This is a genomic window from Actinoplanes sp. NPDC051405 (assembly GCF_055586185.1).
This window is the reverse complement of the sequence record NZ_JBVJIR010000037.1, coordinates 1-43050: the sequence shown is the minus strand read 5'-3', so window position 1 is coordinate 43050 and position 43050 is coordinate 1. Positions and strand designations below refer to the sequence as shown.

Annotated in this window: 43 protein-coding genes and 1 riboswitch; of the genes, 11 read left to right on the top strand and 32 right to left on the bottom strand. The window is 73.9% G+C overall.

Annotation, left to right across the window (positions count from 1 at the left end):
• Nucleotides 1–117: 117 nt before the first annotated feature.
• Together ACZ6S4_RS43865 and ACZ6S4_RS43860 are read right to left on the bottom strand one after the other, a co-directional pair.
• On the bottom strand, nt 118–894 hold the full coding sequence (locus ACZ6S4_RS43865) for an SDR family NAD(P)-dependent oxidoreductase (RefSeq protein ID WP_465480568.1): 777 nt from the start codon (nt 892–894) through the stop codon (nt 118–120).
• Between the two features lie 45 nt (nt 895–939).
• The gene (locus ACZ6S4_RS43860) at nt 940–2019 is read right to left on the bottom strand and encodes an epoxide hydrolase family protein (RefSeq protein ID WP_465480569.1); all 1080 of its coding nucleotides are present in this window, start codon (nt 2017–2019) and stop codon (nt 940–942) included.
• Between the two features lie 62 nt (nt 2020–2081).
• On the opposite strand from ACZ6S4_RS43860, the gene ACZ6S4_RS43855 reads away from it, so the two are divergent.
• Nucleotides 2082–2498, top strand: coding sequence for a MarR family winged helix-turn-helix transcriptional regulator (locus ACZ6S4_RS43855; protein WP_465480567.1), 417 nt, complete (start codon nt 2082–2084; stop codon nt 2496–2498).
• Here ACZ6S4_RS43855 and ACZ6S4_RS43850 read toward each other — a convergent pair.
• Nucleotides 2473–3375, bottom strand: a complete 903-nt coding sequence (locus tag ACZ6S4_RS43850; RefSeq protein ID WP_465480566.1) for an aminoglycoside phosphotransferase family protein — start codon at nt 3373–3375, stop codon at nt 2473–2475. The genes ACZ6S4_RS43855 and ACZ6S4_RS43850 overlap by 26 nt on opposite strands.
• A 151-nt stretch (nt 3376–3526) precedes the next feature.
• The gene (locus tag ACZ6S4_RS43845) at nt 3527–3892 is read right to left on the bottom strand and encodes a hypothetical protein (RefSeq protein ID WP_465480565.1); all 366 of its coding nucleotides are present in this window, start codon (nt 3890–3892) and stop codon (nt 3527–3529) included.
• 51 nt (nt 3893–3943) lie between these two features.
• Here ACZ6S4_RS43845 and ACZ6S4_RS43840 point away from each other — a divergent pair, with 51 nt between their 5' ends.
• Nucleotides 3944–4564, top strand: a complete 621-nt coding sequence (locus tag ACZ6S4_RS43840; protein WP_465480564.1) for an SRPBCC family protein — start codon at nt 3944–3946, stop codon at nt 4562–4564.
• Between the two features lie 53 nt (nt 4565–4617).
• On the opposite strand, the gene ACZ6S4_RS43835 is transcribed toward ACZ6S4_RS43840, so the two are convergent.
• From ACZ6S4_RS43835 to ACZ6S4_RS43825, 3 genes are all read right to left on the bottom strand, one after another.
• Nucleotides 4618–5610 carry a C40 family peptidase gene (locus ACZ6S4_RS43835; RefSeq protein ID WP_465480563.1) on the bottom strand — a complete coding sequence of 331 codons (993 nt, stop codon included), beginning with the start codon at nt 5608–5610 and terminating at the stop codon, nt 4618–4620.
• Nucleotides 5611–5624: 14 nt separating this feature from the next.
• A riboswitch (cyclic di-AMP (ydaO/yuaA leader) is annotated at nt 5625–5762 on the bottom strand.
• 135 nt (nt 5763–5897) lie between these two features.
• The gene (locus tag ACZ6S4_RS43830; protein ID WP_465480562.1) at nt 5898–6821 is read right to left on the bottom strand and encodes a M56 family metallopeptidase; all 924 of its coding nucleotides are present in this window, start codon (nt 6819–6821) and stop codon (nt 5898–5900) included.
• A complete protein-coding gene (locus tag ACZ6S4_RS43825) occupies nt 6818–7186 on the bottom strand; it encodes a BlaI/MecI/CopY family transcriptional regulator (RefSeq protein WP_360832493.1) in 369 nt (122 codons plus the stop codon). The genes ACZ6S4_RS43830 and ACZ6S4_RS43825 overlap by 4 nt, the downstream gene beginning before the upstream one ends.
• A 75-nt stretch (nt 7187–7261) precedes the next feature.
• On the opposite strand from ACZ6S4_RS43825, the gene ACZ6S4_RS43820 reads away from it, so the two are divergent.
• The 4 genes from ACZ6S4_RS43820 to ACZ6S4_RS43805 are packed head-to-tail and all read left to right on the top strand — an operon-like array spanning nt 7262 to nt 15385.
• Nucleotides 7262–8656, top strand: a complete 1395-nt coding sequence (locus tag ACZ6S4_RS43820) for a cytochrome ubiquinol oxidase subunit I (RefSeq protein ID WP_465480561.1) — start codon at nt 7262–7264, stop codon at nt 8654–8656.
• 9 nt (nt 8657–8665) lie between these two features.
• Nucleotides 8666–9646 (top strand): cytochrome d ubiquinol oxidase subunit II, encoded by a 981-nt coding sequence (gene cydB / locus ACZ6S4_RS43815; protein ID WP_465480560.1) that lies wholly within the window; start codon nt 8666–8668, stop codon nt 9644–9646.
• Complete coding sequence (gene cydC, locus ACZ6S4_RS43810; protein ID WP_465480559.1) at nt 9643–13326, top strand: thiol reductant ABC exporter subunit CydC; 3684 nt, start codon at nt 9643–9645, stop codon at nt 13324–13326. Before cydB ends, cydC begins: the two co-directional genes overlap by 4 nt.
• A gap of 25 nt (nt 13327–13351) precedes the next feature.
• A complete protein-coding gene (locus ACZ6S4_RS43805; RefSeq protein ID WP_465480558.1) occupies nt 13352–15385 on the top strand; it encodes an aminotransferase class I/II-fold pyridoxal phosphate-dependent enzyme in 2034 nt (677 codons plus the stop codon).
• Here the strand turns inward: ACZ6S4_RS43805 and ACZ6S4_RS43800 are convergent.
• The gene (locus tag ACZ6S4_RS43800; protein ID WP_465480557.1) at nt 15377–17014 is read right to left on the bottom strand and encodes a serine/threonine-protein kinase; all 1638 of its coding nucleotides are present in this window, start codon (nt 17012–17014) and stop codon (nt 15377–15379) included. The two genes, ACZ6S4_RS43805 and ACZ6S4_RS43800, sit on opposite strands and share 9 nt — an antisense overlap.
• Nucleotides 17015–17193: 179 nt before the next feature.
• Nucleotides 17194–18318 (bottom strand): alpha/beta fold hydrolase, encoded by a 1125-nt coding sequence (locus ACZ6S4_RS43795; RefSeq protein ID WP_465480556.1) that lies wholly within the window; start codon nt 18316–18318, stop codon nt 17194–17196.
• Between the two features lie 224 nt (nt 18319–18542).
• On the opposite strand from ACZ6S4_RS43795, the gene ACZ6S4_RS43790 reads away from it, so the two are divergent.
• A complete protein-coding gene (locus ACZ6S4_RS43790) occupies nt 18543–19019 on the top strand; it encodes a hypothetical protein (RefSeq protein ID WP_465480555.1) in 477 nt (158 codons plus the stop codon).
• Here ACZ6S4_RS43790 and ACZ6S4_RS43785 read toward each other — a convergent pair.
• Nucleotides 19016–19597 (bottom strand): TetR/AcrR family transcriptional regulator, encoded by a 582-nt coding sequence (locus ACZ6S4_RS43785; protein ID WP_465480554.1) that lies wholly within the window; start codon nt 19595–19597, stop codon nt 19016–19018. The genes ACZ6S4_RS43790 and ACZ6S4_RS43785 overlap by 4 nt on opposite strands.
• A 106-nt stretch (nt 19598–19703) precedes the next feature.
• On the opposite strand from ACZ6S4_RS43785, the gene ACZ6S4_RS43780 reads away from it, so the two are divergent.
• Both ACZ6S4_RS43780 and ACZ6S4_RS43775 read left to right on the top strand, forming a co-directional pair.
• On the top strand, nt 19704–20132 hold the full coding sequence (locus tag ACZ6S4_RS43780; protein ID WP_465480553.1) for an ester cyclase: 429 nt from the start codon (nt 19704–19706) through the stop codon (nt 20130–20132).
• Nucleotides 20129–20599 (top strand): DUF1772 domain-containing protein, encoded by a 471-nt coding sequence (locus tag ACZ6S4_RS43775; RefSeq protein ID WP_465480552.1) that lies wholly within the window; start codon nt 20129–20131, stop codon nt 20597–20599. The genes ACZ6S4_RS43780 and ACZ6S4_RS43775 overlap by 4 nt, the downstream gene beginning before the upstream one ends.
• On the opposite strand, the gene ACZ6S4_RS43770 is transcribed toward ACZ6S4_RS43775, so the two are convergent.
• Nucleotides 20592–21494, bottom strand: coding sequence for a hypothetical protein (locus ACZ6S4_RS43770; protein ID WP_465480551.1), 903 nt, complete (start codon nt 21492–21494; stop codon nt 20592–20594). The two genes, ACZ6S4_RS43775 and ACZ6S4_RS43770, sit on opposite strands and share 8 nt — an antisense overlap.
• A 19-nt stretch (nt 21495–21513) precedes the next feature.
• Nucleotides 21514–22509 carry an aldo/keto reductase gene (locus ACZ6S4_RS43765; protein WP_465480550.1) on the bottom strand — a complete coding sequence of 332 codons (996 nt, stop codon included), beginning with the start codon at nt 22507–22509 and terminating at the stop codon, nt 21514–21516.
• A 102-nt stretch (nt 22510–22611) separates the two neighbouring features.
• On the opposite strand from ACZ6S4_RS43765, the gene ACZ6S4_RS43760 reads away from it, so the two are divergent.
• Nucleotides 22612–23484, top strand: coding sequence for a helix-turn-helix transcriptional regulator (locus tag ACZ6S4_RS43760; RefSeq protein ID WP_465480549.1), 873 nt, complete (start codon nt 22612–22614; stop codon nt 23482–23484).
• Here the strand turns inward: ACZ6S4_RS43760 and ACZ6S4_RS43755 are convergent.
• The 18 genes from ACZ6S4_RS43755 to ACZ6S4_RS43670 form a co-directional block, all read right to left on the bottom strand.
• Nucleotides 23447–24232 (bottom strand): methyltransferase domain-containing protein, encoded by a 786-nt coding sequence (locus tag ACZ6S4_RS43755; RefSeq protein WP_465480548.1) that lies wholly within the window; start codon nt 24230–24232, stop codon nt 23447–23449. The genes ACZ6S4_RS43760 and ACZ6S4_RS43755 overlap by 38 nt on opposite strands.
• Nucleotides 24222–25298 (bottom strand): radical SAM protein, encoded by a 1077-nt coding sequence (locus tag ACZ6S4_RS43750; RefSeq protein WP_465480547.1) that lies wholly within the window; start codon nt 25296–25298, stop codon nt 24222–24224. Before ACZ6S4_RS43750 ends, ACZ6S4_RS43755 begins: the two co-directional genes overlap by 11 nt.
• Nucleotides 25295–26047 (bottom strand): class I SAM-dependent methyltransferase, encoded by a 753-nt coding sequence (locus ACZ6S4_RS43745; RefSeq protein ID WP_465480546.1) that lies wholly within the window; start codon nt 26045–26047, stop codon nt 25295–25297. The genes ACZ6S4_RS43750 and ACZ6S4_RS43745 overlap by 4 nt, the downstream gene beginning before the upstream one ends.
• Entirely contained in the window at nt 26044–26538 is a 495-nt protein-coding gene (locus ACZ6S4_RS43740) for a hypothetical protein (protein WP_465480545.1), read from the bottom strand. The genes ACZ6S4_RS43745 and ACZ6S4_RS43740 overlap by 4 nt, the downstream gene beginning before the upstream one ends.
• Nucleotides 26538–26999 carry a hypothetical protein gene (locus ACZ6S4_RS43735; RefSeq protein WP_465480544.1) on the bottom strand — a complete coding sequence of 154 codons (462 nt, stop codon included), beginning with the start codon at nt 26997–26999 and terminating at the stop codon, nt 26538–26540. Before ACZ6S4_RS43735 ends, ACZ6S4_RS43740 begins: the two co-directional genes overlap by 1 nt.
• 65 nt (nt 27000–27064) lie before the next feature.
• Nucleotides 27065–27580 carry a GNAT family N-acetyltransferase gene (locus ACZ6S4_RS43730; protein ID WP_465480543.1) on the bottom strand — a complete coding sequence of 172 codons (516 nt, stop codon included), beginning with the start codon at nt 27578–27580 and terminating at the stop codon, nt 27065–27067.
• Complete coding sequence (locus ACZ6S4_RS43725; protein ID WP_465480542.1) at nt 27577–28137, bottom strand: helix-turn-helix domain-containing protein; 561 nt, start codon at nt 28135–28137, stop codon at nt 27577–27579. Before ACZ6S4_RS43725 ends, ACZ6S4_RS43730 begins: the two co-directional genes overlap by 4 nt.
• A 25-nt stretch (nt 28138–28162) precedes the next feature.
• Nucleotides 28163–28573 carry a ChaB family protein gene (locus tag ACZ6S4_RS43720; RefSeq protein WP_465480541.1) on the bottom strand — a complete coding sequence of 137 codons (411 nt, stop codon included), beginning with the start codon at nt 28571–28573 and terminating at the stop codon, nt 28163–28165.
• A gap of 33 nt (nt 28574–28606) precedes the next feature.
• A complete protein-coding gene (locus ACZ6S4_RS43715; protein WP_465480540.1) occupies nt 28607–29584 on the bottom strand; it encodes a DNA topoisomerase IB in 978 nt (325 codons plus the stop codon).
• A complete protein-coding gene (locus ACZ6S4_RS43710) occupies nt 29568–30503 on the bottom strand; it encodes a glycosyltransferase family 9 protein (protein ID WP_465480539.1) in 936 nt (311 codons plus the stop codon). The genes ACZ6S4_RS43715 and ACZ6S4_RS43710 overlap by 17 nt, the downstream gene beginning before the upstream one ends.
• Entirely contained in the window at nt 30500–31183 is a 684-nt protein-coding gene (locus tag ACZ6S4_RS43705; protein WP_465480538.1) for an SDR family oxidoreductase, read from the bottom strand. The genes ACZ6S4_RS43710 and ACZ6S4_RS43705 overlap by 4 nt, the downstream gene beginning before the upstream one ends.
• Nucleotides 31180–32571, bottom strand: coding sequence for a PfkB family carbohydrate kinase (locus ACZ6S4_RS43700; protein WP_465480537.1), 1392 nt, complete (start codon nt 32569–32571; stop codon nt 31180–31182). Before ACZ6S4_RS43700 ends, ACZ6S4_RS43705 begins: the two co-directional genes overlap by 4 nt.
• Entirely contained in the window at nt 32568–33191 is a 624-nt protein-coding gene (locus ACZ6S4_RS43695; protein WP_465480536.1) for a D-sedoheptulose-7-phosphate isomerase, read from the bottom strand. Before ACZ6S4_RS43695 ends, ACZ6S4_RS43700 begins: the two co-directional genes overlap by 4 nt.
• Entirely contained in the window at nt 33191–34414 is a 1224-nt protein-coding gene (locus ACZ6S4_RS43690) for a glycosyltransferase (RefSeq protein ID WP_465480535.1), read from the bottom strand. Before ACZ6S4_RS43690 ends, ACZ6S4_RS43695 begins: the two co-directional genes overlap by 1 nt.
• Nucleotides 34405–35328, bottom strand: coding sequence for a glycosyltransferase (locus tag ACZ6S4_RS43685; protein ID WP_465480534.1), 924 nt, complete (start codon nt 35326–35328; stop codon nt 34405–34407). The genes ACZ6S4_RS43690 and ACZ6S4_RS43685 overlap by 10 nt, the downstream gene beginning before the upstream one ends.
• A complete protein-coding gene (locus ACZ6S4_RS43680) occupies nt 35325–36917 on the bottom strand; it encodes an HAD-IIIA family hydrolase (protein WP_465480533.1) in 1593 nt (530 codons plus the stop codon). Before ACZ6S4_RS43680 ends, ACZ6S4_RS43685 begins: the two co-directional genes overlap by 4 nt.
• Nucleotides 36881–37879 (bottom strand): glycosyltransferase family 2 protein, encoded by a 999-nt coding sequence (locus ACZ6S4_RS43675; protein WP_465480532.1) that lies wholly within the window; start codon nt 37877–37879, stop codon nt 36881–36883. The genes ACZ6S4_RS43680 and ACZ6S4_RS43675 overlap by 37 nt, the downstream gene beginning before the upstream one ends.
• Nucleotides 37876–39519 carry a carbamoyltransferase family protein gene (locus ACZ6S4_RS43670; RefSeq protein WP_465480531.1) on the bottom strand — a complete coding sequence of 548 codons (1644 nt, stop codon included), beginning with the start codon at nt 39517–39519 and terminating at the stop codon, nt 37876–37878. Before ACZ6S4_RS43670 ends, ACZ6S4_RS43675 begins: the two co-directional genes overlap by 4 nt.
• A gap of 150 nt (nt 39520–39669) precedes the next feature.
• Between ACZ6S4_RS43670 and ACZ6S4_RS43665 the strand changes: the two genes are divergently transcribed.
• Complete coding sequence (locus ACZ6S4_RS43665) at nt 39670–41076, top strand: aldehyde dehydrogenase family protein (RefSeq protein WP_465480530.1); 1407 nt, start codon at nt 39670–39672, stop codon at nt 41074–41076.
• Nucleotides 41077–41079: 3 nt separating this feature from the next.
• On the opposite strand, the gene ACZ6S4_RS43660 is transcribed toward ACZ6S4_RS43665, so the two are convergent.
• Together ACZ6S4_RS43660 and ACZ6S4_RS43655 are read right to left on the bottom strand one after the other, a co-directional pair.
• On the bottom strand, nt 41080–41910 hold the full coding sequence (locus ACZ6S4_RS43660) for a glycosyltransferase family 2 protein (RefSeq protein ID WP_465480529.1): 831 nt from the start codon (nt 41908–41910) through the stop codon (nt 41080–41082).
• A gap of 43 nt (nt 41911–41953) precedes the next feature.
• Nucleotides 41954–42910 (bottom strand): TIGR03557 family F420-dependent LLM class oxidoreductase, encoded by a 957-nt coding sequence (locus ACZ6S4_RS43655; RefSeq protein ID WP_465480528.1) that lies wholly within the window; start codon nt 42908–42910, stop codon nt 41954–41956.
• Between the last annotated feature and the right edge of the window lie 140 nt (nt 42911–43050).

Genomic DNA, 43050 nt, shown 5'->3' with positions numbered 1-43050 from the left:
CGTTGCTCCCCTCTCCTGTTCTCCTTTCTTCTTCCCCCCCCCCCCCCCCCCCCCCCCCCCCCCCCCCACCCCCCCCCCCCCCCCCTCCTTCCCCCCCCCCCCCCCCGGGCCGACGCGTCAGGGCAGGATCGCGTCGACGTAACCGCCGTCGACGCGCAGCGCGCCGCCCGTGGTCGCCGACGCCTGCGGGGAGCTGAGGTAGACCACCATGTTGGCGATCTCCTCAGGCTCGATCAGGCGCTGCAGCAGCGACTGCGGCCGGTGCAGCCGCATGAACTCGCGCTGCGCCTCGTCCCACGGCAGGTCGCGGTCGACGAGCTGGTAGACGAACTCCTCGACGCCGGCGGTGTGGGTGGGCCCGGCGATCACGCTGTTCACCGTCACGCCACTGCCGGCCGCCTCCTTGGCGAAGCCGCGGGAGACCGCCAGCAGCGCGGTCTTGGTCATGCCGTAGTGGATCATCTCGGCCGGCGTCACCACCGCCGAGTCGCTCGCGATGTACTGGATCCGGCCCCAGCCACGCTCGCGCATACCCGGCAGGTACGCCCGGGTCAGCCGGACCGCGGTCAGCACGTTGACCTCGAAGTACCGCCGCCACTCGGCGTCGGTGATCTCCAGCGCCGGCCGGGCGCCGAAGATGCCCAGGTTGTTGATGAGGATGTCGACCTCCGGCAGCGCCTCCAGCAGCGCGGCGACACCGTCGTCGGTGGTCAGATCGGCCGGGGCGGCGACGTAGTCACCGTCGCTCGGGAGCACGGCGAGCACCTTGTCGCGGTCCCGGCCGTTGATCGCCACCCGGGCGCCGGCGGCGGCCAGGCCGGTGGCGATCGCGAGGCCGATGCCCTGGGTCGAGCCGGTGACGAGAGCAGTCCTGCCGGTGAGATCGAGTCGCATGCCTCCACTCTTCCCCGTGCCGGGCCCGGCGACGCGGGACCCGCACTACGGTGAGGGCGAGATCACCGGGTTCCGGAAGAAGGCGCGGATGTCGGCGGCCAGCTCCACCGGCACCTCCAGCGCCGCGAAGTGCCCGCCGCGCGGCAGCTCCGTCCAGTGCCGGATGTCGAAGAGGCGCTCGGCCAGCGGGCGCACGCTCAGCACGATGTCGTGCGGCAGGACGGCCACACCCATCGGCACCGGGCAGGGCGTGCCGTAGCCGCTCTCCTTGGCGAGCCGGGCCGACGAGCCCGCCGTCCGGGTGAACCAGTAGATCGACACGTCGGTGAGCAGGACGTCGTCGCTGATGGTGGAGGCCGGGTCGACCCACTCGGTGAACTTCTCGGCGATCCAGGCCAGCTGGCCGACGGGCGAGTCGGTCAGCGCGTACGAGATGGTCTGCGGCCGGGTCGCCTGCAGCACCTGGTAGCCGGGCCGGTTGGCGGCGAACGCCGCGGTCCGCTCGGCGCGATCGCGGTCCTCGCCGGTCAGGCCGGTCGCCGGGCCGGGCGTGGGCAGGTAGTTGACGTGTACGCCGACGACCCGTTCGGGGACGGCGGCGCCGAGTGCGCGGGCGACGCCGGAGCCCCAGTCGCCGCCGTGGGCGCCGAAACGCGGGTAGCCGAGCCGGGTCATCAGCTCGGCCAGGGCCCGGGCGATGCGGTTCAGGTCCCAGCCGCGCTCCCCGGTCGGCCCGGAGAAGCCGAAGCCGGGCAGCGACGGCACGACCAGGTGGAAGTCGTCGGACAGCAGGCCGGTCAGGGCCCGGAACTCCAGCACCGAGCCCGGCCAGCCGTGCAGGAGCAGCAGCGGCAATGCGTCCGGGTCGGCCGAGCGGACGTGCAGGAAGTGGACGCGCTGGCCGTCGATCTCGGTGCGGAACTGCGGGAGCTCGTTCAGCTCGGCCTCGTGCCGCCGCCAGTCGTAACCGTGGCGCCAGTGCTCGGCGAGTTCGCGTACGCGGGCCAGCGGGATGCCGTAGTCCCAGCCGGCGCCGGGCAGCTCGTCGGGCCAGCGGGTGCGGTCGAGGCGGTCGGCCAGGTCGTCGAGGTCGGTCTGCGGGACGTCGATCCGGTACGGCACGATATCGTTCATACGACTAACGTTAGTCGCACTAACGTTAGTCGGGCAAATGTTAGAGTCGGCCCATGGAGCACCTCCCCAGCTGGCTGCTGACCCAGACCGCCGCCCACGCCGGCCGCCTGGTCACCGAACGTTTCGCCGAGGTCGGCGCGCGCGGCTACCACTACCGGCTGCTGGAGACCCTGCTCGACGGGCCGGCCAGCCAGGCCGACCTGGGCCGGCGCACCGGCATCCACCTCAGCGACATGGTGGCGGTGCTCAACGAGCTGACCGCGGACGGCTACGTCGAGCGCAGCCCGGACCCGGCCGACAAGCGCCGCAACGTCGTGACGATCACCGGCCGTGGCCGTGAACGCGCCCAGGAGCTGGCCGCCCGGGCCGACGCCATCCAGGACGAGCTGCTGGCGCCACTGACCACCGCCGAGCGCGCCGAGCTGGTGCGACTGCTGAGCCTGGTCAGGAAAGGCGCGGCGCCAGCTTGAGCGCCACCCGCAGCGCTTGACCGGGCCCACCCGCGCCACCCTCCGCGTGCCACACCTCGGAGAGCACCGCCTGCACAAAACCCCAGGCGACCACCCGGTCGACGGGCATGCCGAGCCCGTCGGCGAACTGCTCCACCCGGGCCGGCAGCAGCTCCAGCACCGGCTCGTCACCGTCGAACGGGTTGTAGAGCACCGCTCCGACCTCGTAGCCGGGATCGCCGAGCACGCCGTGCGGGTCGATCGCCAGCCACGGCTCCCGGACCGCGGCCAGCACGTTCTCGTGGTGCAGATCCCCGTGCAGGACGACCCGCTGCGAGGCGGAGGCGCACAGGTCGGCCAGCAGCGCCCGGGCCTGCTCGACCAGTCGCCGCGGCACCGGGTCATCGCCGGGATACCGGGCCAGATGCGCGTCGAACGACGCGACGCGGGAGGACAACTCCTCCAGCACCAGCCCCTCCGGCGCCGGCCGGTGCAGACGCCGCATCATGTCGACGAGCACGACCGTGGCCTGCTCGTCGTGCTCGCGGACCAGCGCCCGCAGTGTCCCGCCGGGCTCGGCCCGCTCCAGCAGCAGCGCACCCCGGTCGTCGTCGCGGGCCAGCACCTCGACCGCGCCGCGGCCGCCGAAGAAGCCGAGCGTGTCGGCCTCCATCGCGACATGACCGGCCGCGGCCAGGCCGAGCTTGAGCACGGCCGGCGACCCGTCAGCCCGCCGCGCCGGCGCGACATAGTTGAAACTCAACGGGTACGGCGCACCGACCGTCAGCCCCCACTCCCGGGCGACGTCCTCGACCAGGGCGGGCAGCTGCGCGAGCCAGCGCCGGCCGTCGTCGCCCCAGTTGCCGGTGACGTTGCGGACGAAGGCAGCGGGAAACATGCCCCCAGTCTCGCAGCATCATGATCGGACACATCGGAGCCCGCGGTGTGCGCTCGCCGTCGCGACCGCGGACCGAGATGCGGCCTTGACGGCTATGTCGCTCGGGCGGGGCCTCGCCGGCTCCTGACGAAGTCCATGTATTCGTCGCCGGCTACCGCGTGGTTGACCAGCGGTCGGAGCGGGCGCCGGTGAGGCGTTCGGCGAGCGACATCGCTTCTTGCTCGTCCTCACTGCGGCCGATTTCCCGGCCCTCGCCGACATATGCCTCGTCGACCGGGTCGAGCGAGATGAGGTTGGGCAGGTCGCCCACCTCGTCGTCATCCGGGTCTCGCACGGTGTGCAGCGAGACCCGGTACTGCCCGCCCACGGGGCCGATCTCCACCCACCGGATGGCGGGCTCGCCGCCGATCACGGTATCGCCGAGGAACTGTTCGATGCCGTTCCCGCGACGCAGGGCGCCGGTGGCGAACTGCTGGGCCGATCTCTCCTCATACCAGCTCTGGCTTATATAAGTCACGGCTGGCATACTGGCTCGCGTCCAGAACGGCGCGGCATGAGGAGGACCACCATGATCGAGATCGCTGAGCAGCTCGAGGCCATTCGGCGCACCGTCAGCAGGGGCCCGATCGAGGGTGGCGAACGGGTCACCGTCCTGCTCGGCCGGGTCTATGACGGCGCGGTCGAGGACGTCTGGGCGGCCCTGACCGACCCGGAGCGGATCAGGCGCTGGTTCTACCCGGTCAGCGGTGACCTGCGGGCCGGCGGCAAGTTCCAGCTGGAGGGCAATGCGGGCGGTGACATCCTGGCTTGCGAACCACCGCGGTTACTGCGGCTGACCTTCGGCGGGCCGCTGAGCCTGGTGGAGCTGCGCCTGTCCCCGGACGGCGCGGAGCGGACCCGGCTCGAGCTGGAACACACCGTCCCCATCGAGATGGCCCGCAGCGGCGCGGGGGCACTCTATGTCGGCCCCGGCTGGGACGGCGCGTTGCTGGCTCTGGGGCTGTTCCTGCAGGGTGTTTTCGCCGAGGACCCGGTCGCCGCGGCCAACTCGCCGGAGGCCCGGGAGTTCACGCTGCGGTCGGTGCACACCTGGGTGAGTGTGATCGAGGCGTCCGGCACCGCGGGACCGGAGGACATCGCCGCCGCGAAGGAGATGGCGCTGGCCCAGTTCGCCCCGGAGCAGCCCTGAACGGAGAAAGCCGCCACGGAGGTGGCGGCTTTCCGTCGTGCGTGGTGCGAGCCTCAGCCGGTCGGGCGGCGGATGCCGGTGATGGCCCCGCTGCGATCGATCGACGCCATGCGGACGTGGTCGCCCGTGTGCGGTGCGTGCACCATCGTGTTGCCGCCGACATAGATGCCGACATGATGGACCGGACTGCCGTAGAAGATCAGGTCGCCCGGCTGCAGCTGGCTGCGGCTCACCGCCCGGCCCGCGTGGATCTGGTCACCGGTGAAGTGCTCCAGGTGCACCCCGGCCACCGCCCAGGCCACCTTGGTCAGGCCCGAGCAGTCGTAGCCGCCCGGCCCTTCCGCACCGAAGACGTAGGGCTTGCCGATGAGGTCGCACGCCTTCTGCGCCGCCCGGCCACCCTTGTCGTCGGTGTAGTCGACCGGGCACGGGCCGGTCTTGAACGGACCGTCGGAGACGCCGCTCGCGCCGTACGCCCTGATCCGCAGTTTCTGCAGCTCGTCGACCTTCTTCTGGATGTCCTTCTTCTGCTGGGCCAGCGCCTTGTCGCGCGCCGCCACGGCTTTGGTCAGGGTGTCCAGGTCGCGCTTGTCACCCGCGAGCTGGTCGCGCAGCTTCGCGGCGCCCGAGACCGACTCACGCTGGTGCCGGCTGATCTGGTCGAGGAACGTGAGCTTCTCGGTCAGAGCGGTCGGCGAGCCACTGACCACCATGGCCTTCATGGCGCTGGGCGAGCCCTGCATGTAGGCCTTGCCCGCCATGTTGCCCACCTGCGACATGGCCAGGTCGACCTCCAGCTCCAGCGGTGCGAGCCGTTTGTCGATCTTGCGGAGCTGGGCCTGGTTCTTGAGCAGCTGGTTGTGCACGTTGTTGTACTGCTCGATGACCGGTTCCAGCTTGTTCCACTGCTCGTCGATCTGCTTTTCGATGCTCGACGGGGACGGTGTCGCATTCGCCACCCCGGGAGTGAGAAGAATCCCGACCGCGATGACGGCGCAGGCGATGCTGCGCAGAATTGCGGCGCTGCGCGCCTCAATCCGTTTCACGTAGGTGCAGTGTCCTTTCTTCCCTCGGCCGCCGACCGGGTTAGCTGACGGGTGCGGGCGGGAAGCGCGCCCGGCCACCGTGCTGCTGGTGGCTTTACCCCAGAACTGCTGGGTCCCCGGTTCGTCTCGCGACGATTAGGCGGTGGCCCGTCAGTTCGCCCGGGTTGGGACGAGGGGGGACTGCCGAGCCGGGCATTACCGTACTCCCGATCAACGACGAATTGAACCCGGCGGTATCAGGACACACTGCGCCGAACATTGATTGACGCAGCGTAAGAAATTGGCCGTCAAAGCGGCCATGCCGAGAGCGCCCGGTCCAGCCATGGCAACACCAGAATCACCGTGGGTAACACCACCAGACCGACCGCGCCGGTGGCCGCGGCCAGGGTCAGGCCCACGGTGACCGGGCGCGGATCACTGATATTCAGCCGGTCGAGCCGGCGCCGGCGCTCCGCTGCCGCGCTGCCCAGCTCGGCCGGGGCGTCCGGGCTGACCGCGTCGCTGAGCAGCGCCAGGGCCGTACGCAGCGGCGCCGAACCGCACCGCCGCCGGGCCGCGTCGTCGGCGACCATCTCGAGCAGCAGGTGTACGGCGTCGAGCGGCGCCCGGCTGCGCAGTGGCCGCGGCACCGCCCGGTAGAACGCGGTGAACGACTCCATGACCACGTCGTGCCGGTGCCGCAGGTGGGTCTGCTCGTGCGCGATGACCGCGGCCACCTGCTCGGCGTCGAGCACCCGCAGCGCACCGTCGCTGAGCACCACCCGCGGCGAGCGGCCCGGTAGGCAGTACGCGAACGGCAGCGGCCCGTCCAGCACCCGCAACCCGGCGGGCACCTCGACCGGCAGCTCACCGTGGCGTTCGGCACTGTCCAGCAGGTCGACCAGCAGCCGGTGCCGGGACCGGCGCGCCCGGGACCGGATGCTCACCCGGACGAGCGACACCAGCAGCCGCACGATGATCACCGTGGCCACGACCAGCGCGAAGATCAGCGCCGCGGCCCCCACCGGACGGTCGGAGCCCAGCTCGCTGACCAGCTCCTGCGGCCCGGCCAGGACCACGCCCAGCGCGCAGAGCACCCCCGTGAGGGTGATGCTCTGCCACAACGCGACGGCGGCCGCGGGCGCCCGGTCGGTCCAGCGCGCGCCGGCCAGGATGCCCGGCACGACCAGCGACAGGGCCAGCCCGAGCGCGCCGAGCAGCAGGGCGGTCACGGCGCTACGCCCGGGTCCTTCCGTGCCGCCTCGATGGCGGCGGTCAGGGCCGACGGGTCGATCCGGCCGACGAAGTGGGCCAGGGCCGCGTCGCGGACGCCGTCGGGGGCCGCACTGAGGGCGTCGAGCATCAGGGCGGCGGTCATCTCCTCGCGCGACTGCGCGGGGGCATAGCGGTACGCCCGGTCGGCGCGCTGCTGGGTGACGACACCCTTCTTGGCCAGCCGGTCCAGCACGGTCATCACGGTCGTGTACGCCAGCTCGCGGTCGCGGCTCAGCCGTTCGTGCACCTGGCGCACGGTCAGCGGCTCGCCGGCGTTCCACAACTGCGTCATGACCTCACGTTCGAGGTCTCCCAAAGCCATGTGACCCACTCTACTGCACAGCGTCGTACTACGGGGCGTAGTATCTACTACGGAACGTCGTAGAGGGGGCCATCCGTGGACGTGCTCGAGCTGACCCGGCTGCAGTTCGCGGTCGTGACGATCTACCACTACTTCTTCGTGCCGCTGTCGATCAGCCTGGCCGGCACCGCCGCGGGCCTGCAGCTCGCCTGGCTGCGCACCGGCCAGGAGCGTTACCTGCAGCTCACCAAGCTGGTCGGCAAGCTGCTCATCGTCACCTTCGCGGTCGGCGTGGTCACCGGGCTGGTGCAGGAGTTCCAGTTCGGCCTGGGCTGGAGCAACTTCGCCCGGTTCTACGGCGACGTGTTCGGCCCGACGCTGGCGATCGAGGGCATGCTCGCCTTCTTCCTGGAGGCGACGTTCCTCGCGCTCTGGTACTTCGGCTGGGACCGGTTGCCGCGCAAGCTGCACGCCGCCACCATCGTCATCGTCGCGGCCGGCACCGTGATGTCCGCGTTCATCATCCTGGCCGCCAACTCGTTCATGCAGAACCCGGTCGCGTACTCGCTGGACCCGGTGACCGGGCGGGCCCACCTCGACGACTTCGGCGCGCTGCTGCTCAACAAGGTCAACCTGGCCGCGTTCCCGCACACGCTGGCCGGGGCGGTCATGGCCGGCGGGTCGCTGCTGCTGGCCATCGGCGTGTGGCGGCTGCGGGCCGGGGGTGAGGCGGCATTCCGTACGCTGGCCCGGCTCGGTGCCTGGCTGACGCTCACCGGTGGCGCCCTCACCGCCCTGACCGGCGACCACCTCGGCAAGGTCATCACCGAGGTGCAGCCGATGAAGATGGCCGCCGCCGAGGCCCTGTACGCCACCACCACCGGCGCGCCTTTCTCCGTCTTCGCGGTCGGCGGCCCGGACGGCGGCGAGCCGTTCTTCAGCCTGGAGATCCCGCGGCTGCTGTCCATCCTGGCCAAGGGCGACCCGGGCGCGACCGTGCAGGGCATCGACGATCTCCAGGCCCAGTACGCCGCCCAGTTCGGCCCGGGCAGCTACATCCCGATGATCCCGGTGGCGTTCTGGACGTTCCGGCTGATGATCGGCATCGGCATGCTGGCGGCGGCCGTCGCGGCGTACTACCTGTGGACCACCCGGCGCGACCGGCAGGCCCACCGGCTGCTGATCCGCTTTCTGCCGCTGATCCCGATCCTGCCCGCCGCGGCCAACACGTTCGGCTGGATCTTCACCGAGACCGCTCGCCAGCCCTGGCTCGCGTTCGGCATCTCCCGGGTCGCCGACGGCATCTCCCCCGGCCTGACCAGCGGCGAGGTGCTCGTCTCCCTGACCGGCTTCACCGTCGTCTACGGCATCCTCGCCGTCGTCTGGCTGCGGCTGGTCCGCCACCTGTCCCGGCAACCGCTCGAAGCCGCCGCGCCCGCCGCAGCCGCCGGCGAGCAGGCCCCCGAGCGCGAACCCGTCCCGGTCTACTGAGGAACTGCCATGATCACTGTCTGGTTCGCGCTCGTGGTGCTCTGCTGGGTGCTGTTCTTCGTCCTGGAGGGCTTCGACTTCGGCGTCGGCCTGCTCTCCCCGGTCGTCGGCCGCGACGACCACGAGCGGGGAGCCGTCGTCCGCACCGTCGGCCCGTTCTGGGACGGCAACGAGGTCTGGCTGGTCGCCGCGATCGGCGTGACCTTCGCGGCCTTCCCCGACTGGTACGCCGCCCTGCTCTCCGGCCTCTACCTGCCGATGGTCGCCCTGTTGCTGCTGCTCGCCGTCCGCGGGGTGGCGCTGGAGTTCCGGGGCAAGGGCGACGGGCCACGCTGGCGCCGGCGCTGCGACGCGGCCCTGGCGGCCAGCTCGGCCGGCATCGTGCTGCTCTGGGGAGCGGTGCTGGGCGTGCTCACCCACGGCCTGGCCCTCGGCCCGGACGGCCAGGTCACCGGTACGGGTCTGAGCCGCAGCACCGCGGCCTTGCTGAGCTGGCCGGCCCTGGCCGGGGCGGGTGCGGCCCTGTTCGCCGCCCTGCTGATCGGGGCGATGTTCCTGACCCTGCGCACCACCGGCCCGGTGCACCTGCGGGCCCGCCGGCTCGGCGTCACGCTGGCCACCGGCGGCACCGCCGTGCTGGCCGCGATCGGCTTCGCCACCGAGTCGCGGCCGGCGCTGGCCGCGGCCGCGCTCTGCCTGGGCATCGCCATGCTGGCTCGCAACGGCCAGGAAGCACTGGCCTTCGGCGGTACGGCGCTGAGCATCGCCGGCGCCGTCGTCACCGTCTTCACCGTGCACGGCGACGTCGTGCTGCGCAGCACGCTGGACCCGGCCTGGTCGCTGACCATGACAGGCGCGGCGGCCACCGACTCGGCGCTGCGGCTGATCAGCGTCGTCGGCGTGGTGGTGCTCCCCGGCGTCCTGGTCTACCAGGCGTTCTCCTACTGGGTGTTCCGGCGCCGGGTGGCCAGCGAGCGGGTGCCGTCATGAGCCGTGGACCCCTCGACCCCCGGTTGCTGCGGCACGCGCGCTCCAGCCGTACCGGAATCGGGATCTCGGCCCTGCTCGGCGCCGGCCAGGCGGCCGCGACGGTGGCCGTCGCCGTCGCCCTGGCCCGGATCGTCACCGGCCACGACGCGCTGGCGCTGCTGGCCGCGGCCTTCGTGCTGCGGGCCGCGCTGACCTGGGCGGAGCAGGTGGTGGCCCAGCGTACGGCGGCCGCGGTCACCGACGAACTGCGCCGCTCGGCGCTCGCGGCGGCGCTGGACCACGGTCCCGCCTGGGTGGCCCGCTTCGGCGGCAACCGGCTCACCGCCGTGCTGGGTAGCGGCCTGGACTCGCTGCGGCCGTGGTTCTCCGGCTACCTGCCCGCGCTGGTCCTCGGCGTGGCGCTGCCGCCGCTGGTCATCGTCGCGATGGCCGTCACCGACCTGACGTCGGCGCTGATCGCCTTGGTCACGCTGCCACTGATCCCGGTACTGGGCGCGCTGATCGGCTGGGCGACCCGCGAGCGGGCCCAGCGGGCCTGGGAGGCCGATGCCCGGCTGGCGGGCCACTTCCTCGACGTCGTACGCGGGCTGGCGACCCTGCGGGTGTACGGCCGCGCCGACCGCCAGACCACCGTGGTACGCGACATGACCGACCGCCACCGCACGGCGACCCTGCGGGTGCTGCGGGTGGCGTTCCTGTCCTCGACCGCGCTGGACCTGGTCGCCACGCTGTCCGTCGGGCTGATCGCCGTCGAGGCCGGGCTCCGGGTGGCCGCCGGCGACCTGACGCTGGGCCCGGCGTTGCTGGTCATCCTGCTCGCGCCCGAGGTGTACCGGCCGCTGCGCGAGATGGCGGCCCGCTACCACGCCAGCGCCGACGCGTCGGCGGTCATCGCGGACGCCGACGAGATCCTGGCGCCCTCCGACGCTGATCCTGCGTTCCTGCCGACCGGTGCGGTGCTGGCCGCGGCTCACGACGGGCGCTTCGGCGCCGGCGGCGACCGACCGGCCGTGTACGCCGCCCGGCTGCGGGTGCGGCACCCCGGATCCACCGTGGACGCGCTCAGCCTCGACGCGCTGGCCGTCCGCGAGGGAGAACTGGTCGCCCTGCGCGGACCGTCGGGTGCCGGCAAGACCACGGCACTGCGGGTCCTGGCCGGGCTGCAACCGGCGGTCACGGGACGGGTCGAGCTCAGCGGTCCCGGCCTGCTGTACCTGCCCCAGCGCCCGACCCTGCCGCACGTCCGCACGGTCGCCGACGTGTTCCCCGGGACCGGCCCGGACGCGGTGCGCGAAGCACTGCGCACGGTGGGCCTGGACACCGAGGTGGAACCAGCGACGGTGCTGGGCGAGCACGGGGCCGGAGTGTCGGCCGGCCAGCGGCAGCGGCTGGCGCTGGCGGCTCTGCTGCGGGCGGCCGGGCGCGCACCGGCGGTGCTGCTGCTCGACGAACCGACCGCGCACCTCGACGCGGAAGCCGAGCGGCTGGTGATCGGGCGGCTGCGGGCGGCGGCGGATCAGGGGTGCGCGGTGCTCGTGGTCGCGCATCGGCCCGGGCTGCTGGCCGCGGCCGACCGGATCATCGACGTCACTCCCCCGCCGCCCGACGTCCCGCCGGTATCGGGGCCGATCAGCCATGGCGGCCCGCATCACGCCGACGGCCGGGCCGTTCCGTCGGCGTCCGGCTTCGCCGCCTGGCCGCCGCCGGGCCCGACAGAGCCCGACTCCGCCTCGGCAACGCCGCGTGCGGGCCTGGGCCGGTTGCAGGGGGCCGCGGCCGCCCAGGGCCAGGCCGGCAAGACCGACCCGCCGGCTGTCGTTCGCGTCCCCGCGGCCGCGCCGGACGCCGTACTCGCGGCCGCGCCGGACGCTGTACTCGCGGCGGCGCCGGGCGCTGTTCCCGCCCCTGCGGCCGGTGGGTCGCTGGTGGCGCGAGCTGCCGGGTGGCTCGTGCGGCGCCCCGGCACGGCCGTCGGGTTCGGGGCGGCGTCCTGGCTGGCCGGGATCGTGCTGACCGGGGCGGCCACCTGGCTGCTCGTCCGGGCCGCGACCCTGCCGCCCGTGCTCACCCTGTCGACGGCCGTCGTGCTCGTCCGGGGCAGTGCCGTCGCCCGGCCGCTGCTGCGCTACGTCGAGCGGCTGGTCTCGCACGACGTGGCCTTCGCCCGGCTCGGCGAATGGCGGGCGCGCGTCTTCGCCGACCTCATCCCCCGGGTGCCCGGCCCCCGGCTGCGCCGCCGCGGTGACCTGCTCACCCGGGTCGGGGACGACGTGGACGCCCGCGTCGACGGGCTGCTGCGGGGACGCCTGCCCGCCCTCGCGGCGGCCCTCACCCTGGCGCTCGTGACGGTCACCGCCGTGGCGGTACTGCCCGCGGTCGCGCTTCCGCTCGCGGCGGGACTGCTGATCAGCGGGGTGGCCGCTCCGGCGCTGGCCGCACGGCAGGCGAGCCGGCTCGACGCCGCCACGGGTCAGGCTCGCGCCGAACTCCGGGACGCCGTGGTAGAGACCGTCGACGGCGTCGAGGAGCTCGCTGTGGGGCATCGGGGCGGGGACGCTCTGGCCGTACCGGATCGGCGCAGCCGGGTGCTGGCGCGGCTGGAAGCGCGGGCGGCCCGCTCGGCCGGTGCCGCCGCCGCGCTCGGCCTGCTCGGCTGGGGCGTCGCGGTGACCGGGACCGCACTGGTGGCCGCCCGGAGCGGGTTGTCCGACGAGTGGGCCGCTGTGCTGCTGCTGGCGGTCGTGGCGCTCGGTGAGCCGGTCGCCGCGCTGCCCGACGCCGCCGTTGCCCGGCGCCGCGCGGCCGGTGCGCGTGCCCGGCTCGCGGAGATCGCCGCGCAGCCACCATCGGCCACTCCCGGACCCGCCGCTGCCGCCGGTGCCGCGGGCGCCGCCAGTGTCGCCGGTGCCCTCGGTGCGACCGGTGTGGCCGGTGCCGCCGGTGCCGGTGCCGCTGGTGCCGGTGCCGCTGGTGCCGGTGCCGCTGGTGCCGGTGCCGCTGGTGCCGGTGCCGCTGGTGCCGCCGGGGACATCGCGATCCGCGGCCTGGTCGCCGGCTGGGACCCGGACCGGCCGCCCGCCCTGACCGGCATCGATCTAGACCTGCCGGCCGGCTCCCGCACCGCGGTGCTCGGGCCCTCCGGCGGTGGCAAATCCACCCTCGCTGCCGTGCTGGCCCGGCTGCTGGACCCACGCGCGGGGACGGTCACCGGGGTGGGCCGCAGCGCGCTGGTCGGCGACGAGGCCGACCACGTCTTCGCCTCCACGGTCCGGGAGAACCTGCGCCTGGCCCGCCCGGACGCCACCGACGCCGAGCTGCGCGCCGCCCTGGCCCGGGTGCGGCTCGACCGCTGGCTGGCCGGTCTGCCGCAGGGGCTCGACACCTGGCTCGGCACCGGCGGCGGGACGATCTCCGGTGGTCAGCGCCGCCGGCTGGCCACCGCCCGCGCCCTGCTCGCCGAGCCCGACCTGCTCATCCTGGACGAACCCACCGAGGGGCTGGACGAGGCCGGCGCGGCCGCGCTGATGGCGGATCTGCTCACCGCCACGGACGGGCGGACCGTGCTGCTGCTGACCCACCGCACCGAAGGGCTGGACCGGGTGCACGCCCGCTACGAACTGCGCGACGGACAGCTGACGGGCTGTCGGCGAGCGGACACCGCGGCGGTCGGGGCTCGGTGATACTGACCTCCTTTGTGGAGGTTGCATGGACAGCTTCGTGCTGGTCGGGGGTTCGGGCTTCCTCGGCACCGAGGTCGCCGCCGCGCTGCTGGCCGCCGGGGCCGAGGTCACCAGCGTGGACCGGGTCGCGCCGCCGGAGGCCACCGCGTCGGCCGGGCTCGGCTGGATCAGCGCCGACCTGCTCACCGGCGATCTGCCCGAGCTGCCGCCGGGCGTGGTCGTGCTGCTGCTCGGGGCCAGCGATCCGCGGCCGCGCCGGCCCTGGACGCTGCCGCTGCACAATGCGATCAGCACGGCCCGGCTGCTGCCCGCCCTGGCCGGGCGGCGGGTCATTCTGACGTCCTCGGTCGAGGTGTACGGGTCAGCCGACGGCCCCCTGACCGAGGACACCACACCGGTGCTGCCGTGGCCGGCCGGCGAGATCGACGCGTGGTGCGCCGACGCGCGTGATCTGGCCCGGGCCGCCTGTCCCCCGTGGCGGGCCGCGCCGCTCGCCCGCCGGATGGCCGACGCGGATCCGACCGGGCGGTGGACCTACGCGATGGCCAAGCTGGCCCAGGAGCGGCTCGTCGCCGGGGCCGTCCGGAGCGACCGGCTGACCGTGCTGCGGCTGGCCAACGCGTTCGGTGCGGGTCAGGACCGGGTCGCCACCCGGCTGGTCCGCCGGGCGCGGGCCGGGCTGCCGCTGCCCGTCACCGCCGGGACCGTACGCAGCTTCCTGCCGCCGGTGGAGCTGGGCCGGATCCTCGTGGGCGGCATCGGGCCCGGCGTCTTCAACGTCGGCGGGCCGCCGGTGTCGCTGCACTCCCTGGCCACCGAGATCCGTACGCTGTGCGGCTCCGCCTCCCCCGTACGCGAGCAGCCACGCCGCCTGCCGGACAGCTCAGGGCTGGTGGTCACCAACCGGCTCGCCGCGGCGGGCTACCGGATCGGCTCCCTGCGCCCGCACCTGACCCGGCTCATCGAGCAGATCGGCGACGACCGGGAGCCGCTGTTCCGCCCGCCGCTGCCGGTCGTGGTGCCGCCGCGGCCGGTCCGTCCGGAGCTCGTCGTCGCCCGGCAGCAGCAGTGCCTGGTCAGCGGCGAGGTGAAGCACGGCAACCGGTGGACGCGGGAGCTCACCGAGCGCCTCGGCAAGGAACTCGACCTCGACGACGACCGGCGGGTGCTGCTCACCGCGTCCGGGACCGCCGCGCTGCGGATCATGGTGGCGGCGACGGTGGGCCGGGCGGGGGCGGGGGACGTGGCGGTGCTGCCGTCGTACACGTTCCCGGCGACCGCCGAGATCCTGGTGCAGCTGGGCTACCGGCTGCGTTTCGCCGACGTGGACCCGGCCACCTGGACGCTGTCACCGGCCGCGGTCGCCGAGGCGCTGCGACCGGGTGACGTGCGGCTGGTCATGGCGGTCGACACCTTCGGCAACCCGTGCGACTACCCGGCGCTGCGTGCGGTCTGCCGACGGGCCGGGGTGGCGCTGCTGGCCGACTCGGCGGCGGCGCTGGGCAGCCTGCACCAGGGCCGGCCGGTGGCGCAGCAGGCGGACGCGCACGCGTACTCGATGAGTTTCGCCAAGGTCCTCTCGGCCGGCGGCGCGGGCGGCGCCCTGGTCCTGCCGGCCGAGGCCGCCGAGCGGGTGCAGGCCGACCCGGCGGGCTGGACCCGCTCGGAGCTGATGAACGAGCTGCACGCGGTGGTGGCGCTGGATCAGCTGTCGGTGCTCGGCGACCTGGTCCGGTGGCGCGCCGAGGTGGCAGCGGTCTATGCCGATCTGCCGCTGGAGACGCAGCAGGTGCGCGACGGCGACCGGCACAGTTACGTGCACTGGGTGGCCCGGGTGGCCGACCGCGACGGGTTGCGGCGGCGCCTCGACGCGCTGGGGGTGGGGACGAAGCCGTACTTCGCGGCGGTGCACCGGGGGCCGCTCGGTGCGGGCGAGACCCTGCCGGTCACCGACGCGCTGCACGCCGAGGCGCTGGCTCTGCCGATGTCGTCGGAGCTGACGGTAGAGCAGGCCGAACGGGTGGTCGCGGCGGTCCGGCGCAGTCTGCCCTCAGGATGAGGTGAACGCCGAGCCGGTGGGCTCTCCCTGGTCGGGACGGGCCAGGCAGTGCACCAGCCGCTGGTCCGTGCCGGGCACCTCGATCGGCCAGGCCTCCCGTTCCCAGCCGTCGGTCGCGGCGCGGTCCCGGCTGCGGTCGGCCATGACCCGCGCCGAGCAGGCGGCCGCGATGTCCTTGCGCAGCAGCAGTTCGTCCTCGTGGCTCCGGCTGACGTCGGCGGGCAGGGCGGTGGCCGCGAAGGTCTCCCAGGTGTGGTCCCCGGCGCAGTCGAGATCCCGCGGCGACGACGCCCGGCCGTTGATGGCGGTCACCCCGGCCCAGCACAGCGGCCCGGCCGGGCAGAGCAGCGGCCCGCACGCGACGAAACCGGCCGGCCGCACGACCCCGGGCGCGGCCGGGGCCGAGGTGCCGGCGCCCGCGGCCGGCCCACCGTCCGGGTCCGGCCGCAGGGTCTGCCAGAGCGCCACGCCTCCGGCTACGACCAGGACAACCAGCGCCGCGGCCAGCACCATCCAGCGCCGGGAGCGAGAGGTGGACGGCCGTGGTGCCCGCGGCGCGGATCCGGGACCGACCGCGGCCTGGGCGGCACCGGCCGAGGCCCGGGCGGAAACGGGCGCGGCCCGGGCGGAAACGGGCGCGGCCCGGGCGGAAACGGGCGCGGCCCGGAAAGGGTCGGCCGGGGCCCGGAAAGGGTCGGCCGGGGCCCGGAAAGGGTCGGCCGGGGCCTGGGCAGGGTCGGCCGGGGCCCGGAAAGGGTCGGCCGGGGCCTGGGCAGGGTGGGCCGAGGCCCGGAAAGGATCGGCCGGAGCCCGGATGGCGTCGGTCGCGGCCCGGGCGGCGTCGGCCATCGCGGCCGCCGACGGCCAGCGGTCGGCCGGGTCGGTGGCCAGCGCCCGCTCGACCACGGTCAGCACCGGAGCGGGGACGTCACCGCTGAGCGTGCGGGGCGCGGCCTGCAGCCGCTGCAGCGCCACCGCGTACGGGTTGTCGCCCTCGAACGGGCGCCGTCCGGCCAGGCACTCGTACGCGGCCAGCCCGAGCGAGTAGATGTCGCTGCGGCCGGTGGCGGGGCGGCCGAGCACCTGCTCGGGTGACAGGTACGTCGGTGTGCCCAGGACCGCGCCGGAAGCAGTGAGCTGGGTGCCGTCCTCGGTGCGGGAGATGCCGAAGTCCGTGATGAGCAACGCGCCGTTCCGCCGTACGAGAAGGTTGGCGGGTTTGATGTCGCGGTGCACGATGCCGCGCTCGTGCACCGCCGCGAGGCCGTCGGCGGCCTGCGCGACGAGCCGCATCGTGGTCACCGGGTCGAGGCGTCCCTCGCGGGTCAGCAGCTGCGACATCGACTCGCCGTCGATGAACTCCATGACCAGGTACGTGATCCCGGCGCCACGCCCGTAGTCGTGGATCGACGCCACCGCGGGATGGTTGACGCTGGCCATGGCCTTGGCCTCGACGAGGAACCGCTTGGCGAAGTCGGGCTGGTCGGCGACCCCGGGCAGCATGGCCTTGACCGCGACGACCCGGCCGAGCACCTCGTCGACCGCCCGCCAGACCTCGCCCATGCCGCCGGCGCCGATCCGCGCTTCGAGCCGGTAGCGGTCACCGAGCCTGAGACCGGCGTGCAGCATCGCCCTCCACCGTCCGTCCGTCGGACCGCCCCCAGCGGCCGCCCGCCGCGCATCCTGTCATGCGCCGGCGGGCGGCGGCCGGGGGCTCCCGGTCCGGCGGGTCTCAGGCGGCGAAGCGGGCGGCGATCCGGTCCGCCGGTCTCAGGCGACGAAGCGGGCGGCGATCCGATCCGCGGGTCTCAGGCGGAGAAGCGGGCGGCGATCCAGTCCGCGACCAGCGTCGTCGAGGCGAACACCGCGCCGTCGTGGTTCTCGTTCTCGAGGGTGACGAGTTCGACCGGTTGCGGGTAGTCGTCCAGCTGGTCCAGCAGCGCGTCGGTGACGAAGGCCGGCACCGCCTCGTCGGCCGAGCCCTGCACGAGCAGGATCGGCGCGCTCGGCGCCACCTGGGCCGGGTTGTCGTAGTGGGCCAGCTGGTCCACCACCGCCGGCGGCAGAGCGCCGCCCAGGACCAGCTGACCGGCGTTCAGGGACTGGTACTGGGCCAGGATCTCGTACAGGCAGCCGGATTCGAGCACGGGCACGCGTTGCCGGGCCGGCGGGGCCAGCACGGTGAGCGGGTCGAACGACGGCTGGACCGCGGCCAGGCCGTACAGGGCCATCACCAGGTAGCCCTGGCCGGGCGTGCCGGGGATCAGCGGGGCCAGCACATCGACGTTGGAGACCGGGGCGATGGCCGCGACGCCGCGCAACGTGAGGTCGCCGTCGTAGCTCGGTGCCAGTTCCCCGGCGAACAGTGCGCCCTGGCCGCCCTGGGAGTGGCCGTCGAGGACGTACTCGGTGCCCAGGTTGGTGTCCAGGTGACGGGCGGCCTTGACGCTGTCGATCATCGAGCGGGCCGCGCTGCCACCGATGAGGTACGGGTGCGCTTGCGGCGTACCCAGTCCCGGATAGTCGGGGGCCGCGACGGTCCAGCCCCGGGTGAGCAGCTCGGCGATGGCGGCCCGGGCCTCCGGCCAGAAGACTCCCTGGTGCTCGGAGGGCGCGCACTGGTCGGCCAGCCCGGTGGTGCCGTGCCCCCAGACCACGGTCTTGTTGGCCTTCTTGCGCTTGGGACTGAGCACGAGTCCGGTGGTGGTAATGCTCGCGCCGGTGACACTCGTGCTGACGTACGAGACGCGCTTGCCGGTGGCCAGGGCGGTCAGCTCCGGCGGCAGAGTGGCCGCCGCCGTGGACAGGACCGTGCCCGGCGGGTCGGCAACGGCCGCCGCCGGACGGGCGCCGGGGAGACCACCGCCGATGACCGCCAGGACGGCTCCGACAACGGCGGCCCTCCTCGCGTGATGCCGCAGGACTGCGTTCATACGTTCCACCCCTTCCGGGTGTGATCTCGCTTGATACGTCCATGCAAGCCCGCTGACCAGGGCGATCTCGCACAGCACGTGCGACGGTGCCGAGGACTCCCCGATCGGTGCGGCACCCGTCGGCCGATCGACGGCGCGGGCCCGCTGTGCGACGGTGGACCCATGACGGCCATCGTCGGGTTGACGCAGTCGGGTTCGGTCTACATCGGCGGGGACAGCGCGGGGTGTCGGGCCTGAGCCTGACCGTGCGCGCCGACGCGAAGGTCTTCCGGAAGAACCGCTACCTGTTCGGCTTCACCACCTCGTTCCGGATGGGCCAGCTGATCCGGTATTCGCTGACCCTGCCCAGGCCCACCGGCGACCTGGACCGGTTCATGGCGACGACGTTCATCGACGCGGTGCGCGACTGTCTCAAGGCGGGCGGCTGGGCGGCGAAGGAGAACGACCGCGAGGAAGGCGGCACGTTCCTGGTCGGCGTACGCGGGCAGCTCTTCGCCGTCCACGACGACTACCAGGTGGCGAAGGCGGCCGACGGTTTCGCCGCGGTGGGCTGCGGCGACCAGATCGCCCAGGGTGCGCTCTACGCCACGGCGGGCACCGCGCTGGGGCCGCGCCGCCGGGTGAAGAAGGCCCTGGCCGCGGCCGAACGCTTCAACGCGGGCGTCCGTGGCCCTTTCGTGTGCCTGAAGGGCCGGCCCTAGGCGGACGCGGCGCGCAGCTGCGTGACCAGGAGCTCGATGCGGGCGGTGTCATGGCCCGGGCGTAGCCGGCCGTTGCGGCCGAGCACCACCAATCCGTGCAGCGCCGACCAGACGACCTCGGTGAGAGTGTCGACGTCGCGCCCGCCGGCGATCGTGGCGACCGCCGCCCGCAGCTCGGCGAAGGCTTCTTTCAGCGGCGCCGGGGTGTCCTCGGCGGCGAAGTGCAGTCGCGTGGACCGGATGAACATCGCGTCGAACAGCGCGGGATTCTTCGTGGCGAAGCCGCTGTAGGCGGCGGCGACCCGGCCGAGCTCGTCGCCGGGCGCCCGGCTGTCGCCGCGGGCGGCGCGCAGTGTCTCGGCGAGCTCCTCGAAGCCCTCGACCGCGACGGCCTCGACGATGTCCTCCATCGAGCCGAAATGCTTGTACAGCACGGGCTGGCTGTATTCGATCTCGGTGGACAGCCGGCGTGTGGTGACCGCCTCCCAGCCCTCGGTCTCGGCCAGGGCGCGTGCCGTCGCCGTGATCAGCCGGCGGCGGGCGTCGCGCTCGCGCTGCCGACGGTCCTCGATAGCCATGCCCGACTGTAGCACCGATACCTTCGCTAGCGCCGCTATTGACGCGAGCGGGATTGCGGGTTAGCGTCGCTACCGCTAGCAGCGCTAACCAAGATCGGAGCATGTCATGACGACTCCCGGACACCAGCTCGCCGACCTCTTCGTCGAGATGACCAACACCCACGACCCGGACCTGGTGGACCGGTTCATCGCCGAGGACTACCTCAATCACAACGACTTCGTCGCCGACGGGCGCGAGGCCAACCGGCAGTTCTGGGCCGCGTTCTTCACCGGCCTGCCCGACGTGAAGGTCACCATGGAGGACCTGATCGTCGCCGGTGACCGCGTCGTCGGCCGCTTCGTCTACCGCGGCACCCACACCGGGGACCTGCTGGGCATCCCGGCCAGCGGCAAGCCCGTCGAGATGCGCAGCATCGACATCTGGCGCGTCCGCGACGGCCTGTTCGTCGAGCACTGGGACCAGCTGAACCTGATGCAGATGTTCCAGCAGATCGGCGCCCTCCCCCCGCTCGGCGGTCCCGGGGCCCAGGCATGACTCTGGTCTCGCAGCTCGTCGCCCTCCTGGCCGTCCTGAGCACCGGGATCGTCTACGGCACGGACGCCTTCTGCGCGCTCGTCCAGCGATCTGCCCTTGCGCACGTCGACGACAGCACTCTCACGGCGGTCATGGGCAACCTGCACCGCGTCGCTGACCGGCGGATGCCCGTACCCGGGATCCTCGGGGTCATCGCGGCGGCCGCCGCGGCCGTGCTCGCCGCGGTGGCCGGCCGTCCCGCCGCGGCAGCGACCGCCGGAGCGGCATTCGTGCTGCTGGTGGTCTGGGTGCTGCTCTACCTGCGGGTCAGCGCACCCATCAACCGGCGGCTCACCGCGGCCGCCGACGCCCACGAGACGCCGGCCGACGTCCGGAGCTGGCAACGCGCCTGGGACCGCATCATCGTCCCCCGAGCTGTCCTGCAGGGGCTGGCGGTTCTCGCCCTGGGCGTAAGCCTCATCAGCTGATCGCGCGCCGTGAGCCGGTCGCGATCAGGAGTAGTCCGGGGAGCGCCCCGAGCAGCCACAGGATCGGCCGCGGCCAGTGCACCAGCGCCCCCACCGCCCCGCGGATCCGGGGAGCCGGGTTGACCGTGTAGGTCGCGGCGGCGACGCTCACCCGGCAGGTCAGGGAGTAGTCTCCGGCCGCGGGCACCTGGAACTCGCCGATCCAGCGATACGCCGGGGTGGCATCGACGCCGGGCGTGCCGGGCCTGACGGGCAGCAGCTCCACCGTCCGATCGGCCCGACCGGAGCCGGTCACCCGGCAATCGGGATCGGTCGGTGCGGAACCGACCGCGTAGAGGCCGTACCGGCCGGGTGCCGCCAGGGTGAGCGGCACCGGCCGATCGACCCGGGTCTCCCCCGGTCCGGCGGGAAAGCTGCGGAAACTGAACTCGGCACCCCGCTGCACGGTCACGGGAACCAGCAACGCACCGATCACGGCGATCAGCGCGCCGCCGACGACCCGGCCGGGCCGCCGCCCACCGCGAGCTCCCGAGCGGCCCAGCCGGTAGCCGATCAAGGCGCCGGCCGCGGCCAGCGGGAGGCCCAGTACGGCCTCCGCGCCGACCGTCTGCCGCACCGGGATGCCCCATCGATACACCGCCCAGGACAGGCCCAGACCGGCGGCCGCGACAACGGTGCCGATGGTGACGGCACGCCACATCCGCCCTCCGGCGCGCGCGGCGGAGACGGCGGCGAGCAGTGGCAGCGGGGCGAGCATCCACCACGACACCGCCGGGCCCTTGGCCAGGACGTCCTCGGCGCGATGGAAGAACGGGTACAGGACCAGCGGGGCCGACACCGACACCACCGCCCACAGGAACACCCAGAACGGTCCCGGAGCTGCCCGCCTCACCACCCCCACAGAATGGACGACGCTAGTTGCCCACGCCGAGGGACGCCATGAAAGCCGCCGGGTAGCGGTCACCGCGGGCCGCCCCCGCCGGCACCGCCCGCTCGATCTCGGCGAGGTCGTCCGCCGTCAGGGTCAGCTCAGCCGCGGGCAGCGCCTCGGCCAGCCGCTCCCGGGTACGCGCCCCGACCAGCGGCACGATGTCCGGTCCCTGCGCCGCCACCCAGGCGAGGGCCAGCTGCGCGACCGTGCAGCCCTTCGCCCCGGCGATCCGGCGCAGCGCTTCGACCAGGGCGAGATTGTGTTCCACGTTGCCGCTGGCGAATCGCGGGCTGAAGCCGCGGCTGTCGCCCGGCCGGGGCGGCCCGGCGGACCAGTGCCCGGAGATCAGGCCGCGGCCCAGCACACCGTACGCCGTCAGCCCGATCCCCAGTTCCCGCAGCGTGGGCAGCACCTCGGCCTCCACCGCCCGGGACAGCAGTGAGTACTCGATCTGCAGGTCCGCCACCGGGTGCACGGCCTGCGCCCGGCGGATCGTCTCCGCGCCCACCTCCGACAGGCCCAGGTGCCGCACGTAGCCGGCGTCGATCATCTCCTTGATCGCGCCGACGGTGTCCTCGATCGGCACCGCCGGGTCCAGCCGGGCGGGGCGGTAGATGTCGATGTGGTCGACGCCCAGCCGGGTCAGCGTGTAGGCCAGGAAGTTGCGCACCGCCTCCGGGCGGCTGTCCTGGCCGCCGAATGTCGCGCCCGGCCCCCGCTGCATGCCGAACTTGACGCTCAGCTGGTAGCTGTCCCGGTCGCGGCCGCGCAGGGCCTCGCCGAGCAGCAGTTCGTTGTGGCCCATGCCGTAGAAGTCGGCGGTGTCGATCAGGGTGACGCCCGCGTCCAGCGCGGCGTGCACCGTGGCGATCGCTTCCGCGCGGTCGGTCGCGCCGTACGCGCCCGACATGCCCATCGCTCCCAGGCCCAGCGGGGAGACGGCCGGCCCGGTGCTGCCCAAGGTTCGTGTCTGCATCATGGCTCAACCGTGGACCCGGTCCGGCGCGGGCGGGAGCGGAGCGTTCATCGTGGGAGAGCCGCTCCCTGGATACCCGGGCCCGGCGCGGAGCACCATGAGGTCATGCACCGTGACCAGCTCGCCGACTTCCTGCGCCGCCGCCGCGAGGCCGTCCGCCCGGCCCAGGTCGGCCTGGCCGAGGGCCCGCGCCGGCGCACCGCCGGTCTGCGCCGCGAGGAGGTGGCCATGCTGGCCGGCATGTCGGTCGATTACGTGGTGCGCCTGGAGCAGGGCCGCAGCAGCCAGCCCTCGACCCAGCTGCTCGGCGCGCTGGCCCGGGCCCTGCGCCTTTCCGACGACGAGCGTGACCACCTGTTCCACCTGGCCGGGCATCGTCCCCCGCCCGCCGAGGGCATCGCCGGCCAGGCCCGCGCCGGTCTGGTGCGCATGCTCGACCTGCTCGGTGACACCCCGGCCATGGTGCTGTCCGACCTGGGCGAGGTGCTCGCCCAGAACCGGATGTCCGCCCTCCTGACCGGCGATCTCACCCGCTTCTCCGGTGACCGGCGCTACGTCGTGTACCGCTGGTTCACCGACCCGGCCGCCCGCGCCACCCATGCGGACGACGAGCAACAGGAACACAGCCGCCGGCTCGTGGCCGACCTGCGCGCCACCGCCGGCCGCCGCTCCGGTGATCCCTCCGTGGCCGGGCTCATCGACCGGCTGCAGGCGGCGAGCGCCGACTTCCGGCGGCTCTGGGCCGAGCACGAGGTGGCGGTGCGGCGCATGGACCGCAAGACCTTCCGGCATCCGCGGGTCGGCCGGCTGCGGATGGACTGTGAAACCCTGGTCACCCCGGACCAGGGTCAGGAGCTGGTGGTCCTCACCCCGGCCGACGACGAGGCCCGCGAGCGGCTGGAGCTGCTGCGCGTGCTGGGCGTCGAGGAGTGGCCCACCGCTACGACGGACGGGCCGGTCCGGGACGGCGGCCGGTGATCAGCAGCTGTTTGCCGGTGTCGGCCAGCAGCGGTGACTCCAGCAGCTGACGTTCCAGGGCCAGGTGGGCCTCGCGGTCGGTGGTCAGCCGTCGGGTGAGTTCGTCGCGGCCCAGAGACGTCGCCGTCACCAGCAGGCCACGGGTACGGATGTCGGTGAGGCCGGCCGCGGTGAACGCCGCCTCCAGCCGGGCCCGGTCCAGCAGGTGCAGGTCGGCTTCCAGGCCGTGCTGGCGCCACACTCCGCGCCGGGTCGTCAGCCGTTGCCGGGCCTCCTGCTCGCGGCCGTCGCGCAGCAGCTCCAGCACCAGGGCGACCAGCGAGTCGACCAGCACGGCCAGGACGCCGCCGGGACGCAGCCAGCCGGCCAGGTGGGCGATCGCGGCCTCGGGGTCGTCGGTGTACTGGACTGAGCCCATCGCCAGCACCATCCCGGCGTCCGGCGGCAGCTGCACGTCGGTCATGGACGCCTCGACGAGGGTGAAACCGGGATCGCTCGGGTGGCGGCGCAGGGCGGCGATCATGCCCGGGGACTGCTCGACGCCCGTCACGGCGTACCCCAGGCTCCGCAGCCGGCGCGCCCAGCGCCCGACGCCGCAGCCGGCGTCGACGATCCGGTCCGGGGGCTGCGGCAGCAGGGCAGCCGTCTGCTCCCAGGCCAGGTCGTCGTAGGCGCGGCGGTGCGGGACGGCGAAGTGCTCCTCGTAACCGTCGGCGAGCGCGTCGTAGAGGGGCCGGCTAGGCCGCAAGGGACTTCCGTCCCACGCGCCACTGCAGGTCCGCGAGGTACGTGCCGGGCCGCCACCGCAGGTTGAGGCTGTAGTTGCTGCCGCAGCCGACGCACTCCTTGCGGAACAGCCTGGCGTGCTCCTCGCGGTATTCGGGGGCGTCGACGATGGCGGCCAGGGACCGGGAGCGGACGGTGGCGGTGGGGTCGTGGGCCCAGCACCCGCCGACCTGGCCCTGCGAGTGGATCATCAGCTTGAGCTGCGACTCGGCGCACGGCAGATCGCGTTGCACCAGGTCGCTGAAGTGGCCCCGCAGGTAGCGCAGGTCGGAGTAGCGCGGCAGCCAGCGGCGGTCCCGGCGGGCCAGTTCCTCCAGCTCGGCCAGGGCGGTGTCGAGGCGGCCACGGTCGACGGCGGTCTGGTCGGTCACCGCGTCCGTGCGGAACAGGAACGTACGGTCGGTGACCAGGTTGAGGTAGAGGGCGACGCCGAGCTCCTGGGCCAGGGCGGCGATGGCGGGCAGGCTGTCCACGTTGTCGCGCATGACCGTGAAGTTCATCCGCACCTTGAGCCGGTGCCGGTCACGCTGGGCGATCAGGTGCCGCAGGTGCTCGGTGGTGGTGGCGAAGGCGCCCAGGCGGCCGCGGATCCGGTCGTGGACCAGGGCGGTCGGGCCGTCGACCGAGACGTTGAAGCTGCGCACGCCCGCGGGAATGACCTCGTCGAGGACGGCCGGGGTGAGCCGGATGCCGTTGCTGTTGAGGTGCAGGTGGCGTACGCCGGCGCTGCGGGCGTACGCCATCAGCGCGATCGCGTCCGGCCGGATCAGCGGCTCCCCGCCGGTGAAGTTGACCTTGTGGATGCGCAGCGCCACGAGCTGCCGCAGCACGTCCTGCCACTCCTCGGTGGACAGCTCCCCCTTGGTGTTCGAGGTCCAGCAGCCGCAGCTGGTGCAGCGCAGATTGCAGTTGTCGGTGAGGAACAGCTCGGCCACCAGCGGCCGCACGTGCAGCCGGGGCGCGAACCGTTCCTTGACCGCCAGCCGGCCGAAGAACGCCGCCAGCCGTGCCTTCTCCCTGAGGGTCATGGCAGTCTCCTCGCCGCGACGAACAGGTTGGCCGAGCGGAACAGCCGCCCGTCCAGATGGATGCCGCGCTCCAGCAGCCGGCGCAGCGGGCCGCCGGTGAGCAGGGCGGGGATCTGCAACCAGCGCCAGAACAGGTTGGCCCCGGTCACCACCACGGGCTCGAAGCCGTTGTCCCGCAGCAACCGCAGCAGCTCCGGCGTGCGGTAGTTGGTGTGCCGTTCCTTGCCGACGGACATGTCGCCCCGCAGATCGTTCGACAGGTCGGTGAAGCGCTCGTGATAGACCCGGGCGCCGAAACGGCGGGTGTAGACCCAGCGGTGCAGCCGCGGCAGCCGGAACTTGGCGTCGTCCGGGTCGAGGAACGAGAAGACGTGCCGGCGCGGCACGGTCACCACCAGCAGCCCGCCGGGGACCAGGAGGCGGTGCGCCTCGGCGAGCAGCTTGGCCTCATCCGGTACGTGTTCGAGCATGTCGAGCGCGCTCACCGAATCGTAGGAGGCGTCGGGCAGTGCCAGCGGCGCGCCCACGGTCAGCTGATGCAGCGTCATCCCGGGGTGCCGGGCCCGCACCTCCGCCAGATATCCGGGGTGCGGGTCGGCGCCCTCCGCCACGACACTGCCCCGGGTGTGCAGCACGCCGAGGAAGTCGCCGGTGCCGCAACCGAGGTCGAGGTGCCGTCCGGTGCGCCCGTCGAGCTGCTCCCAGGCGAAGGCGTACCGGTGCAGCGGATGGCCGGCGAACGGGTTCATCGCACCAGCCGCCCGCACAGCTCGTCGAGGACGGCCACGAGCCGGTCGTCGGAGACCGCCGGGGGCAGCGGGCGGTCGGCGAGCAACCGCCGCGCGTCCTCGCGGTGCCGGGCGACCGCTGCGGCCAGCTCGCCGACGTCCCAGACGGCCACGACCCGGCCGGCCCGCTCCTCGGCCCGCAGGTATGCGACCTGGTGGTCGTTGCCCATCTCACCGCGCGCGGCCTCGCGCGCCACGGCCACCGGCACGCCGCCGAGCCGCTGCACCAGCCGCACGGTGTTGCCGGCGTGGGTGAGCACGACGTCCGCGGCGGCGAGCCGTTCCTGCAACTCGTCCAGCGGCAGGAACGCCGCGTGCGGGCAGGGCGGGACGACGGTGGACGTGCCGGTCTGGGCGAACACCTCGTGCTCGGCGCACAGCGGGGCCAGCGCGGCGATGAGCCGGTCGAAGGGCCACGGGCCCATCCCGACGGTGACCAGGACGCGGGCCATCAGTAGAGCTCCCCGATCAGCACCGCACGGCGGCGGGTCTCCAGCAGGGCCGGCCGTTGCACCAGGACGGCCGCGGCGAGCCGGGCGCAGATGCGGGCGGCAGCCCCGGGGGGACCGGTCATGTTGAAGGTCTCCACCCACAGGGCGGGCACGCGCAACAGCCGGGCCGCGAGGAAGAAGCCGACGGCCACGCCGGTGCCGGCCGACACGATGACGTCGGGCCGCTCGGCGCGCAGCAGCCGCAGGGCCCGCCAGGTCGCCGGGATGACCCGCAGCTTGGTGCCGGCGGTCAGCTCGGGACGCCAGTGCACCCGCTGGCCGGCCAGGGCGACCTCGGTGTCCGGGGCCGGCACGGCGACCCAGACCGGGTCGTGACCCTGCCACCACGGTCGCAGGGCGAGCAGATCCAGCAGCACACCGCCGCTGCTGGAGACGAGGAGCACCCGATAGCGCCGGCCCATAGGGCGTCAGGCTAGCGCAGCGCCCGCCCCGGCCCCTCCACTGTGGAAAGGCGGATTCCCGACAATCAGCCGAGCTTCTTGTAGAAGAAACTGCAGTCCTGGAGCTCGCCCGCCGGGTCGGCCGCGTAGTCGGGCACGATGCCGTACCTGTGCCAGCCCGCCGACTCGTAGAGCCGTTCCGCCGCGCTGGCCGTCTCCGTGTCGAGCAGCAACAGGGTGATCCCGGAGGCGGCGGCTGCCTCCTCGGCGGTGACGAGCAGCCGGCGGCCGAGGCCGTGGCCCCGCGCGTCGCGGCGCACGGCCAGCTTGATCACCTCGGCACGGTGCCGGGCGTTGGGCTTCTCCGCGTACGCCAGGCTGATCGTGCCGGTGACGCCGGCCGGACCGCTGCTGATCCACACGGCGAGGTTGCCGGCCGCGACCGCGCCGGCGCGTGACTGCCACCAGGCGGTGGCCGCCGCGTGGTCGAAGCCGGCCAGGAAACCGACGGAGGCGCCGTCGGCCACCGCGTCGACGAGCAGGTCGGCCAGGGCCGGCAGGTGAGCGGCGAAGTCGTCGCCGGTGAGCCGGGTGACGGTCATGGCAGCACCACGAAGACGGCGTAGCGGACCGGGCCCGGACCGGGGTTGTGGAAGCGGGTCGGGCCCCAGAGCCGGAACCGGAGGCAGTCCCCCGCGTCGAGGCGGTGCGGGGTGCGGTCGTCGGTCAGCTCCAGCCGGCCGTCGAGCACCCACACGTGCTGCTCCATGCCGGTCACCGGCGGCGCGTCGTAGGAGATGTCGGCGCCGGGCTCGAGGACCCCCTCGATCAGCTCGCCGCGCAGGCCCGCGTGTGGCGGGGAGACGCTGCGGCGGGTGAAGCCGGCGGACTCGTCGCGCCAGAGCGCCTGGTCCGCGGCGCGGACCACGGCCGGCGGCTCGGCCTCGACCTCGGCCAGCAGGCGGGACATCGTCCAGCCGTACGCGGTGCAGAGCTTGCCGAGCAGCGAGGCCGTCGGGCTGATCTCGCCCCGTTCGAGGCGGGACAGCGTGGAACGGCTCACGCCGGTGCGGCCGGCCAGGTCGTCGAGCGACCAGCCGCGCGCGACCCGCAGCTCGGCGACTCGGGACGCCAGCCGCTCGTCCAGGGCTTCTCTCATATCCGGGATGCTATCCCAGATATGATCAGTCGTCGCGTTCGGCCTTCAGCGCGCGCCGGCTGGCCGCGTCGTTGGCCTTGCCGATCGCCTCGACCAGCTCGGCCTTGGTCATCCGGGAGCGACCGGTCACGTCCAGCCGCTTGGCCACCTCGAGCAGGTGCTTCTTGCTCGCGTTGGCGTCGACGCCGCCCGCCGTGGGACGGTCGGTGTCGACACCACCCTCGGCCTGCGCGTCGCTCGGGCCGCGCTGTTCCTTGGGCTCCCAGTGGTCGCCGACCTTCTCGAACGAGTGCTTGAGCGACGACAGGGCGGTGCGGTGCGCGCGCTCGCCGTCGCCGTACTGCTCGACGGCGCTGTCCAGGGTCTCCGCGTAGGTGTCCTGGGCCTTGCGCGGCGACCGCTTGATGGTGCTCGGCAGGTTCTCGCGTGCGGGCATACCATCGAAGTTCCCGCGGGCCACGGCGCGAAACTAGTCCGAGAGCATGTCCAGCACTGCCTGCTCGACCGGCTCGTCCTGCGGCACGGTCCGGCCCTTCTCGAACTCCTCCACCACGCGCGGGTCCACGTACGAGCTGCGGGCCACCGCCGGGGTGTTGCCGAGCATCTCCGCCACCTCCTTCATGGCGTGCGAGACGGCCTTCTTGCGGGCGGTCTTCGTCTTCTGCGGCCCGGCGGCAGCCAGTTCCTCGGCGGCCTTGACCGTGCCGTGCCAGGTCCGGAAGTCCTTCGCGGTCATCTCCTCACCGCTGATCTCCCGCAGGTACGCGTTGATGTCGTCGGCCCGGAGGTCCCGCCACCGCCGCCCGGCCGGATCCCAGTACGCGAACAGCCGCTGCGCCCCCCGCCGGCGCCGCTTGAGGTCACGCAGCACCTGGCAGACCTCGCCGTCCCCGACCGGGTTGGCGTGCTCGACCCCGGACTTGCCGGTGAACTCCAGCACCACGCAGCCACCCCGTACCCGGACGTGCTCGGGCAGCAGGGTGGACAGGCCGTAGGAGGGGTCCTCGTCGCGGCGGGCGTACTGGTCGCTGCCGACGCGGAACATGCCCATGTCGAGCAGCCGGACCACCGCCGCCAGCACCCGCTCGCGGGTCAGGCCCCGCCCGCTGAGGTCGGTGCACAGCCGCGAGCGCATCTCCGGGAGCCGCTCGGCGATCTCCAGCGCGTGCTCGAACTTCTTCTCGTCGCGGGCCGTGCGCCACTCCGGGTGGTAGAGGTACTGCTTGCGCCCGGCGGCGTCCTGGCCGGTGGCCTGGATGTGCCCGCGCGGATCGGTGCTGATCCACACCTCCGTCCACGCGGGCGGGATCACCAGTTCCTTGATGCGGGTGACGGCGTCCTCGTCCCGCAGCGTCGTGGTGCCGTCGGTGTCGAGATAGCGGAACCCCTTGCCGGAGCGGCGCCGGCCGTAGCCGGGCTTGGTCAGGTCGCTACGCCGCAAACGCATGGCGCGCCTTCTCCGCCTCGCCGGCCGCCGCGAGCACCTCGTCGACGCTCACCCGCAACAGAGCGGGATGCACCCCGGGGTCCATGGTGTCGCCCCGCTCGGCCCGGGTGCCGTGCCAGATCGCCCGGTGGTACGCGCGGTCCGGCGGCGGCCCCCAGCGGCGCGGCGGCACCGGCCCGAACAACACGACCGACGGCGTCCGGTACGCGGTGGCCAGGTGCGCGATGCCCGTGTCCCCACTGACCAGCAGCCGCGCGTGGGCGACGAGCGCGGCGAGCTCGTCAAGACCGGTGTTCCCGGCCAGCACGGCAGTCGGCGGCAGGCCGGCGTCCCGCGCCACCGACAGGGCGAGCTCCCGCTCCCCCGCCGAGCCGGTGACCACCACGTCGTGACCCCGCTCGGCCAGAGCCCGGGCGACCGCGGCGAAGTGCGGCCAGCGGCGCGCCGGGGACTTCGCGCCCGGATGGACGATCGTGACCCCGCGCGGCCCGTCGACCCCGGGCACGGCCAGGGACAGGTCGCCGGGATCGGCCCGTACGTCGTAATGGCTCAGCAGCCGGCACCAGCGTCGCACTTCGTGCTCCTCCTCGGCCCAGGTCGGGCCGTCGAGATGCCCCGCGTCGGCGTTGGCAAACGCCCACATCCGCGCGGGTCGCGACGCCTGCAACAGCCGGTGCGACTCCGGGCCGCTGCCGTGCAGGTTGACCGCCAGCTCCGGCGCCGGCAGGTCCGGCAACTCGTTCAGGCCCTCGGTGGCCACGATCCGGTCGACGCCGCCGATCAGCTCGATCAGCGGCGTCAGCCAGGCCGGTGCGGCCAGCGCCAGGGTCCGGTCCGGGAACGCGGCCCGCAGTGCCCGCAGGGCGGGCACGCCCGCGGCGAGGTCGCCGACGCCGAGGGCGCGCAACACCAGGATCACGGGTACGACGTCTCCTGCTCGGCCGCGACGATGAGCTCCCGCACAGCGCTGCCGGCCGGCTGGGTCAGCGCGAACATGATCGCGTTGGCCACGTGGGCCGGGTCGTTGAGGATCGCGTCCGGGCCGGGCTTGTACTGCTCGTCGCGGTCGTCGAAGAACTTCGTCCGCATGCCACCGGGGATCAGCAGCGTGACACCGACCTGTCCGGCCAGCTCGGCGGCGAGCGAGCGGGTGAAGCCGACGACGCCGAACTTCGCGGCGCAGTACGCCGTGGCGTCGCCGACCGCCTTGATGCCCAGCGTGGAGGCGACGGTCACGACGGTGCCATGCGACTCCTTGAGCGCCGGGACGGCCGCCCGGATGACCGCGGCGGTGGCCAGCAGGTCGATCATGACGATCCGGTCCCAGGTCTCGCCCGGGATGTCGGCCAGCGCGCCGGGCACGTCCATGCCGGCCGCGGTGACCACCCCGTCGATGCTGCCGCCGGCCTGGGCGATGACCTCGCGGGTGGCGGCCTCGGCGGCCCGGGTGTCGGCCAGGTCGCACTCGACCCACGGGACGCCCTCGGCGGGCGGCTGCCGGTCGATGACGAACGGGCGGCCGCCGGCCTTGAGCACGGCGTCCACGACGGCGGCGCCCAGGCCGCTGGATCCGCCGGTGACGATGACAGCGTCGGTCATGAGTTTCCTTCCGAATGGCCGCGCGCGGCGGCGATGGTCCTGGTGGTGGAACGGCCGTCGAGGTACGGCACGATGACCGTCTGGCCACCCCAGCGGTGCATGAGCTCGGCCTCGGGCAGGTCCGGCCCGCCGTCGGCGTAGTCGCCGCCCTTGACCCAGATGTCCGGGCGCAGCCGGGCCAGCACGGCCTCCGGCGTCGGCTCGTCGAAGACCACGACGGCGTCCACGCAGTCGAGGGCGGCGAGCAGCCGGGCCCGGTCGCCCTGGCCGGTGAGCGGCCGGTCGGGGCCCTTGAGGGCGGCGACGCTGGAGTCGGAGTTGAGGCAGACGACCAGGCAGTCGCCCAGCTTGCGGGCGGCCTGCAGGGTCGCCAGGTGACCGATGTGCAGCAGGTCGAAGCAACCGCCGGTGGCCACGACCGTGCCGCCCTGGGCGCGGACGCGGGCGATCACCCGGCTCGCCTCCTCGGTCTGCCGATCGGGCTTGTCCGCGGGCGGGGCAAGAGCGACGGTGACGCCGCCGGCCGCCACGTACTCGGTCGCCGCGGTCACCGCCTGCTGGACCGCCTCGGAGACCAGCGCGCCCGAGGCCAGGGCCAGCGCGGCGGTCGCGGCGAACCGGTCACCGGCACCGCAGGTGTCCCCGTCGGCGGTGCTCGGGGCGGGCACGACCAGCGGGGTCGGCCCGGCGTGACAGAGCACCGCACCGTTCGCGCCGACGGTCACGGCGACCGCACCGGCCCGCCAGCGCTGCCGCAACTGCTGACCGGCGCGGTGCACCGTGCTCAGCATCGGCCCGGAGCCGGCGTCGTCGGCGAGCTTGCGGACCTCGGCCTCGTTCGGGGTCACCAGCCGCACGTTGGGCACCGGGGCCGGCCCGTTCGGGTGCGGGTCCCAGACCACGGGCGCCTTGGCCTCCTGCAACGCGGCGCGCAGCCGGGGGTTGCGGGCCACGCCGCGGCCGTAGTCGCTGACCAGGATCGCCGAGGCCTCCTTGAGCACCTCGAGGGCTGCCTCGCTCGGGTCGCCCGGTGCCACCGGGGCGCCGCCGCGGTCGAGGCGGACCAGCACGTGGCCGTCGGCGCGCAGCCGTACCTTCTCGGCGGTCGCACCGGCCAGCGGCAGCGGGTAGACCGCGATGCCGGCGTCGGTGAGCAGCTCGCAGAGCCGGCTCCCGGCGTCGTCGTCGGCGATCGCGGTGACCAGGGCAACGTCGTGGCCCTGACCGGCGGCGAGCAGCGCGGCCAGGCCGGCGCCGCCGGGCCGGTCGGTGACGGACTCCTCGTCCAGCACCGGGGCGGGCGCGTCCGGCGCGACCCGCCGCACCGTCCCCTCGACATCCCGGTCGAGCAGGGTGTCACCCACAATGACCAGCAGCGGCCCGTTCATGACGCCAGCACCGGCTGCATGCGCCGCACGGGTCGCGCCGGTGCTTTTCCCAGCACCACCGGCAGTGCCCGGTCCAGGTATTCGCACATCACGTGGACCGAGATCAGGTGCAGCTCCTGGACCACCTGGGAGTCCGGCGACGGGCAGCACAGCGCCTCGTCGCAGGCGTCGGCCAGCGGGTTCGGGCCCGGGCCGCACATCGCCCAGGTGCGCACGCCGATCTCCCGGGCGGCGTCCGCGGCGGTGAGCAGGTTCGGGCTGCGGCCGCTGGTCGACAGCAGCAGCAGGACATCGCCGGGGCGGCCGTGGGCGCGGACCTGGCGGGCGAAGATCTCGTCGAAGCCGTAGTCGTTGCCGATCGCGGTGACCGCCGACGAGTCCGGGGTCAGCGCGATCGCCGACAGCGGCATCCGTTCGTCGCGCAGCCGGCCGACCAGCTCGGCGGCGAGGTGCTGGGCCTCGGCCGCGCTGCCGCCGTTGCCGGCGACCAGCAAGCGGCCGCCGTGGCCCAGGTGCCGGGCGAGCTCGCCGCCCCAGCGGGCCAGCCGGTCGGCGGCCGCCGCGCGGTACGGCAGCAGCGCCGCGGCCATACCGGTGAGGTGTTCGTCCAGGAGGTCCATCAGGCGACTGCCTCTCGGGTCTGGTCCTCGGCCACGGCGCGGCCGGTGACAGCGGCGTAGACGGCGACGAGCCGGAGGGCCACGTGCCGCCAGGAGTAGGAGTGGGTGGCCCGGTCCACGGCGGCCGCCGCGTAGGAGAACCGGCGCACCTCATCGGTGACCAGCCGGCGCAGCGCCGACGCGAGCGCCCGTGGGTCCCGGGCGGGCACCAGGTCGCCGGTGATCCCGTCGACCACGGTGTCGGTGAGGCCGCCGACGGCGGTGGCGACCACGGGCACCCCGCAGGCCATGGCCTCCAGCGGGGTCAGGCCGAAGGGCTCGTACCAGGGGGTGGCGGCGAGCAGGTCCGCGGAGCGGTACCAGCGCGGCATGTCGGCGGCAGCCACGGCCCCGGCGAGCCGGACCCGGTCGCCGACCCGGCTGCGCTCGGCGAGGGCGCGCAGCTTGCGGGCGTACGGGTGGTCGTCGACCGAGCCGTCCGGCGGTCCCCCGACGATGACCAGCTCGGCGCCGGGCACGGCCGGCATCGCACGGATCAGATCCTCGTAACCCTTGCGCTCGACCAGGCGGCCCACCGTGATGATCCGCGGCGCGTCCGGGTCGCGGGGCTCGGCCGGGCCGTCCGGGCGGAACCGGTCGGTGTTGACGCCCGAGGGCACCAGCGCCATCCGCGAGCGCGGCACGCCGAGCCGGATCAGCTCGCGGATCTCGTCCTGGCACTGCACGACGACCCGGTCGACGACCCGGCCGAGCTGGCGCTCGTAGGCCACCCGGTGCGCCGGGCTGGTGTCCGCGGCGCCCTGGTGGCGGCGCTTGACCGAGCCGAGCGCGTGATAGGTCTGCACGACCGGCACGTCGCAGGCCCGCCCGGCGGTCACGGCGGCCAGCCCGCTCATCCAGAAGTGCGCGTGCACGACGTCCGGCAGCCAGTGCTCACGCCAGTCGGCGGCCATCCACTCGGCGAAGTCACCCATGAACGGCAACAGGTCGTCCTTGGGCAGCACGGTGGCCGGTCCGGCCGGCACGTGCACGACCTGGAAGCCGTTGGCCGGGACCACCCGGGGCTGGTCCGGGCTCTCCCGCCGGGTGTACACCCGCACCTCGTGGCCCTGTTCCACCAGGGCGGCGGCGAGTTCGGCGACGTGCGCGTTCTGGCCGCCCGCGTCCACGCCACCGAGGGCGGAGAGCGGGCTGGCGTGCTCCGAGATCATCGCTATGCGCATGTCTCCTCCTCCAGCAAGCGGTCCCAGTCGGCGAGGAACCGGTCCAGGCCGTAGCGGGCCAGCGCCACCTGGCGGGCCCGGGCGCCGAGCAGGCGGGCCTGCTCCGGCTCCTCGATCAGCCAGTGGGCGGCGTCGACGAGCGTGTCGACGCGGGTGGCGAGCACGCCGGCGTCGTCCGGTACGGCGGCGATCGCCTCGGTCGTGGCCAGCGCCAGCACCGGCATGCCGATCTGCATGGCCTCGATCAGGCTCAGGCCCAGCGAGGTCCACCGGCACAGGTGCAGGTACGCCCGCCGCTGGGCGATCTCGGCGTGCATCGCGGCCTGCGGCGGGTCGTCGTAGGTGGTGACCCCGTCCAGGTGCAGGCCGGCGACGCCCATGCCGTACACGTCCAGGGGGGCCACCGCCGCGAACCGGGGCATCAGGTCGGTGCCGGTGACCCGGTTGCGCCGGACCGGCTCGTTGGTGACCACCGCGAAGCGGTCCAGCTCGCCGGTCCAGCGCGCGGCCGGCTCGACGATGCCGTGCTCGATCACCGTGGTCCGGGTGCCGCCGACGTCCCAGAACAGCTCGTTGAAGTGGGTGACGTGCGCGACCACCAGGTCGTCCCGGTCGGCCATCGGGTGCCGGCTGTTGGGCACGTCGCCCTTGGGGGTGTTGTGCTCGACGTAGATCTTCGGCACGTCCAGGTGCGCGACCCGGTCGAGCTCCTCGGGCCGTTGCAGCACGACGACGTCCACGTCGCGCACGTCGGCCAGGTCGACCTCCTCGACGGAGGCGGGCCAGGCGAAGGTGCGGGCCCGGCCGCGGCCCCACTCGTCGCGGGCGGCGTTCACGGGCACGAGGTAGCGGTGCTTGCCCTGGACGAACGAGGTCGTCCAGGAACCGTGCACGTGCCAGAGCAGGATGTTCACGCGGCTACCTCACTGATGACGGGAACGGGGACACCGAGCAGGCGTACGGCGGTGACGACCTCGGCCGGGTCGATCCGGGTCAGGCACGGGTGGCCCGGCACGGGGCAGACGGCGGCGCGGGTGTCGCGGCAGGCCGCGGCGGGATCACCGAGGCGCACGTAGGGCACCCGGTACGGGCCCCACTGGCCGAAGGGGACGGTCGGGGCGTAGAGGCTGACGACGGGGGTGCCGACGGCCGCGGCGAGGTGGGCCGGGCCGGTGTTGCCGACCACCACACAGGACGCCCCGGCGATGAGCCGGGTCAGCTCGGCCAGGCTGGTCGCGCCGGCCGGCGTGCCCACGGAGGCGGCCAGTTCCTGCTCGTCCGGGCCGCCGGTCACGATCACCCGGTGTCCCGCGCGTTCCAGCGTGACGACGATCGCCCGCATGGTCTCCGGCGGGCAGGCCCGGGCGTCGACCGAGGCGCCGGGGTGCACGACAACGTAGTCACCGGCGGCCTCCGGCGCGTCCACCCGCACCCGCAGGGCGCCGTCGTCACCGTCCGGCAAAGCAAAACCGGCGGCTGCCGCGACCGAGCGGGCGCGCTCGGCCTCGGGCACCCCCACCGGTACGCGGTGCCGCACGTCCAGCAGCGAGCCGGGATAGTCGTCACTGATCGCCGTGATCCGCGCGACCCCGGCCGTACGCAGCAGCAACGCCAGCGGCAGGGCGGACTGGTGGAACGAGGTGAAGACGACGGCCTCGTCGGCGCCGACAGCGGCGAGCCGGGCGACCAGTTCACCGGCGAAGTCCGGCCCGACCGGCGCCGGCTGTGGGTCGATCCACGGCAGCCGGGTCTCGATGATCTCGTCCACGCCGGGCAGCAGCTCGGCCGCGGCCCGCCCGCGCGGCCCGCAGAGCAGCACGACCCGGTCGGCGCCGGCCGCGACGGCCCGGATGCCCGGCCCGGTGAGCAGCACGTCCCCGGCCGAGTCGGACCGCACGACCAGCACGGTGCCGCCGGGCCGGCGCGGCTTGCGCGGGGTGACCAGCGCCTGACGCTCGAGGATGAGGTCGACGGCACCGGTCAGGTCGGCGGCTCGGGCGGGCGCCGCGGCGACCTCGGGACTCAGCGTCACGGCGGTCGGCACGATGATCCCGGTGGCGCCGGCCGCCCCGGCGGCGACCATGTCCCGGCCGATGTCACCGACGACGACACAGCGCGCCGGGGTCGTGCCCAGCGCCTGCGCGGCGCCGAGCACGAGGCCGGGGGCGGGCTTGCGGCAGGCGCAGCCCGCGGTGTCGTCGTGCGGGCACACCTGCCAGGTGTCGAACGGGCCGAGCAGCTCCTCGACCCGGGCGTTGACCGCGGTGAGCTGCTCCGCGGTGAACAGACCCCGGGCCAGGCCGGACTGGTTGGTCACCACGCCCAGCCGCAGACCGGCGGCCCGCAGCCGGTCCAGGGCGGCCCGGGCCCCCGGCATCGGCTCGACCAGGGCCGGGTCGCCGTTGTACGGAACGTCGGTAATGAGAGTGCCGTCCCGATCGAACAGGACGGCATCGAAGAGAGCGGTCACAGCGCGGTCTCCAGCGGACGCGCGCCCCGCCATCGGAACCAGCCGCGCAACCAGTGCGCGACAGCGGCGGGCGGGATCGCGGCGCTGGTGGCGAGCATCGTGACCACCTCCCGGCGGTCCCGGGGACCGGGCTTGATCCGGGCGGCGGCGAATTCGGCGGTCCCGGCACCCCAGGCGGACGCCGCGGCGGCGGCCACGGTCAGCGCCCCACGTCGCCTGGTGAGCAGCGCGGTGGCCAGCGCACCGGCGGCGAGGGTGCCGGCGGCGGTGACGGCCAGGTGCCGGGGGCGGCGACCGGGCGGGATGTCGAGCTTGCCGCGCCAGCCCGGGCCGTACAGGCGGCGCAGCAGCGCGTCGTCGGCGTTGCCGCGCTGGGTGCGCACGCTGACCCAGCGGTCCTCGGGACGGACCGGGTGGGTGACCGTACGCGAGCCCCGGACCAGGTCCCAGCCCGCCGACCGGACCCGGTACGCCAGCTCCGCGTCCTCGCGGAAGGCCCGGGGCAGCCGCTCGTCGAAACCACCGGTGGCCTCCAGCGCGGCCCGCCGGTACGCCATGTCGGCGGTGATCCACGCCCCGTCGGCGAGCGCCGCGGTGACCCGTTCCCAGTCGGTCGGCCGCCGGTCCGCCGGCAGCGGCACGCGCAGCCGGCCCTGCACTCCCCCGGTCGACGCGGAAGCGCCGGTGAGGTCGGCGGCCAGCCGGACGAACCAGTCCGGATCGGGCAGCACGTCGTCGTCGAGGAACGCCACCCACTCGTGGCTCGCGGCGTGCCAGCCGACGTTGCGGGCGGCGGCCGGACCGGCGGCCCGGCCGGTGAGGATCTTCGCGTCGACGCCCGCCGGGAGCTCGAGCTCCTCGGCCGGGTCCGGGCGGTCGTCGACCAGCAGCAGCTCCACCGGCAGCGGGGCCGGGGCCCCGGCGGCCAGGGCGCTCAGCAGGGCGGTGAGGCTGGGCCGGCCGAGGGTCGGGACGACGACGGAGACTCCGGTCATCGGCCGCCCCCGAAGGCCGCGGCGCGGTGCACCGCGAACGGCCCGAGAGCCAGCAGGTCCACCGGGGCGGAGCCGAACAGCTCCATCGCCTCGCGCGGAGTGTCCACCATGGGCCGCCCGGCCGTGTTCAGCGAGGTGTTGACGACCACCGGCAGGCCGGAGAGCCGCTCGAACTCGGCCAGCATCTCGGCCACCAGCGGCTCGGTCTCGGTGTGCACGGTCTGCACCCGGGCGGTGCCGTCGACGTGCACGACGGCCGGGATCCGGTCCCGCCACTCGGGCTTCACCTGGTGCACGAAGAGCATGTACGGGCTCGGGTAGACGCCGTCGAAGATGTCGGCGAAGCGCTCGGCCCGCACCATCGGCGCGATCGGGCGGAACTGCTCGCGGCCCTTCACGTTGTTCATCCGGGTCTGCGTGTCCGGGTCACCGGGGTGGGCCAGCAGCGAGCGGTGCCCGAGGGCGCGCGGGCCGTACTCGCTGCGGCCCTGGTACCAGGCCACGATGCCGTTGTCCGCGAGCACCCGGGCGGCCTCGGCGGCGATGGACTCCGGCCGGGTGTACGGCAGGGCGGCCCGCTGCAGCTCGGCCTCGAGCTCCTCGTCGCTCCAGCCCCGGCCCAGGTCGGCACCGGTGAACGGCACGACCGGACCGGCCTCGCGGGAGATGCTCAGCGCGGCGCCCAGGGCGGTGCCGGAGTCACCGGCGGCCGGCTGGACCCAAACCCGCTCGTACGGGCCCTGCGCCGCGATCCGCGCGTTGGCCACGCAGTTGAGCGCGGTGCCACCGGCCATGGTCAGCGTCTTCGGGCCACCGGCGGCGTCGTACGTCCAGCGGGCCAGGTCGAGCATGACCTCCTCGAGCCGGGCCTGGACGCTGGAGGCGAGGTCGGCGTGCGCGTCGGTCATCTCGCCGTCGGCGCTGCGGGCCTTGGCCAGCGCGGACCAGTCGATGCGCTCGACGGTGAAGCCGCCGTCGTCGTTGGCGTGCACCAGCTCGCGCAGCAGCGGCAGGAACTTCGGCGTGCCGAACGAGGCCAGCGCCATCACCTTGTACTCGTCGCTGGAGTGCAGGAAGCCCAGGTGCCGGGTCAGGTCCTCGTAGAGCAGGCCGAGCGAGTGCGGCAGGCCCTGTCCGGCGAGGACGGTCAGCTCGCCGCCACGGTAGACGCCGGACAGGTGACTGGCCACCTCACCGCGCCCGTCGAGGACCAGCACGGCGCTGTCCTCCTCGACAGCGAGGCCGGCCGAGGCGGCGTGCGCCACGTGATGCGGGACGAAACGGACCTGCTCCGGGTCGAGCCCGGGCAGCGCGGCGGCGAGGAACTGCGGCGCCCGCCGGGCGTAGTCGACGCGCAGGTGGTCCCACGGGTCGGCCAGGCCGAGCTCGGCGGCGTCGCGGGTCAGGCCGGGATCGAACGAGTACGCGACCGCGTCCAGGTCGCCGGGCTTGAGGCCGGCGCTCTCCAGACACCAGGCGGCGGCGAGCTCGGGCAGCTCCCAGGCGGAGAACGGCACCGGCCGCTTGCCGTGCTTGCGCCGGCTGAACCGCTCCTCCTCCGCGGCGGCGACCACCTGGCCGTCGACGACCAGGGCGGCTGCCGGATCGTGGAAGATCGCATTGATACCGAGGACACGCATGGCGCCCCGGATACCCCTGCCTTTTGGAGTTATTCGCTAGATCACTGACTTCTTCACAACTTCTTCAGCACTTCTTCAGAGCCCTGCGACCTGCACTGATAAAGAACGGCGCCGCGTTTGCGGAGCCTGCTGAGGGGCAACCGGCGAGACATGCATGACGTCGGACAACTCATCGGTGGAAATTGGACACCCGGCAGCGGGAGCGGCCGGCTGACCGTACTGAACCCCGCGGACGGCACTCCCGTGACCAGCGTCGCGGTCGCCTCGGAGGCCGATGTGGCCGCCGCGGTGAAGGCCGCGCGCGACGCCGCCCCCGTCTGGAGCCGGACCGCGGCGGGCGCCCGGGCGGCTGCCCTGCACGCGGCGGCGGACGCGGTCGAGGCCGCCGCGGACGAGCTCGCCGAGCTGATGAACGCGGAGATGGGCAAGCCGGTCGACGGCGCGAAGGACTCGATCGGCGCAGGCGTCGGCACCCTGCGCCAGTACGCCGAGCTCGGACCCACCCATCGGGGCCGGACGCTGGCGGGCAACGACGAGGCGATCGACCTGATGGCGTACGGGCCGCGCGGGGTGGTGGCGGTGGTGACGCCGTGGAACGACCCGGTCGCTGTCTCGTGCGGCCTGCTCGGCGCCGCCCTGGTGACCGGCAACACGGTCGTGTACAAGCCGAGCGAGCGCACCCCGGCCACCGGCCGGCGCCTCGCCGAGCTTCTGGCCCCGCACTTCCCGGACGGAGTGTTCTCGCTGCTCAGCGGCGACGGCACGGTCGGGGCGGCACTCGCGTCGGCGGAGGTGGACCTGGTCGCGCACGTCGGCTCGACCGCGACGGGCCGGGCCATCGCGGCGGCCTGCGCGACGACCGGCGCCAAAGCACTGCTGGAGAACGGCGGCAGCGACCCGCTGATCGTGGACGCGGACGTCGACCCGGCGTGGGCGGCACAGCAGGCGGCGCTCGGTTCCTTCGCCAACTCGGGGCAGATCTGCGTCGCCGTGGAACGGATCTACGCCCACCGCGACATCGCCGACGCGTTCCTGCGCGAGCTGGCCGAGCAGGCGAAGACCTGGGCGGGCGACATCGGGCCGCTGGTCGACACCCGGCTCCGCGAGGCGGTGCACGCGCAGGTCAGCGCGGCGGTGCAGGACGGCGCGCGGGTGCTCGCCGGCGGCGAGGTGCCGGACGGGCCGGGCGCCTACTACCCGCCGACCGTGCTGGCCGACTGCACCGACGACATGGCCGTGCTGCGCGAGGAGACCTTCGGCCCGGTCGCCCCGGTGGTCGTCGTCGACTCGTTCAGCGAGGCACTGGCCCGGGCCGCGGAATCACCGTACGGGCTGGCCGCGACGGTGCTGACCGGCTCGATGAGCCACGCCCAGCAGGCCTGGCGGGAGCTGCCGGTCGGCACTGTCAAGGTCAACGCGGTCTTCGGCGGCGCTCCCGGCGGTGCGGCGCATCCGCGCGGCGGCAGCGGGCAGGGCTTCGGGTACGGCCCCGAACTGCTCGACGAGATGACCGTCATGAAGGCGGTCCACCTGGAGGCCCCGCCGAACGGGTGGTGATGCCTACTGGATCGCGAGGACCCGCAAGGCGTCCTCCACAGTGTCCGGGAGTGGCCGGCGCCGGCGCAGCGCCCACGGGAGCAGGCGCGCGGCGTCGGCCACACCCCGCCGATCGTCCCGCCAGGCCGATACCGCCGTCCGCGCGACCACGGCCGGCGGCCGGCGCAGCAGAGCGGTGAGGACCCGGTTGCGCGCCTCGATGCGGTGCCGGGCGCCGTTGTCCCGGCCGGCCGGCAGCGGCAGGTGGCGCACGGTCAGCTCGGGCGCGTAGGTCTGCAGCCAGCCGGCGGCGGCCAGGTCCATGGCCAGCAGGGCTTCTTCGCCGTACACGTGCAGTTTGGGGTTGAAGCCCCCCACCTGGAGGAACGCCTCCCGCCGGACCGCGACCGAGCAGGCCAGGAAGCCCAGCACGGCCGGTCCGGGCGCCCCTTCGGGCACCCCGAGCGGCGCGGCGGCCATGGCCTCGGAGACCGGGTCGACGCGGGACTGCGGCCCGACCAGGACCCGGGCGCTGAGCAGCCCGACCCGCGGATGGTCCCGCAGCATCACGGAGGCGCCGGCGAGCGAGCCCGGCTCCCAGTACGAGTCGTCGTCCGCGAAAGCGACATACGGGGTGCGAGCCAGCTCCACACCGACGTTGCGGGCCGCGGCTCCCCTGTTCTCGTCCAGGCGCACCACGGTGACCTGCGGGAAAGCGGCCTCGATGGCCTCGGGACTGCCGTCGTCGGATCCGTTGTCGACCAGGATGACCGGGCCCTCGTGGTGCGGGATGGTCTCGAACAGCCGGGCGCGCCGGTTACGGGTGGCCACCACGACGGTGACTTCGCTGATCATCGCAGCGGCCTACCCGCACCGGCCCGGGACGAAACGGGAAGCTTCACAGGCGCTGGAGCTTGTCGTGCAGGTCCTTCTGGAAGAAGTCGATGAAGCCGTCGGGGTCCGGGCCGGCGTTCTGCAGGACAATGTGGTCGAAGCCCGCCTCGGTGTACTTCTTCACCGCGGCCACGTACGGCTCGGCGTCCGGGCCCAGCGCGAACTGGCCGCGGACGTCCTCCTCGCGCACCGTCTGCGACGCCGCGTCGAAGTTCACCGGGTTCGGCAGCTCGCTCATCACCTTCCAGCCGGTCAACGCCCACCGGGTGGTCTTGAGGACCTCCCGCACCCCGGCCTCCTCGGTCGGCGCCCAGGCCATCGGCACCTCGGCGTAGCGAGGACCGGACCCGCCGGCGGTGGTGTAGCTCTCGACCAGGTCGGCGCGCGGCTCGGTGGCGAAGAGCCCGTCACCGAGCTCGGCCGCCATCGCGGCCGCACTCTTGCCGCCGGCCGCGACGGCGATCACCGGGAGCTCATCCGGCAGGTCGAAGACGCGGGCGTCCTCCAGCTGCAGGTGCTTGCCCTCGTACGACTGGTAGCCGCCCTGCCAGAGCAGCTTGATGATCTCCAGCGCCTCGCGCAGCCGCTCGTGCCGGCCCCGCACGCTGGGGAAGCCCTGCCCGACGACGTGCTCGTTGAGCCGCTCCCCCGCGCCGATGCCCAGGGTGAACCGGTTGTCCGACACGATCGCCAGCGTCGCGGCCGCCTGGGCGATGATCGCCGGGTGGTACCGCACGGTCGGGCAGGTCACGCCGGTGGCCAGGCCGATCCGCTCGGTGCGCGCGGCGATGGCGCCGAGCACGGTCCAGGCGAACGGCGAGTGGCCCTGCACGTCCAGCCACGGGTGGTAGTGGTCGCTGATCTCGACGAAGTCGAAGCCGGCCTGTTCGGCCCGCACCGCCTGCTGGATGAGCTCCTTCGGGCCGAAGCCCTCGGCGGACAGCTTGTATCCGAACTTCATGGTCATCCCCTCGGTCTGCGCTCTCCCCCGGTCTGGGGGCGGGGGCGGGGAAGAAAAAAACAGGGGCACAGCCCAAGGGGGGGGAAGCGGGGTCGGGGGGTGGGGGGGGGAGGGATGGGGGTGGCTGGCCACTTCCTTTC

Excerpts from the sequence above, each read along its gene's own strand:
- ACZ6S4_RS43865 (WP_465480568.1), bottom strand. The coding sequence starts at position 894 with ATGCGACTCGATCTCACCGGCAGGACTGCTCTCGTCACCGGCTCGACC.
- ACZ6S4_RS43855 (WP_465480567.1), top strand. The coding sequence starts at position 2,082 with ATGGAGCACCTCCCCAGCTGGCTGCTGACCCAGACCGCCGCCCACGCC.
- ACZ6S4_RS43850 (WP_465480566.1), bottom strand. The coding sequence starts at position 3,375 with ATGTTTCCCGCTGCCTTCGTCCGCAACGTCACCGGCAACTGGGGCGAC.
- ACZ6S4_RS43840 (WP_465480564.1), top strand. The coding sequence starts at position 3,944 with ATGATCGAGATCGCTGAGCAGCTCGAGGCCATTCGGCGCACCGTCAGC.
- ACZ6S4_RS43825 (WP_360832493.1), bottom strand. The coding sequence starts at position 7,186 with ATGGCTTTGGGAGACCTCGAACGTGAGGTCATGACGCAGTTGTGGAAC.
- cydB (WP_465480560.1), top strand. The coding sequence starts at position 8,666 with ATGATCACTGTCTGGTTCGCGCTCGTGGTGCTCTGCTGGGTGCTGTTC.
- cydC (WP_465480559.1), top strand. The coding sequence starts at position 9,643 with ATGAGCCGTGGACCCCTCGACCCCCGGTTGCTGCGGCACGCGCGCTCC.
- ACZ6S4_RS43805 (WP_465480558.1), top strand. The coding sequence starts at position 13,352 with ATGGACAGCTTCGTGCTGGTCGGGGGTTCGGGCTTCCTCGGCACCGAG.
- ACZ6S4_RS43800 (WP_465480557.1), bottom strand. The coding sequence starts at position 17,014 with ATGCTGCACGCCGGTCTCAGGCTCGGTGACCGCTACCGGCTCGAAGCG.
- ACZ6S4_RS43795 (WP_465480556.1), bottom strand. The coding sequence starts at position 18,318 with ATGAACGCAGTCCTGCGGCATCACGCGAGGAGGGCCGCCGTTGTCGGA.
- ACZ6S4_RS43785 (WP_465480554.1), bottom strand. The coding sequence starts at position 19,597 with ATGGCTATCGAGGACCGTCGGCAGCGCGAGCGCGACGCCCGCCGCCGG.
- ACZ6S4_RS43780 (WP_465480553.1), top strand. The coding sequence starts at position 19,704 with ATGACGACTCCCGGACACCAGCTCGCCGACCTCTTCGTCGAGATGACC.
- ACZ6S4_RS43775 (WP_465480552.1), top strand. The coding sequence starts at position 20,129 with ATGACTCTGGTCTCGCAGCTCGTCGCCCTCCTGGCCGTCCTGAGCACC.
- ACZ6S4_RS43765 (WP_465480550.1), bottom strand. The coding sequence starts at position 22,509 with ATGATGCAGACACGAACCTTGGGCAGCACCGGGCCGGCCGTCTCCCCG.
- ACZ6S4_RS43760 (WP_465480549.1), top strand. The coding sequence starts at position 22,612 with ATGCACCGTGACCAGCTCGCCGACTTCCTGCGCCGCCGCCGCGAGGCC.
- ACZ6S4_RS43750 (WP_465480547.1), bottom strand. The coding sequence starts at position 25,298 with ATGACCCTCAGGGAGAAGGCACGGCTGGCGGCGTTCTTCGGCCGGCTG.
- ACZ6S4_RS43745 (WP_465480546.1), bottom strand. The coding sequence starts at position 26,047 with ATGAACCCGTTCGCCGGCCATCCGCTGCACCGGTACGCCTTCGCCTGG.
- ACZ6S4_RS43740 (WP_465480545.1), bottom strand. The coding sequence starts at position 26,538 with ATGGCCCGCGTCCTGGTCACCGTCGGGATGGGCCCGTGGCCCTTCGAC.
- ACZ6S4_RS43735 (WP_465480544.1), bottom strand. The coding sequence starts at position 26,999 with ATGGGCCGGCGCTATCGGGTGCTCCTCGTCTCCAGCAGCGGCGGTGTG.
- ACZ6S4_RS43730 (WP_465480543.1), bottom strand. The coding sequence starts at position 27,580 with ATGACCGTCACCCGGCTCACCGGCGACGACTTCGCCGCTCACCTGCCG.
- ACZ6S4_RS43725 (WP_465480542.1), bottom strand. The coding sequence starts at position 28,137 with ATGAGAGAAGCCCTGGACGAGCGGCTGGCGTCCCGAGTCGCCGAGCTG.
- ACZ6S4_RS43720 (WP_465480541.1), bottom strand. The coding sequence starts at position 28,573 with ATGCCCGCACGCGAGAACCTGCCGAGCACCATCAAGCGGTCGCCGCGC.
- ACZ6S4_RS43715 (WP_465480540.1), bottom strand. The coding sequence starts at position 29,584 with ATGCGTTTGCGGCGTAGCGACCTGACCAAGCCCGGCTACGGCCGGCGC.
- ACZ6S4_RS43705 (WP_465480538.1), bottom strand. The coding sequence starts at position 31,183 with ATGACCGACGCTGTCATCGTCACCGGCGGATCCAGCGGCCTGGGCGCC.
- ACZ6S4_RS43700 (WP_465480537.1), bottom strand. The coding sequence starts at position 32,571 with ATGAACGGGCCGCTGCTGGTCATTGTGGGTGACACCCTGCTCGACCGG.
- ACZ6S4_RS43695 (WP_465480536.1), bottom strand. The coding sequence starts at position 33,191 with ATGGACCTCCTGGACGAACACCTCACCGGTATGGCCGCGGCGCTGCTG.
- ACZ6S4_RS43690 (WP_465480535.1), bottom strand. The coding sequence starts at position 34,414 with ATGCGCATAGCGATGATCTCGGAGCACGCCAGCCCGCTCTCCGCCCTC.
- ACZ6S4_RS43680 (WP_465480533.1), bottom strand. The coding sequence starts at position 36,917 with ATGGCGGGGCGCGCGTCCGCTGGAGACCGCGCTGTGACCGCTCTCTTC.
- ACZ6S4_RS43675 (WP_465480532.1), bottom strand. The coding sequence starts at position 37,879 with ATGACCGGAGTCTCCGTCGTCGTCCCGACCCTCGGCCGGCCCAGCCTC.
- ACZ6S4_RS43670 (WP_465480531.1), bottom strand. The coding sequence starts at position 39,519 with ATGCGTGTCCTCGGTATCAATGCGATCTTCCACGATCCGGCAGCCGCC.
- ACZ6S4_RS43665 (WP_465480530.1), top strand. The coding sequence starts at position 39,670 with ATGCATGACGTCGGACAACTCATCGGTGGAAATTGGACACCCGGCAGC.
- ACZ6S4_RS43660 (WP_465480529.1), bottom strand. The coding sequence starts at position 41,910 with ATGATCAGCGAAGTCACCGTCGTGGTGGCCACCCGTAACCGGCGCGCC.
- ACZ6S4_RS43655 (WP_465480528.1), bottom strand. The coding sequence starts at position 42,910 with ATGAAGTTCGGATACAAGCTGTCCGCCGAGGGCTTCGGCCCGAAGGAG.